We start from the raw sequence: 57,006 nt of genomic DNA, 5'->3' as shown, positions 1-57,006 counted from the left end.
GTGCCGGAGGCGGCCCGTCCCTGACCCTAGCCTGGGGCCGGGCGGGCCTCAGGGCTTGAGCAGGGCCGCGATCTCGGCGGCGATCTCCTCCGGGGCCCGCCCGTCGGTCACCACGGTCGCGGTCGCCACCTCGGCGTAGAGCGGGCGGCGCTGATCCATCAGGTGCTTCAGCGTCGCCCGCGGGTTGATCGCCAGCAGCGGCCGGCCGGCGCCCAGCCCGACCCGCCGCACCGCGTCGGGCAGCTCGACGCTCAGGTGCACCACGGTGTGCCCAACCAAGGCGGCCCGGTTCTCCTCCGCGAGCACCGCGCCACCGCCGAGGGCGAGCACGCCCGCGCAGGAGGCCAGCGCCGCGGCGGTGGCGGCCCGTTCGAGGGCACGGAAGTGCGCCTCGCCCTCGTCGATGAAGATCTCCGGGATCGGCTTGCCGGCCAGCCGCTCGATGTCGGCGTCGGTGTCCCGGAACTGCACCCCGAGCAGCGCGGCGAGCGCCTCCCCGACGGTGCTCTTGCCGGACCCCGGCGACCCGACGAGGACACAGACCGGCCGGGTCCTCCCGCTCATCGGATCACCAGGTGGTCGAGGTAGCCGGCCAGGTTACGGCGGATCTCGGCCACCGAGTCGCCGCCGAACTTCTCCGTGGCGGCCTCGGCGAGCACCAGGGCCACCATCGCCTCGGCGACCACGGCGGCGGCCGGCACGGCGCACACGTCGGAGCGCTGGTTGATCGCCGTCGCCGGCTCCCCCGTGGTCACGTCGACGGTGGCCAGGGCCCGGTTCAGCGAGGAGATCGGCTTCATCGCCGCCTTCACCCGCAGCGGCTCGCCGGTGGTGATGCCGCCCTCCAGGCCACCGGCCCGGTCGGTCACCCGGCGCACCCCGGTCGCGGTCGGGATGATCTCGTCGTGCGCCTCGGAGCCCCGGGAGCGGGCCTGCTGCCAGCCGTCGCCGATCTCCACGCCCTTGATCGCCTGGATGGACATCAGCGCCGTGGCGAGCCGGGCGTCGAGCTTGCGGTCCCACTGCACGTGGCTGCCCAGGCCCGGCGGCACCCCGTACGCCAGCACCTCGACCACGCCGCCGAGGGTGTCGGCGGCCTTCTTCGCGGCGTCGACCTCGGCGACCATCCGGGCGCTGGCCTCCGGGTCGAGGCAGCGCAGCGGGTCGGCGTCGATCCGCTCGGCGTCCTCCGGCGTCGGTCGCAGCCCCGGCTTCACGGCGACCGGGCCCAGCTCCACCACGTGCGAGACGATCTCGATGCCGAGGGCCTGCCGCACCAGCGCCTTCGCCACCGTGCCGACGGCGACCCGGGCGGCGGTCTCCCGCGCGCTGGCCCGCTCCAGGATCGGCCGGGCGTCGGTGTGGCCGTACTTCTGCATGCCGGCGAGGTCGGCGTGGCCCGGGCGCGGGCGGGTCAGCGGCGCGTTGCGGGCCTGCTGCGCCAGCTCGTCGGGGTCCACCGGGTCGGCGGCCATCACCGTCTGCCACTTGGGCCACTCGGAGTTGCCGATCCGGATGGCCACCGGGCTGCCCAGGGTGACGCCGTGCCGGAGGCCGCCGATGATCTCGACCTCGTCCCGCTCGAACGACATCCGGGCACCCCGGCCATAGCCGAGCCGGCGGCGGGCCAGCTCACCGGCGATCTCGCCGGTGGTCACCTCGATCCCGGCGGGCACGCCCTCCAGCATCGCGACGAGGGCGGGACCGTGCGATTCACCTGCAGTCAGCCAACGCAACACGTCGGCAAGTCTGTCACGACCGGGTTACCTCCCACGGCACCGCCCGCCGTGTCCCGCCCTGCGGACGCCGCGTCCGCGCCGGGCCAGGGCCCGGTGTCCGCGTTGGGGTGCCGCAGATCTCTCCGCGGCACCCCAACGGTTCACGCCGACCGTCCGCCTCGCCCCGGGATCCAGGAGTAGACCTGCGATCCGAGCAGTGGCACCTGCTGTCCGCTCTTCAGGGCCAGCGGTGCGGGCCGCCGGCCGTGACGGCCCGCACCACGGCGGTCAGCGCTCGGCGAGGGTGCGCGCGTCGGCGGCGATCACCCCGGCCACGCCGGCGGGCAGGAGCTTGCCGGCCTGCTGGTCGGCGTACCGGGCCAGCTCGGCGTACCGGCCCTTGACCAGGTGGTTGGTGAGCACGGTGAGGGCCTGGTCCTGGGCCCCGGAGGTGAGCACCAGGTGCCCGAGGCCGGCCGGGGTGACCAGGACGGTGAAGGCGGCCTCGGCGGTCGCGGTGCCCTTGGGGCCGGTCACCTCCGCGCGGAGCTGGTGCTTTCCGGGCGCCAGCCGGGTCAGGTCGAGCGGCTGGCCCGCCGGGACCGCCTGGCCGTCGAGGGTGACGGTCACGGTGTCGGCGTCGGTGGCCGGCACGGTGAGCACCGGCCGCTGCGCCCGGTCCAGCTTCGCGCCGTCGGCCGGGGCGGCGATCGAGACGGTCGGCGCGGCGGCGCCGAGCTGGCCGGCCGCGCTCCAGCCGGCCAGCTCGGCCGGCCGGTTGGTGATGATGCCGTCGGTGCCGATCCGCTCCAGCTGCTGCCACTGGGCCGGCGAGTCGACCGTCCAGGCCAGCACCGCGACGCCCGCGGCGTGCAGGTCGGCGACCACGGCGGGCCGGGCCAGCAGCGCCGCCCCGGTCGGGTTGTACGCGGTCAGGCCCAGGTCCCGGGAGACGGCCACCGGGTCGGCGTCCAGGCTGCCCCGGAGCAGGCCGAGCGGCAGCTCGGGGGCCAGTTCGCGGGTGTACCGCAGCGCGTCGACCTCGAAGCTCTGCACGAAGACCCGGCCGGCCATCCGCTCGGCGCGGATCACCTCGACGATCCGGGCCACCTCGTCGCGGGTGTGCGCGCCCTTGATCTCCAGCAGCAGGTTGCCGCCCCGGGCCCGCAGGTCGGTGAGCTGCTCGGCCAACGTCGGCAGCCGGGCCCCGGCGTACTGCGGGGCGAACCAGGAGCCGGCGTCGAGGGCCTTGAGCTGGTCGGCGGTCAGGCTCCGGATCGCGCCCGTGCCGTCGGTGGTGCGGTCGACGGTGCCGTCGTGCAGCACGAACGGCACCCCGTCGCGGCTCGGCTGGACGTCGTTCTCGACGAAGTCCGCGCCGGCCCGGCGGGCGATCTCCTGCGCCACGAGGGTGTTCTCCGGGGCGGCGGCGGACGCGCCACGGTGCGCGACGACGGTCAGCGGGGCGCCGGCCGGGCGCAGGTAGCCGTTGGGCGGCAGCTCGGTGACCCGCACGTCGTCGAAGGAGACGCTGCCGCCGTTGACGACCAGCGCCTGCCCGCCGTCGGTGGACCGGGTCAGGCTGCTGGTACGCAGGAGCTGCCGGCCGTCGAGGAACCAGCGGGCCTGGTTGCCGTGCACCTCCACGGCGACCTTCATGTCCCGCCCGGTGCCGGCGGCGTACCCGGCGGAGCCGGTGTTGGTGACGTTCCAGGAGTTGGCGGTGGTGAGCTGGGCGAACTCCAGGCCGTTGGCGGCCGTGGTGCCGCTGCGCATGGTGGCGATCCACCAGGGGGTGCTGCCGTCGGCGGGCACGTCCAGGCCGAGCGCCGTCCACCGGGTCGCCTCGGCGACGGACTCGAACCGGACGGTCGCGGAGAACCGGAAGTCGGTCAGGTGCCGGCCGAAGGTGATCTTCTTCGTGCCGCTGGTGGCGGTGCCGTGCAGCCGGCCGTCGCGCACCGTCCACTCGCCGTCGATCGCGCGCCAGCCGGCGGGCAGCGTACCGGAGGAGAAGTCCTCGGCAACGACGACGTCGCCGGGCCGGGCGGCGGCGGGGGCGGAGGTCTGGACGGCGGCGAACACGCCGGCGGTCGTGGCGAGCGCCGCGAGCGCGGCGACGGCCCGGCGCGGGCGTCGCCGCCCGGCGGGGCGGGAAAGCGTCAACATGACCGCAGATGCTAGGGACCGCACCGAAACACCCGGTGTCGAAGCCGGCGACGGGCAGCCGACCTGCGGATGTACATCAGATGATCTTGCCCGCCCGGGGATACGCGCCGCCGGGCCGCGAGTGGACTCCTACGTGCGGGGGCCTCACCGGCACCGGGATGGCACGACGATGTCACTGACATGGCGGTATCCGGTTGACGGAATACCGCCATGTCAGTGACGCAGAGTCGATCATGGTAGGCGGGCCCGCCAGCGCGGGGCGCGGCCGGGTCGGCGCGGCCGGGTCACCGGACCGGGCGGATCTCGATCCCGACCTCGGCGGAGAGCGCGGCGGCCATCGCCGGCACCGGCGCGCGGACGCCGGTGAAGTGCTCGAACTGGCCGACGGCCTGGGCGACCAGCAGGTCCAGGCCGGAGACCACCCGGCACCCGGCGGCCCCGGCCGAGGCCGCGAGGGGGGTCGGCCAGGGGTCGTAGAGCGCGTCGAAGTAGACCGCGCCCGGCTTCCACCGGGCGCCCGCGGCCAGCGGGTCGGCGACCCCCTTCGGCACGGTGGAGACCACCACGTCGGCGTCGGTGTGGCCGGCCGCGTCGGCCCAGTCGGCGCCGGCGAGCGTGAGACCCAGGGCGTCGGCGGCGGGCCGCAGCTCGTCGATCGCCGAGGCGCGCCGGGCCACCACGGTCACGGTGCCCGAGCCGAGGCGGGCGGCGGCGGCCAGGGCGGCCCGGCCGGTGCCACCCGCGCCGAGCACGGTCACCCGGGCGCCGGGTCGCACGTCGGCCGCCGCCAGCAGCTCGACCATCCCGGCGGCGTCGGTGTTGTCCGCGTACCAGGAGCCGTCGGGCCGGTGGACCAGCGTGTTCGCCGCGCCCATCGCGGCGGCCACCGGCGACACCTCGGCGGCGAGGGCGAGGGTCGCCTCCTTGCACGGCATGGTCACCGACAGCCCGGCCCACTCGGGGCCGAGGCCGGCGACCATGGCCGGCAGCTCCGCCTCCGCGCACTCGATCGTCGTGTACGACCACCCGGCGAGGCCGGCGGCGGCGTAGCCGGCGTTGTGGATCACCGGGGAGAGGGAGTGGCTGATCGGCTTGCCGACCACCGCCGCCCGCCGAGGCGTCGTCATCAGATGATCCCGGCCTCCCTGGCCTTCGCCTCGTTCTTCTGGTGCTTCTCGTACGTCTCGGCGAAGGCCGAGTGCCCCTGCTTGTCGATCGCCACGAAGTAGAGCCACTTGCCCGGCGGCGGGTCCATCGCCCCCTGGAGGGCCTCCTTGCCGGGGTTGTTGATCGGGGTGGGGATCATCCCGCGCAGCTTGCGGTTGTACGGGTTCTTCGGGTTGTCCAGCTCGGCCGGGGTCATGTCCTTCGAGCGCTTGCCCTCCTGGCCGATCGACTCGAAGTAATAGTTGACCGTGACGTCCATCTCCAGGCAGTTGCAGAAGAACTCGCCGTACACCCGGTTGTAGGCGACCCGGGCGACCTTGCCGAGGTCGTCCTTGTTCCCCGCCTCGGCCTGGGCCAGCGACGCGACGATCAGCGCCTCGTACGGGCTGATCCCGCCGCGCTCCTTCTGGACCTGGTCGGCGAACTTCAGCTCCCCGGTGACCGCGACGAAGTTCTCCACCATCAGGCTCAGGATGCTCTCGGCGGTGGCCTTCGGCGGGATCTCGTAGGTGTCCGGGAAGAGGAAGCCCTCGATGGACTTCTTGACCGGCTTGCCGTCGGTGCGCTTGAACCACCAGTCCGGCACGCCGAGCGCCTCCGGGTCCTTCGCGGCGGCCTCGAACTCCTTGACCGGGATCTCGGTCTTCTCCGAGAGCAGCTTGTAGATGCCCTTGGCCGTGCGCCCCTCGGGGATGGTGAGCCCGTTGGTGACCTTGTTCTTCAGGTCCAGCAGCATGATCAGGGCCTGCTCGCCGCTCATCTGCTTGCGCACCTTGTACGTGCCGGGCTGGATGTTCTTGCTCCGCGAGTTCGCCTCGGCCGCCTCGATGAACGCCTTGGAACTCTTGACCACCCCGGCGGTGTAGAGCGCGTTGGCCATGTCGGCGAGCAGCGCGCCCTGCTTGATCTCGACCGTCACCTCGCCGCTGCCGGACCCGTCGTAGTCGGGGGTGACGAAGTAGCTCTGGATCCGGTCGAAGCCGTAGAAGGCCCCGCCGCCGATGACCCCGAGCAGCACGAAGGCCATGAGCAGGGCGAGGACGGTCTTGCCCCGGCCGCCCGAGGACTCGCCCTTGCGCTTGCGCACGTAGCTGCGCCGGTGCTTGCCCTTGTCGCCGCTCCGCTCCGAGTCGTCGAAACCAAGGTCCAGATCGTCGATCATCGCGTCCGCCTCCGCTGCGCGTCCAGCCAGCTCTGCAGGATCTCGACCGCGGCGGCCTGGTCGACCACCGCGCGTTGGCGCTTTCCCCGGACGCCACGCTCGGCCAGCCTACGAGAAGCCACCACGGTCGACATCCTCTCGTCAGTGAGCGTTACCGGAACGGGCGCTATTACATCAGCCAACCGGTCAGCGTACGCCTTCACGTTTCGCGCCGCCGGGCCGTGCTGACCAGCGAGATTGACCGGAAGGCCGACGACGACCTCGACGCACTCGTGCTCGGCGACCAGCGCGGCCAGCTCGGCCAGGTCGCTCGGGACGGCGTCCGAGGCGGCGGTCAGGTCCCGGGCGAGGGTGACCAGCGGGGTGGCCAGCACCCCGTGCGGGTCCGATCGGGCCACCCCGACCCGGACCTGCCCGACGTCCACCCCCAGGCGGACTCCACGCCACGATTCGGTCATCAGTTCCCCACCCTGCCCTGGCACGAGTCAGGGCGAACCGGGACGGTCCGCCCTGACTCGACGTGCGATGCGCTCACGCGTCGGCGATCGCCTTCTCGACGGTGGCGAGCAGCTTCGGTGCCTCGGCGGCCGGCAGGCCACCGCCCTGGGCGACCTCGTCGCTGCCGCCACCCCGACCGGAGAAGGCGGCCTTGACCAGGTCCTTCGCGGTCAGCCCCCGGCCCCGGGCGGCGGCGTTCACGGCCACCACCAGGGACGCCTTGCCGTTCGAACGGGCCGCGACGGCCACCACGGCCGGCCGCGCCGGGTCGATCTTGCCCCGGATCTCCTGGGCCAGGGTCCGCACGTCGTTGCCGGCCGCGCCCTCGGGCGCCTCGGTGCCGACGTACGCCACCCCGCGGACGTTCTTCGCCTGCCCGGCCAGGGCCGCCGCGCCGCCGAGCACGAGCTGGGCGCGCAGCTTCTCCAGCTCCTTCTCCGCGTCGCGGAGCTGGGTGACGGTCTGCTCCACCCGGTCGGCGACCTGGTCGCCGGGAACCCGGAACAGCTCGGCGAGCCGGGATACCAGCAGGTGCTCGCGGGCCAGGAAGCCGAAGGCGTCCATGCCCACCAGGGCCTCGATCCGCCGCACCCCGGAGCCGACCGACGCCTCGGAGAGGATCTTGACCAGGCCGAGCTGGGCCGAGCGGGCCACGTGGGTGCCGCCGCACAGCTCCCGGGCGTAGTCGCCGACCTCGACGACCCGGACCCGCTCGCCGTACTTCTCGCCGAACAGCGCCATCGCGCCGATCCGGCGGGCCTCCGCCTGGGTGGTGATGAAGGCGTGCACCTCCAGGTCGGCCAGGAGCACCTCGTTGACCTGCTGCTCCACGTCGTGCAGCACGCTGGGCGCCACCCCGGTCGGGGTGTTGAAGTCGAACCGCAGCCGGCCCGGGGCGTTCAGCGAACCGGCCTGGGTGGCCGACTCGCCGAGGAAGTTGCGCATCGTCTGGTGCACCAGGTGGGTGGCGGTGTGCGAGCGGGAGATCGCCCGCCGCCGGGTCACGTCGATCTCGGCGTACCCGGTCTCGCCGGCGCGCACCTCGCCCCGGACCACCCGGGCCCGGTGCACGATCAGGCCCGGCACCGGCTGCTGCACGTCGAAAACCTCGACCTGCCCACCGCCGACGGTGATCAGACCCTGGTCGGGCTGCTGGCCGCCGCCCTCGGCGTAGAACGGGGTGGTGTCCAGCACCAGCTCGACCGTGTCGCCCTCGACCGCCGCGCCGACCTCGCCGCCGGCGGACAGCACCGCGCGGACCCGGGACTCCCGGTTCAGCTCGGTGTACCCGGTGAACTCCACCGGACCGCCCGCGTCCAGCACCGACCGGTACGCCGACACGTCGGTGTGCCCGGTCTTGCGCGCCCGCGCGTCGGCCTTGGCCCGGCTGCGCTGGTCGGCCATCAGCCGGCGGAAGCCCTCGGCGTCCACCGTCAGGCCCTGCTCGGCCGCGATCTCCAGGGTCAGGTCGATCGGGAAGCCGTAGGTGTCGTGTAGCTGGAAGGCCTTGTCGCCGGACAGCGCCGCCTTGCCCGCCGACCGGGTCTCGGCGATCGCCGTGTCCAGGATCGTCGTCCCGGCGCGCAGCGTCGCCAGGAAGGCGTCCTCCTCGGCGTACGCGTACTGCGAGATCCGGTCGAACTCGGCCGCCAGCTCCGGGTACGACGGGGCCATGCAGTCCCGCGCCACCGGCAGCAGCTCGGGCAGCGCCCGGTCCTGGTAGCCCAGCAGGCGCACCGAGCGGATGGCGCGGCGCATGATCCGGCGCAGCACGTAGCCGCGCCCCTCGTTGCTCGGGGTGACCCCGTCGCCGATCAGCATCAGCGCGGTGCGGACGTGGTCGGCGATCACCCGCAGCCGCACGTCGTCGGGGTGCGACTCGCTGGCCACGTGGCCGGAGTGCGCGCCGTACCGCTTGCCGGTCAGCTCGGCGGCCCGGGCCAGGATCGGCCGGACCTCGTCGATCTCGTAGAGGTTGTCGACGCCCTGGAGGATGGACGCCATCCGCTCCAGGCCCATGCCGGTGTCGATGTTCTTCGCCGGCAGCTCACCGACGATCCGGAAATGCTCCTTGCTGGTGACGTCGGCGATCTCGTACTGCATGAAGACGAGGTTCCAGAACTCCATGTACCGGTCCTCGTCGACCTCCGGCCCGCCCTCGCGCCCGTACTCCGGGCCCCGGTCGTAGAACAGCTCGGAGCACGGCCCGGCCGGGCCGGGGATGCCCATCGACCAGAAGTTGTCCTTCCGGCCCCGGCGGACGATCCGCTCGGCCGGCACGCCCACCGAGCGCCAGATCCCGAACGCCTCGTCGTCGTCGAGGTAGACCGTCGGCCAGACGCGCTCCGGGTCCAGCCCGAAGCCACCCTGCTCGACCGGCTTGGTGACCAGGTCCCAGGCGAGCGGGATCGCCCCGTCCTTGAAGTAGTCCCCGAAGGAGAAGTTGCCGTTCATCTGGAAGAACGTGCCGTGCCGGCTGGTCTTGCCGACCTCGTCGATGTCCGGGGTGCGGATGCACTTCTGCACGCTGACCGCCCGGGGGTGGGGCGGGGCCTGCTGCCCCAGGAAGTAGGGGACGAACTGCACCATGCCGGCGTTGACGAACAGCAGGTTCGGGTCGCTGATGGCGGGCAGCGGAGCGGACGGCACCACGGCGTGGCCGTTCGCCTCGAAGTGCGCGAGGTACCGCCGCTTGATCTCCGCCGTCTTCATCGCTGGTGCTCCTCCGGAAAGATCTCTCGGTCGCCGATGCGCGGGTCCTCCCGCAACTCGGCGAACTGGTCGTCGAACGCCTCGCCCCGGGCGAATGCCTCGTGGATCTCCTGCTCCCGCTCGGCCATCCCGATCCGGACGTCCTCCACGAAGCTACGCAGCGACTCCACCAGCCCGCCAGCGGATTGTGACAGTCCTCCGGCGATGCCGGCCGGCGTGTACGCCTGCGCGGTACGGGTCGCCTTGCGGACCACCACCACGCCGACGGCCAACCCGATGCCCAGCCAGAACAGGCGCCTCATGATGTCATCCCTCCGTCGCCGGCCGGCTCAGCGGTTGCCGCGCTTGGCCGCGCGACGCTGCTGCCTGATGGTGTCGCGCACCTCTCGCTCGGTCTCCGCGTTGCGCCGGGCGGAGGCGGCCCGCCGCACGCCGTAGCCGAACGCGGCCACCTTCACGAGCGGGTTCGCCGCGGCGGCGGAGACCACGGTGGCCAGGTTCGCCACGTTCGCCGTGACGTTCTGGGCGTGGGTGGTCATGGTGTCCACCTTGGCCAGTTGGAGGTTCACCCCGTCCAGCGAGGTCTGCACCTGCTCCAACGCCGTGTTCACGTTCTTCACCGTGATGTTGACGTCCCCGAGCAGCGGAGTGGTGCGGTCGTTGAGATCGTTGATCATCCGGGTCGTGGCGTCCACGGTGTGCCGCAGGCGCAGGATCGGCACCGCGAGCACGAGCACCAGCATCAGGAACGCGCCGGCCGCGATCAACGCAGCGATCTGTCCACCATCCACGCATGTCCTCCTCAAGCAGAGTTCCGGAACCCGACGTCCGGAACGCGCGACCGTCATACCCACACCGGCGCTCGGCGACCCGTCGGGGTCAGCCGGAGCAGGCGGGCCTGCCAGCCCCAGACCCTACCGTCAGTGATGGAACACGGCTCACGACGGTGAGGGGGTCAATTCACCGAGCGGATCCTCGCTCAAGGTCGGGAAGGGATCCTCGCCGGTGAGTGACGGGTCGGTGCTCGGTTGCGGTCGGGTCCGCTCGTCGTCGATCGCGTTGCGGACCTTCACCGACACCAACGAGCCGGTGCACTCCCGCGCTGCGGGCGAGGCCAGCGGCGTCGGCGCGGGCTCGCCGTCGACCGGTGGCGGGACGCAGGCCGGCTCGCGCACCCACAGGTCGAGGGTCAGTTCGTCGCGCCGCCAGCAGGTGTACTCGCCCTTCGCCTGCTGCTCCGGGCACCGGCTCACCTTCCACGGCCGCCAGCCGTCCTCGGTCAGGGCACGCGCGTACGCCTGGGAGGTCTCCTTCACCGGCCGCTCGGACTCGACGGTGCGCTCGCGCAGCCGGCACTCCTCCAGGCACCAGCGGCTGCCGCTGACGTTGTCGACGCTCTTCGTGGCCGCCCAGCCGGGCACGTTCAGCTCGTCCAGGGTGTCGAAGACCGGGTCGTGGCTCAGCGTCCGGAGACCGAAGTAGAGCGGGACCGCGCCCAGCAGCAAGAGGCTGACCAGGGCGAGCACGCCCATCCGGAGCCGGCGGCGCTCCCGCATCTGCCGGCGCAGCTCCGAGCGGGCACCGCGCAGGCCGCCGGGGCCGCCGGCGGCGTCCCCGGCGGGGGCCGCGGGCTCGGCGGGCCGCCGCGGCACCACCTCGCCCGCGCCCTGTCCGGCGGGCTCCGCACCGGCCCGGACGGCGGGCGGCACCACGGCGGCGGCCCGGGCCAGCGCGGGTGGCTGCTCGGGCCGGGCCGGCGGCGCACCCGGCAGGCCGGCGGTGGGCTCGCCGCGCCCGGGTTCGGGCTGGGGCGGGCCGGCGGACCGGCCGGCCGGCCGGTCCGCCGGCCCGCCGTCGGGACGGCCGACGGGGGCGGCGGCCCGGGCGGTGGCGGGGCCGGCGGGGGCGGCGGCCCGGCCGGCGGGGGCGCCGGGCGGGGTCGCCCGGCCGGCCGGGGCGCCGGGGCGGCCCCCGATCTCCGGCGGGGCTCCCGGGGCGGACTCGGCACCCGGACGCGGACCGGCGGCACCGGGCCGGTCGCCGGGGGTCGCACCCGGGGCGGGGGCCGCGCCCGGACGCGGGACGAGCCCGGTCGGACCGGCCGGGGGCCGGCGCTCCTCGGGGACGGACGCCCGGCCCGGGTGCGGTCCGTCGGCGGACCCGCCGGGGCGGGCCGCGCCCCGCGCGGGGCCCGACGGCCGGAGCTGGCCGGCCCCGGGGTCCCGGGGCGGGCGGGCCTCACCGGCGGCGCGCTCGTGCGGCGGACGGACCTCGCCCGTACCCGGCTCCCGGGGTGGCTCGACCTCGCCGGGGCGGGGGGCCACCGGCTGGCGGGGCGGGGCGGCGGCCCGGGCGGCGGCGGATGGGCCGGCGTCCGCCGGCCCGGCACCGGGAGCGGCACCCGGCCGGGCCCGGCCGACGGACGCCCGCCCGGCGTCACCGACGACCCGCCGGGCGCCGGTCGGCTCCCCGACCGGCGGCACGGCGGCCGGCGGAGCGGGCGGCACCGCGGCCCGGTTCACCATCGGCATGGCGGGATCGGTGTGGGTGCCGCGGCCGGCCTGGCGGAGCCACTCCGCCGGATGCTTCGGGCGGTCGCCCTGGCCCGGCGTCGCCCCACCTCGCTCGTCGGGGCCCTCGCCGGCCGGCCCGGCGGGGGTGGCTCGGCGCCGCGCGGCGGCCTCGTCCGGACCCGGCTCGGGCCCACCTCGCCGCCGCCCGCCCGCACCCTCGGCCACGGTCGGCGGCGGACCGGGTACCGGGGGGGCGTTGCCGCTGAGCGGGACGACCGGCGGCGGCTCCTCGGCGGCGCGGCGGCGGCCGGCCGGGCGGGCGACGGGCGGGACCGGACCGGCGACACCACGGCCGGTCGGCTCGTCCGGTCCGGCCACGACGGGACCGCCGGGGACCCGGCCCGGGCGGTCGCCCGGCTCGGGGCGGAAGGCGTCGGCCGGGGCCGGGTGCGGCGCGCCGACGACGGGGGGCGGCTCCGGCGCGGCGCGGCGCGCGGCGGCGGAGACCGGGGCGGCGGCCCGGCCGGCGGGCGGCGACCCACCGGGGCCGACCGGCCAACCGCCGGTCGGGGGCTGGCCGGCACGGCCGGCCGGGTCGGCCGGCGGGCCCTGCGGGCGGGGGGGCTGTCCGGGGACGCCGGCCACCGGCGCGGCGCCCTGCGGCCGGGGTAGGTCCCCCGGCGGGCCGCCCACCGGGCCGGCGGGACCGGCCGGACGAGGCTGGTCGCGGGCTGGCTCCGGGCCGGCCTGCGGCGGCCGGGGCGCGGCGTCCGCCGGGTGCGGCGGGCGGGCCGGCTGCGGCGGCCGGGGCGCGGCGTCCGCCGGGTGCGGCGGGCGGGCCGGCTGCGCCGCGGGGTGCGGCGGGCGGGCCGGAGCGGCCGGTGCCGCGGACTGCGGGATCGGGCCCTGCGCCGGCCGGCCCGGCGGGGCCGCCGGGGGCGGGGGCGCGCCGTGCGGCGGGCGGGGCGGCTCGGCCGGGCCGGGGCGGCGACCGGGCTCCGGCGAACCGGGCCACGGCCCGTCGACCGGACGGGGCCGGGCGGGACCGGGTTCACCGCCGCGCACCGGGGGCGCGGCCGGCGGGCCGGCCGGGCCGCGCCGGGCCTGCGGGTCGGGGTGGCCGGGTGCCGGGGCCTGGCCGGGTGCGACGCCGTCGGGGCCCAGCTCGGCGCGCTGCTGCTTGGCGGAGCGCAGGTCGTCGATCCAGCCGAACTCCTCGCCGCCGACCGGCTCCTCGGGCTCGCTGTCGGGTCGGCCCCGGCCCCACCGGCGCCCCTTGGCACGCTGTTCGCGCCGCTCGTCGGGGCCGTCCTCCGGTCGCTCCGAACCACGGGATCTCACTGCTGACCCTCCCCGACGGCGTCTGCGCCGTCCTCGTCCGCCACGGTGGCGTTCCCGTTGCCCGACGGGTGGCGGCCGTTCCCGACGGGGGCCGACGCGTCCGCACGCGCCGGGGTGGGCAGCCCCCGGACGATCCGGCGCAGCAACGGCAGCCGGTTGGCCACCGACCGCTCGGCACCGTGCCCGCTGGGACGGTAGTAGTCGGCCCCGACAAGGTCGTCCGGAGCGTACTGCTGGGTGACCACCCCTCGGGGGTCGTCGTGCGGGTAGCGGTAGCCCACGCCGTGGCCGAGCCCTCGGGCCCCGGCGTAGTGGGCGTCGCGCAGGTTGCGGGGCACCGGCCCGCCCCGCCCCGCGCGGACGTCGGCCATCGCGGCCCCGATCGCGCTGGTCGCCGAGTTGGACTTCGGCGCGGTGGCCAGGTGGATCACGGCCTGGGCGAGGTTGAGCTGGACCTCGGGCAGGCCGACGAACTCCACCGCGTGGGCGGCGGCGGTGGCCACGCCCAACGCGGTCGGGTCTGCCATCCCGACGTCCTCGCTGGCGAAGATGACCAGGCGGCGGGCGATGAACCGGGCGTCCTCGCCGGCCACCAGCATCCGGGCCAGCCAGTGCAGCGCGGCGTCCACGTCGGACCCGCGCATGCTCTTGATCAGGGCGCTGGTGACGTCGTAGTGGGCGTCGCCGGCCCGGTCGTAACGCACCGCCGCGACGTCCACCGCCTGCTCGGCGGTGGCCAGCTCGATCCGGTCGGCGCCCAGCGCGGTGGCCGAGGCGGCTGCCGCCTCCAGCGCGGTCAGCGCCTTTCGCACGTCGCCGCCGGCGAGGCGGACGAGGTGGTCCTCCGCGTCGGTTTCGAGGGTGAGCGCGCCGGCGAGACCGCGGGGGTCGGTGACCGCGCGATGCAGCAGGTCGCGCACGGCGGCGTCGTCCAGCGGCTGGAGGGTGAGCAGCACGCACCGGGACAGCAGCGGCGAGATGACCGAGAAGTACGGGTTCTCGGTGGTCGCCGCGAGCAGGGTGACCGTGCGGTCCTCGACGGCGGCGAGCAGCGAGTCCTGCTGGGTCTTGCTGAACCGGTGCACCTCGTCGATGAACAGCACGGTCGGCGGGCCGCCCGAGCGGCGTTGCCGGCGGGCGGTGTCGATCACCGCGCGGACGTCCTTCACCCCGGCGGAGAGCGCCGACATCGCCACGAAGCGGCGGTCGGTGGCCTGGGCCACCAGGTGGGCGATGGTGGTCTTGCCGCTGCCCGGCGGGCCCCAGAGGATCACCGACATCGGGGTGGTGCCGCCGACGAGCTGGCGCAGCGGGGCGCCGGGGGCGAGGAGGTGGTCCTGCCCGACGAGTTCGTCGATGCCGGCCGGACGCATCCGGACGGGCAGGGGCGAGTCGGCCGACACCGGGGTGAAGCCGTCGACGCCGACGGAACCCGTGTGGGCGCTGGGCGACCCGGCGGGCGCACCGAGGGAGAAGAGGGCGTCGGACTCCATCAGGAAGACAGTACCGGGCCGGGTCGGCGCCGCCGGAACTGCGGCGCGGACCCGGCCCGGAATGATCGATTCCGGTCAGCCTCGGCCGGGGCGCCGGCCCCGGTACCAGCGTCCGCCGCCACCGCCGCGCGGGCCGCTGCCGACCCCGGCGAGGTACAGGGAGAGCAGCAGCAGACCGAGCATCAGCAGGGTGTGCACGTTGAACAGGTCCGGCGCGCCGAAGCTGGTGTCGAGCAGGTCGATCAACAGGGCGAAGCCGAAGACGATGGCCGCGAGAATGGCGAGCATGTCGGTCCTCCGGTGGGGGTTCCCAGTGGGTCGCCGCCTGATGTACCCAACCGGTCCGATCGCCAATCTCCACCAGGGACGGGCCGGCTCAGTCACCGGTCGGTGACCGGTCCGTGGCCAGGACGGCGTACCGCACCGAGTCCCACCACCGGCCCCGGACCAGGAGGTGGTCCCGGCTGATCCCCTCCCGGCGCATCCCGACCTTCTCCAGCACCCGGCGGGAGGCGACATGGTCCGGCCGGGTGGTCGCCTCGATCCGGTGCAGCCCCAGCCGGTCGAATCCGAGCCGCAGCAGCAGTCCGGCGATGTCGGTGGCAAGGCCCCGACCCCAGTGGTCGGGATGGACCACGTACCCGATCTCGCCGCGTCGGTACGCGACGCTGTCGACGGTCAGGGTGCCCAGGCCCACCAGTCCGGTGGCCGCGACGGCGACCAGCCGGTAGCGGGACCGCGGCTCGCGCCGCGCCTCGTCGCGCCACGCCGGCACGGCGGCGCGGACCTCGTCCAGGGTCGGCGTGCTCTCGTCCAGCGACCGCTCGTGGACGCGGGGATCGACGGTCAGCCCGTGCAACGCGGCGACGTCGCCGTCCTCGGCCTCGCGCAGCGCGCAGCGCGGCCCGCTCAACCGGACCGGATACCCGGAGGTGATCCCTCCCACGGTTGGCTCCTTCCATCCGGGCCGGCGCCCGGCCGGCCGACGTCCCCGGTGCACCGGCCGGGTTCTCTGGTGCCGAAGGTGCGCCCCGCTCACCGCGCCGCAGTAGGGGCGGGCGCGGGCGCACCGGCGGCCGCGGTAACGAGTGCGGTCCCGGCGGGCCCGCCGTCGGGACCGGGCAGCGGTCCGGCCACGGGACCGGCCGGCGGACCGGCCGCGGGGGTGGGTGCCGCGCGACGGGCGGCCCGCCACGCCGGCAGGTAGAGCGGCGCGGCCAGGGCGAGCGCCACCGCACCGACCAGCATCGCCGTGCCGACGCTGGTGGCGTCGGCCAGCGCGGTCAGCACCACCGCGCCGAGCGCCCCGGCGGACTGCCCCATCATCGAGTTCAGCGAGAGCACGCTGGTCCGGTACGGGCCGTCGACCTGCCGGTGCAGCAGCCCCAGGTGCAGCGGATTCGACGCGCCGTGCACGGTGTAGCAGGCCAGGTACGCCACCAGCACCCCGACCGGGCCGGCGAGCAGCCCCATCCCGACCACGGTCGCGCCCTGGAGGACCCGCAGCAGCGCGGCGCCCGGCGCGGCGCCCGGCCAGCGCAGCAGCAGCGGGGTGAGCGCGGCACCGGCGGCCGAGGCGAGCCAGGCGGCGGAGCTGGCCGGGCCGAGCAGCGCGGCGGCCCGCTCGGGGTCACCGACCACCTCGGCGAGCCGGACGGGCAGCAGCGACTCGAAGGTGACCATCCCGAAGCCCCAGAACAGCTCCACCGCGACCAGGGCGAGCAGCACCCGGGAGCGGCGCAGCAGCCCGAACGCCTGCCCGACCATCCGGGGCGCCTCGGCGACCGAGGCCCGCAGCGCCCCCGATCCCCGGCCGGGCCGGACCTCGACCAGCAGCGCCAGCAGCGCGGCCAACGCCACCGCCTGCAACGCGAGGGCGACCAGCACCGGCCCGGTCAGCGCGCTCACCGGGCCGACCGGGCCGAGCGCGATCAGGCCACCGCTGAGCAGCGCGCCGACGGCGATGGCCACGCCGGCGACCGTGCCGGCGTGACCGAGGCCGCGCTCGTACTCGGCCTCGGGGTCGGCGGCCAGGGTGGCGTCGACGTACCAGGACTCCAGGGGGCCGCTGTCCAGCGCCCGGTAGGCCCCCTGCACCGCGAAGACGAGGAAGAACAGGGCGACGGAGTCGGCCACCGCGAACAGCGCCAGGGAGACCAGGTTGAGCACCCCGGCGGTGACCAGCACGGGCTTGCGGCCCAGCGCGTCGGCCATGCCGCCGGTGGGCAACTCCAGCGCCAGCACCACCAGGCCCTGGGCGGTGACGGCCAGGCCGATCTGGGACAGCGACAGGCCGCGCTCCTGCATCAGCAGGATCATGACCGGGATCAGCAGGCCGGACGGCAGCCAGCGCAGGGCGTAGAGGGCCAGGTAGCGGAACCGGACCTGGCGTACGGTGAGGACGCTCACCGGGTCTGACCGGTCATCGGGTACGCGGCCAGGAAGACCTGCACCGGCTGGGCGTCCGGCTCGTCGGGGGCGGACTCCTCGCGGTAGCGCAGGAGAACCTGCCGCATTTCCGCTTCGAGCGCCTGGAGCCGGTCCGGCCCCAGGTGGAGCAGGGTGTCGCTCATGCCGGCGGCGTCCCGCCACGCGGGAGACCAGTCCTGGCGGGCGGCGAACCACCGCTCGGCCTGCTCGACGAGCAGCCGCACCTGGTCAGCCTGGATCCACTCGATCGCGGCCCGGGCGTCCGGGTCGTCGTCGAAGTCCGTCGGATCCCAGTTGGTCACGTCGTGCGCGGCGCGCCACCAGCGCTGCCGGCCGGTGGCCCGATCCGGGTCCTCGACGACCAGCCCCACCTCGGCGAGCTGCCGCAGGTGGTAGCTGGTGGCGCCGGTGTTGGTGTCGAGCTTCCCGGCGAGGGCCGTGGCGGTCGCCGGGCCGCCGATTCGTAGCGCGCCGAGCAGCCGTAGCCGCATCGGGTGCGCCAGCACCCGCACCTGTCGGTGATCCAGCCGGACGGCGCGGGGCGCTCCTGGCGGGGTTTTGCTGTCCATGCCTGCACAATAGCTATGCACACTTTCTATGCACAAGTTTTGTGCATAGAAAGTGTGCGGCACCTGACAGTTGGCGGGTGGGACGCTCAGGGGGCGAGGAGTTCGGTGATCCCGCGCAGGCGGGTGCGCAGCAGGCCGGCGGCCCGGGCGCTGTCGAGGCGTACCTCGGTGGGCCGGAGCAGGCCCGACGCGGCGCTGGTGGCGGTCCTCAGGCCGGCCGGGTCGACGCCGAACCGGCGGGCCACCAGCAGCCCCAGCTCGGCGCGGCTGACCGCCTCCGGGCCGGCCACGTTGAGCGGGCCGGCGTGGTCGCCCGCCACCAGCTCCAGCACGGCGGCGGCCAGGTCGGCCACGTCGACCGGGCAGCGGATCTCGTCGGTGAACAGGCTCATCCGGCCGGCGAGGGCGTCCAGGCAGAGCCGGATCTGCTTGCTCCGCTCGTCGCCGACGATCAACGAGGTACGCACCAGCGCGGCCCCCGGGTCGACGGCCCGCACCGCGGTCTCCGCCGCCGCCTTCGCCGCCCCGTACGCGAAGACCGGGGTGGGCACCTCGTCGTCGGCGTACGGCTCGGGCCGGCCGGCGTGCAGCGCGTCGCTGGACAGGTGCACCAGCCGGGCGCCCGCCTCGGCGGCGGCGTACGCGACGTGGGCCGCCCCGTCGGCCGTGACCGTCCAGTCGTCGTACCGGTAGGGGGTGCTCACCACGGCGGCGGGCTGCACGGCCGCGACCAGCGCGCGCACGGCGGCCCGGTCGGTCACGTCGAGCCGGTGCGCCTCGACCCCGGCCAGCTCGACGGGGTTGGCGTGGTACGTGCCGAGCACCCGCCGGCCCGCCGCGACGGCCTGCCGGCACACCTCGGCGCCGAGGTACCCGCTGGCACCCACCACGAGCAGCGTCACGCGTCTCCCCCTCCACGGCGGCGGGGCGCCACCTCGGCGACGCCCCGCTGCACCCTGCGAAAGACCGCCTCAGACCGGGTCCGCCACCGGGGCGGCCGGGCCGGCGGTGCCGGTGTGCGCGGCGGCGGCCGGCTTCGGCTTGGCGTCGATGCCCGCCTCGGCGCGCTGCTGCCCGGTGATCGGCGTGGGCGCACCGGTCAGCGGGTCGAACCCGCCCCGGGTCTTCGGGAACGCGATGACCTCGCGGATCGAGTCCGCACCGGTCAGCAGCATGCAGACCCGGTCCCAGCCGAACGCGATGCCGCCGTGCGGCGGGGCGCCGTACTTGAACGCCTCCAGCAGGAAGCCGAACTTGTCCTGCGCCTCCTCGGGGGTGATGCCGAGCAGGTCGAACACCCGCTGCTGCACGTCGCCCCGGTGGATACGGATCGAGCCGCCGCCGATCTCGTTGCCGTTGCAGACGATGTCGTACGCGTACGCCAGGGCCCGGTCCGGGGCCTCCTCGAACCGGTCGACCCACTCGGCGTTCGGGGACGTGAACGGGTGGTGCACGGCCGTCCAGCCACCCTCGTCGGTCTTTTCGAACATGGGGGCGTCGACCACCCAGCAGAACGCCCAGGCGGACTCGTCGATCAGCTTGGCCCGCTTGGCGATCTCGATCCGGGCCGCGCCGAGCAGCTCCTGCGCCTCCCGCGCGTCGGCGCTGGCCGCGAAGAAGACCGCGTCGCCCGGCTTCGCGCCGACCGCGTCGGCCAGCCCGGCCAGGTGCTCGGCGGAGAGGTTCTTCGCCACCGGGCCACGCGCCTCGCCGGTCTCGGCGTCGAGCACCACGTACGCCAGGCCCCTGGCCCCGCGCGCCTTCGCCCAGTCCTGCCAGCCGTCCAGCTCCTTGCGGCTCTGGCCCGCCCCGCCCGGCATGACCACCGCGCCGACGTACCCGCCCGCGTCGATCGCGCCGGCGAAGACCCGGAACGCGGTCCCGCGCAGGTAGTCGGTCAGCTCGGTCAGCTCGACGCCGTAACGCAGGTCCGGCTTGTCGGAGCCGTACCGGGCCATGGCGTCGTGCCAGGTGATCCGCGGGATCGGCCGGGAGATCTCGTGGCCGGCGAGGTCCTTCCACAGCGCCGAGACGATCGCCTCGCCGAGGTCGATCACGTCGTCCTCGGTGACGAAGGACATCTCGATGTCGAGCTGGGTGAACTCCGGCTGCCGGTCGGCGCGGAAGTCCTCGTCCCGGTAGCAGCGGGCGATCTGGTAGTACCGCTCCATGCCGCCGACCATCAGCAGCTGCTTGAAAAGCTGCGGGGACTGCGGCAGGGCGTACCAGCTACCCGGCTGGAGTCGGACCGGGACCAGGAAGTCGCGGGCACCCTCCGGGGTGGACCGGGTCAGCGTCGGAGTCTCGATCTCCAGGAAGTCCCGGGAGTGCAGCACGCCCCGGGCGAGCTGGTTGGCCCGCGAGCGCAGCCGCATCGCCTTCGCCGGGCCGCCGCGGCGCAGGTCGAGGTAGCGGTACTTGAGCCGGATGTCGTCGCCGGCCTCGATCTGGTCGTCGACGGGCAGCGGCAGCGGCGCGGCCTCCGAGAGCACCTCCAGCTCGCTGGCGGTCACCTCGATCTCGCCGGTCGGCAGCTCCGGGTTCTCGTTGCCCTCGGGGCGGCGGGTCACCTCGCCGGTCACCTTCACGCAGAACTCGTTGCGCAGCGCGTGCGCGTCCTCCTCGCGGAAGACCACCTGGACGATGCCGGAGCCGTCGCGCAGGTCGACGAAGATGACACCGCCGTGGTCGCGCCGGCGGGCCACCCACCCGGCGAGCGTCACCGTGGTGCCGGCGTCCGTCGCGCGCAGGCTGCCGGCGTCATGGGTACGGATCACGGCTTGCGTCTCCCTCGTCTGCGGTCGGTCTGCCCCCGCATTCTGTCAGGGCGCCCCGCCCCCCGCCGCCACCGGGCGGCTGACGGCACCCGGACGGCGCCGCCACCCGGGCGAGCCCGGTGGCGGCCGGTCGCACCCCGGCCGGCCCCGCGTCCCGCGCCACCGCGCTGGTCAACGGCGGGGCCCGGCTCGGCCTGGCCGAGCGGGTCACGGCCGGGGCCGAGGCGCTCGGCCCGCTGCTGGCGGTGCTGGCCCTCGGTCGTGGCCGGCGGGGAGCGGGGGGCGCACCGTGACGGGGCCCTCGGCCAACGCCGGACGCGCTCCTCGGCGGCGATTGGGCGCCTTCTCCCGGTACGCCGGAGGCGGGCCGCCGGACTCCCGGCGGCCCGCCTCGCGGGGTGGTGCGAACCGATCAGATGATGCTGACGCCGTAGACGCTCAGCGCCTCGGTGACGGGCTGGAAGTAGGTGGTGCCGCCGGAGGAGCAGTTGCCGCTGCCGCCGGAGGTGAGGCCGACGGCGCTGCTGCCGCTGAACAGCGAGCCGCCGCTGTCGCCCGGCTCGGCGCAGACGTTGGTGCGGATCAGGCCGGAGACGCTGCCCTCGGCATAGTTCACCGTGGCGTTGGTGGCGTTCACCGAGCCGCTGCGCAGGCCGGTGGTGCTGCCGGAGCGCTGCACGGACTGGCCGACGAACGCGCTGGCGGCGCCGGTGACGTCCCGGTAGCTGCCGTTGTAGAGGGAGACGTTGCCGGTCGCGTTGGCGGAGTTGCTGTGCCGGACGATGCCGTAGTCGTTGCCCGGGAAGCTGCTGCCGGCGCGGGTGCCCAGGACGCTGGTCTGGCCCGAGTTGGAGTACCAGGTCGAGGCGATGTTGGTGCAGTGCCCGGCGGTCAGGAAGTAGGTCGTGCCCGCGCTGTTGCGGACGTTGAAGCCGAGCGAGCAGCGACCGCCGCCGGCGGCGTAGATCGCCTGGCCGCCGGAGATCCGGGTGCTCAGCACGCCGGCCTCGGCCTCGACGCGGACGGCGCCGCCGGTCCGGGCGGCGGCGGCCTTGACGCGCTCCAGCTTGGCGCCGGTGACGGTGCTGTCGACGGAGATGACGACCTGGTTGGTGACCGCGTCGGTCCACCACGCGGTGCCGGGGATCTTCGCCGAGCGCTCCAGCTCGGCGGTGGCCCGGTTGAGCTCCGAGGCGCCGCGCTTGACCATCTTGGCGGTCGCGCCGGCGGCGCGGACCTGACGGGCGGCGGCCTCGTCGGTCACGGTGACGACCATCTTGCCGCTGGCGTCGGCGTACACACCGGCCGAGCGGTCACCGAGCCGGTCGGCCAGGCTGGCCGCGGCGTCGGGCGAGGCGGGCGAGGGCGCGGCCTGGGCGGGCGCGCCGATCAGCGCGGTGGCGACCAGGGTGCCGGCCGCGGCGACGGACGCGGCGCGGAGGAGCGATGACCTTGTGGGTCGCATGCAAGACCTCCCGGAAGGGGGTGACGGGTCGCGCCGGGGGTGACGGACCCGAGGACGGACCCGGCCGGATCTGTGCGAACCGGTCGAGTGAACTGAAGTATTCACATACTTAAGATTTCTCGCAAGACCTGACCTTGCCCCGCTCCATCCGGGCCACATCCGTCGCGGCCTGCGAAGTTGCGACCACAGACATCGATATCTATGATCGGTGAATCCTGACTCCCCCATCAGTACCCGCGTTTCGGAGGCCACCATGAGCCCCGCCTGACGCCCCCACCGGATCGATGTCGACGCGGCGCTCGCCCCGCTCAGGACCCGGCCTACCCGACGCCGACCGGCGGGCCCGGATCCGTCGGCGGATGCCAACCGCGCCGTGGGCCGCCGTCGCCGGCTGGTGACGCCGGCCCCGCCCGAGGCGGGGCCGCACCATCAGCCCGCCGGACGCGGGGCCCGTACCGCCAGCCCGCCGACGCGGGGGCCGTACCGTCAGCCCACCGGGCGCGGGGGCCGTACCGTCAGCCCGCCCGGAGCGGGGGCGGCCCGTCGCCCTCGCGGCGGTGGGCGCCGGGGCCGGGCCGGGGCAGCACGTCACGTGGGTCGGCCACCTCGTGCCCGGCGGCGCAGCGCAGCTCCGCCCGCACCTCGGCACCGCAGTCGCGGTGCTCGACGGACAGCGGCGAGCCGTCCGGGTCGGCCAGGTAGCGGTCCCCCCAGCCGAGCACGGCGACCAGCACCGGCCACAGGTCGAGCCCCTTGCCGGTCAGCCGGTACTCGTGGCGCACCCGGCTGCCCGGCTCCCGGTACGGCTCACGGCGCAGCACCCCCTGCTCGACCAGGGTGGCGAGGCGGTTGGTGAGCACCTGCCGGGGGATACCGGTGCGCACCCGCATGTCGTCGAAGCGGCGGATGCCGTTGAACACCTCGCGGAGCACGACCAGGGTCCACCGCTCGCCGAGGATCGCCATCGCGCGGGCGATGGTGCAGTTGTCCACCGACCAGTCCAGTGCCGAGGGTCTCATGCCCACCAGGCTAGGTCTTGTTGACAGACTCAGCAACGCGCTGCCAGGCTGCGTCCATGACGCAGACGCAGCCGGCGCGCAGCCGCACCTTCACCTGGTCCGACCCGGCGGCCGGTGCCGCCCACCTCGGCCGGCGCAGCGGCCTGGAGCTGCTCCGGGCGATGATCGCCGGCGAGCTGGCCGCGCCCCCGGTGATGCACCTGATCGACATGGCGCGGATGGAGGCCGACGAGGGCCGGGTAGCGGTCGAGCTGGTGCCGCAGGAGTTCCACTACAACCCCCTGGGCACCGTGCACGGCGGCGTCATCTCCACCCTGCTGGACACCGCCGCCGCCTGCGCCGTGCACAGCACCCTGCCCGCCGGGGTCGGCTACACCTCGCTGGACCTGAACGTGAAGTTCCTCCGCCCGGTGACGGTCACCAGCGGCACCCTGCGCTGCGAGGGCACCGTCCTGCAGCGGGGCCGCCGCACCGCCCTGGCCGAGGCGAGGCTCACGGACGCGGCGGGCCGCCTGATCGCCCACGCCACCTCCACCTGCCTCCTCCTCCCCCTGACCACCCCCGCTCCCCCGGCCTGACCTCCCGCCCCCACCCACCCCCCACCGTCGATCATGGAGGCGTGGTGCCGGGAAGGTGCCGTTTCGCCCGAAACGTCCCCCACCACAACTCCATGATCGACGTGGGGTGGGGGTGGGGGTGGGGGTGGGGGTGGGGGTGGGGGTGGGGGAAGTGGCGGGTGGGTCAGGGGCGGGTGGCGGCGAGGCGGGCGGCGCGGGCGTCGCGCTTCTCCTCGAAGCGGGACGCGTGGGTTTCGAGGGTGTCCAGGTGGGCGGCGATCTGGTCGCGGGCCGCCTCGCCCTCGGCGTCCAGGCCGGCGACGTTGAACACGTCCCACTGGCGCAGCACCGGGACGACCACCTCGTCGCGGTGCTGGCGCAGGTCGTAGATGCCGGCCAGGGCGATCGCCACCGACTTGCGGGCGAAGCCGTCGATGCCCACGCCGGGCATCTGGAAGTCCGCCAGCACGTCGGCGATCGCCCGCATCGCCTGGCTCGGGGCCAGTTCCAGGGCGGCGTTGAGCAGGTTGCGGTAGAAAACCATGTGCAGGTTCTCGTCGGCCGCGATGCGGGCCAGCAGCGCCTCGCAGGCCGGGTCGCCGGTCACCCGGCCGGTGTTTCGGTGCGAGATCCGGGTGGCCAGTTCCTGGAACGACACGTACGCCAGCGAGCGCAGCATCGAGTCGTCGTGGGAGTTGGAGTAGCCGGCCGTCATGTGCACCATCCGGGCCCGCTCCAGGGCCACCGGGTCGACCATCCGGGTCACGGTCAGGTAGTCCCGGATGGCGGTGCCGTGCCGCCCCTCCTCCGCCGTCCATCGGCCCACCCAGGTCCCCCACGCCCCGTCGGGGCCGAAGAGGGTGGCGATCTGGTGGTGGTACGAGGGGAGGTTGTCCTCGGTCAGCAGGTTCACGATCAGCGCGGTGCGCGCCACGTCGGGGATCGTCGAGTCCGATTCCGCCCACGCCTCGCCGCCGAGCGGGCCGTCGAAGGTGCGGCCCTCGCTCCACGGCACGTACTCGTGCGGGAACCACTCCTTGGCCATCGAGAGGTGCCGGTCGAGGTTCTTCTCCACGACGGGCTCCAGCTCGACGAGCAGGGCGGTCTGGCTCAGTGCGGTCACGACGATCTCCCTACGGTGGCGTAACTTACGCCACCGTAGGTCTTCGTCGGCGTACGCGCCAGTAGCGCCCAGCTCGTGAGCGGTGCCCGCGGATCCTCAGCCCTCCCCGATCCGCAGCCAGAACGACGCCGGCAGATAGTGCTCGGTCAGCCCCAGCCGCCGCCACAGCCCGGCGGCCACCTCGCGCAGCTCGGGATCCCCGGCGACGTACGCGTTGGGCAGCTCGACCTGCCACCGGTCCGACCCGGACAGCAGGAACGCGGCCAGCAGGTACTGCTCGTTGTAGTGCCGGTAGCGCCACTGGGGCGGATAGTCGCGCGGCAGCATGATGTCGTGCACCTGCACCAGCACCCCGGGCCGCAGCCGGGGCAGCACCTCGAAGAAGAAGACCGTCACGTCCGAGCCCATGAAGCTGCGGTGCGAGCCGTCGAAGAAGACGACGTCGCCGGGCTCCAGCTCGTCGAAGACGGCCAGGTCGGCCCGCTCCAGGGGGCGGCGCACCACCTCGTCGCAGAGCACGTCGACGCTGGCCCGGGGGGCCGGGTCGATCGAGGTGATCCGGGTGCGCAGGCCGTGGTCGCGCACGGCCCGGCGGGCGAACTTGGTGGAGTTGCCGGAGCCGATCTCCACGTACCGGCGGGGGTCGCCGTCGGCGAGGAACCCGTAGAGCGCCAGCGCGTCCAGCGGCGGCAGCCACCCGTTGACCCAGTACGGCGACCCGGCGTCGAGGTCGCCGCGCAGCGGGATCTCCGCGAGCCGGTCCGCGTGGTCGCAGAACCGGCGCAGCCGCGCGGCGTAGGCGTCCCGGCCCCGGTCGAGCAGCGCGGTGAGCGCCGGGTGGTCCGGGCGGCCGTGGCCGAAGCGGGGCTCGGGCCGGACCGGGAAGTCCACGAAGATCGGCCGGCGCAGCCCGAACGCGGACAGCACCAGGCCGTGCAGCAACGGGCGGCGTTCCAGCCGGGCCAGCGGCGCGGCCAGGAACGGCAGGGCGGCCAGCACCTCGACCCCGGAGGCGGTGCCGAACGCGCTGCGCATCCGCCGGGTGAAGCCGCGGACGCCGCCGCCGGGGACCCGGCCCGGCGCGCGCAGCCGGTCGGTGGGCGGGTGGGCGGGCAGGTCGGTGGCGGTCATGAGGGTGCTCCTTCGAGGTCTTCGACGCTGGCGGAAACGGGGGCGGAGGAGGAGGGGGCGACGGCCGGAACAGGGGCGGGGGCGGTGGGGTGGGTGGGCCGGCGGCCGGTGGCGGTGAGCAGGGCGAGCACCACGGCCGTCGAGCCGATGTCGCCGACGGTCAGCAGCACCCGGCTGAGCGCGACCAGGGTGACCAGGTCGGGGCCGGCGACCAGGGTGGCCAGGGTGACCGCGAGGACCACCTCACGCACCCCCAGCCCGGTCGGCATGACCACGGCGCACAGGCCGGCGACCACGGACAGGGCGAACCCGCCGACGCCGACGGTCAGCGCCCGCCACGGGTCGGCGCCGAGGGCGACGGCCAGCACCGCGATGTGCAGACCGCTGATCAGCCAGCCGAGCAGCATCAGCGCGGTGGCCCCGAGCAGCGTCCGCCGCTCGGGCAGGGCCGGCCCCTCCCCCGCCCCGGCGGAACGGCGCAGCAGCCGGGCGGCGACGACAAGCAGGCGGCCGAGCAGCCGGGGTGCGAGGACCGGGGCGAGGGCGGCGGCTGCGGCGGGCAGCAGCAGCCACCACCAGGGGCTCCGGGCGACCAGCCAGGGCAGCGCCAGGATGCCGACGAGCACCCCGGAGACCGCCGCGAGGCCCTGGCTGACCAGGAACGCCGCGGCGAGCCGGGCGGGCGGCTGGCGCAGCGGCCGGGCCATCGCCGCGTGGGCGACGGTGGGCCAGACCCCGCCGGGCAGGTAGCGGGTCAGCCCGGCGAGGAAGAACAACCAGCTCGCGTCGCGCAGCGACAGCCGGCTGCCGAGGCCGGCCAGCAGCAGCCGCCACCCGACGAAGCCGGGCACCCCGCCGACCGCCGCGAGCACCCCGGCGGCGAGCGCGGTGCCCCAGCCGACCGCCCGCAGGCTCTCCCCCAGGCCGTGCCGGACCCGCCAGACCTGCCAGCCGAGGAAGACCAGCACCGCGGCGTAGCCGGCCAGCCGCAGCGTGGACCACAGCCGCGCCCGGGTCACCGGGACACCGCCCCGGGCGGCCCGCGCCCGGGTCACCGGGCACCGTCCAGGGAGAGGGTCGTCTCCTGCACCCGGTGGTCGGACATGCCCCGGGCGTCGCGCAGCCGGTACCGGTGCACCGTCCAGTCCCGGGAGACGAACGTCCAGTCCAACCGCCACCAGCGCTGCCCCGCGATGGTCCACGACGTCGGGTACGCCGACCCGCCGGCCCGGCCGGCGTCGGTGAGCCGGTCGGTGAGCCGGTCCAGGTCGGCCATCGCCGGGCTGGTGTTCAGGTCCCCGGCCACCAGCACGGGCAGCGGGTTGCGGTCCAGGTCGGCGGCGAGCGCGTCGTACTGGGTCTCGCGGCGCTGGAAGAACTCGCGCCGGCGCTCGTAGAAGGTGGCGCGCAGCGGGCTGCTCAGGTCCAGTGGGACCAGGATGTGGGTGTTGTACACCGACACGGTCCGCGCCCCGATCCGCAGGTCGGTGCGCAGCGACTTGACCTCCCAGTAGTCGGTGCGCCAGTCCGAGCCGGGCGGCGGGTCGGCCGGCAGGGCGGCGACCCCGACGATTGGGAACCGGGTGAGCGTGACCAGTTCGCCCCGGGCGGCCACCTGGTAACCGGGGAACTCGCGGCGCAGCCGGGCCAGGTCGGCGTCACGGCGGGCCGGGTCGTCGGCCGGCTTGTACTCCTGGAGCAGGTACACGTCGGCCCGCCGGGCGGTGAGCGAGGCGTAGAACGCGTCGGCGTCGTCGGTCTCGTTCCACACGGTGGTGTTCCAGGAGACCAGCCGCAGCGCGTCCGCCGGCACGGGCGGCGGGGTGCGCAGCACCGCCGGGTTCAGCCCGGACAGCCCGGCGCCGAGGGCGAGCGCGGCGGCGGCGAGCAGCGCCACCCGGCCGCGCGCCGGCCCGGCGAGGCCGGCGAGGGCGAGCAGCAGCACCGGTACGGCCACGAAGGCCAGCGGCGGGGTCAGCTCCGGGGCCAGCCACAGCCACCACCGGCCGCTGAGCAGCCGGTGCGCCACCACGAAGGCGAGCCACGCCCCGGCGAGCACGGTCAGCGCCCGGCCGGCCCGCCGCCGGGGTCCCCGAGCGGCAGGGACGGCAGGCGTGGCGGGAGCGGCGGGCGACCCGGGCTGGTCGGAGGTGGCCACCCGGGGCGGGTCGTCCACGGTGCTCACGCGGCCACCGCCGGGGACTCGTACAGCCGGCGGAAGCGCGCCGACACCAGCCACTGGGCCAGGCCGGCGGCCACCCCCACCCCGATGGTGAGGCTGACCAGCAGGTGCAGGGCGGCGAACCTAACCGTGTACGGCAGGCCGCGCACCGCGCGCACGTAGCGGTACATCCGGGTGTCGCGCAGCAGCCAGAGCGCGAGCAGCAGCACCGGCACGGCGGCCCAGGCCGGGCCGGCGAGCAGCGGCAGCGGCGCGGTGGCGGCGGCGAGCCAGGAGGCCAGCCCGGTGCCGGACTCGGTGGAGGTGACCACGCCGACGACCCGCCGCCGGTTGAGGAAGAACGGGATGTGCACCCGGGTGCGGGTGAACACCTTCGACAGCGCGATGCCCAGCGTGGCATCGTCGTCGTGCCGGCCGATCACCGACGAGGTCATCCGCACCTCGTACCGGTCGGTGAGACGCTCGGCCACGTCGGCGCCCTCGCTCTGGGTGAGCCGGGGGTTCCACGGCCCCACCTCCGCCCAGACCCGGACGGGCAGGGCGAGGATGGCGGTGGACAGGAAGCCGGTGATGCTGCCCTCGGCGATGCGGAAGTACCAGTGCCGGAACAGATTGCGGTAGTCCTTGGTGAAGCTGCCCCGGATCAGCGGGACGGTGTCGTAGTTGCCGCAGACCGCGCCGACGCCCGGCTCGTCGCGCAGGATCGCCACGGCGGTGGCGACGGCGTCGGGGGCCAGCGCCACGTCGGAGTCGACGAACACCAGGATCTCGCCGGTGGCGGCGTCCGCGCCGATGTTGCGGGCCACCGAGGGCCCGCTGTTGACCGGGATATGCAGCAGCCGGACCTCGGGGAAGGAGCGGGCCACGGCGACGGAGTCGTCGGTGCTGCCGTCGTCGACGACGATCACCTCCAGCGGGTGGTGGGTCTGCCCGGCCAGGGCCGCCAGGCAGAGCCGCAGGGTGCGGGCGTAGTTGTAGTTGGGCACGATCACGCTGACGAGCGGGGCGGCGGACACCACCTCACCAACCTTTCGAGTCGAGCGGACGGACGGCGGACCGGGACGGCCGCCGCGACGGCCCGAACGTCGGGTCGACGGCGGCGCGGGCCAGCCCGACCACCGCGCCCGCGATCAGGGCCAGGTTGACCAGCAGGTGCACCCCGAGGGCGCGGCCGAGGAACGGCCAGCCTCCGGCGCGGCGCAGCAGCGCGACCAGCGGCGGGTCGGCGGCGGCGAAGACGGCCAGGCAGAACGCCGGCAGCGCCGCGCCGGCCGGGCCGAGCAGGGCCGCGGGCAGGGTGAGCACGGCCAGCCCGGCGGCGGCCACCCCGAGGGTGGGGTTCAACGCGAGGCCCCGGCGGCGGTACCGGTTGCGCAGCGAGAAGCGCAGCAGTTGGGCGCGGCGGTACTGCTCGCCGAGCAGCGGCAGCAGCCGGTCGGCCTCGTCGTGCCAGCCGACGACGGCGTCGGTGAGCCGGATCCGGTAGCGGGTGAGCAGCCGCTCGCTGTACTCGTCGTCCTCGGCGCTGCGCAGGTTCTCGTCGAACGGGCCCAGGTCGCGCAGCACGGCCCGGGGCACGGCGGCGAGGGCGAACACGGCGGTGTCCACCGGCCCGACGGCCCGGGTCAGCGCCGAGTGCAGGTGCAGCACCCGGTACCGCTCGACGGGGCCGTCGTCGATCAGCGGCTGCGGGGCGTAGACGCCGTAGACGCAGCCGCAGCCGGGGTCGGCGGCGAGCGCGGCCACTGCGTTGCCGAGCGCGTCGGGGGCCAGCGCCACGTCGGAGTCGAGGAAGAACACGACGTCGCCGGTGGTGGCGGCGACCCCGGCGTTGCGGGCGGCGGACACCCCGCCGTTGACCGGCTGGACGAGCACCCGGACGCCGGCCGCCGCTGCCACGGCCCGGGAGTCGTCGGTGCTGCCGTCGTCGACGACCAGCACCTCCACCGGCGAATGGGTCTGCGCGGCCACCGAGTCCAGGCAGTGGCGCAGGGTCTTCGCCGCGTTCCACACGGGGATCACGACCGAGACGGTGGGTGCGAGGTTCATCGCGCCTCCTCAAGCGAGATCAGGGCGGTCTGGGTGCGGTGGTCGGACAGGCCGCGCGGGTCGCCGAGGGCGTACCGGTGCACCCGCACCTGCGCCGAGGCGAGGGTCCAGTCGAGCCGCCAGGTCGGCCCGCCGGCCGGCCAGCTCGCCGGGTAGAGGTCGACGGAGGCGTCGGCGGCGTCGCGCAGCCGGTCGCGCAGCGGGCGCAGGTCACCCATGGCCGGGGTGGTGTTGAGGTCGCCGGCCACCAGCGCCGGATTCGGGTTGGCCGCGAGGTCCGCGCCGAGGGCGGCCAGTTGCGCCCGGCGGGCCGCGTCCCGCTCGCGGACGTACGCCCAGAAGCGCTCCGGCGCCAGGTTCACCTGCACCGGCAGGTGCACGTTGTACGTCGACAGCGTCCGGTCGCCGACCCGCAGGTCGACGCGGAGCACCTTGGCGGCGGCGAACACCCGCCCGAAGTCGGCGGCCGGGTCGGCGGCGAGCGCCGCGTCGGGGCCGACGGCCGGCCGGGCCAGCACCGGGTACCGGGACAGGGTGAGCAGCTCGCCCCGGGCGAGGACGGCGTACCCGGGGAACGCCCGGCGCAGCCGGTCCAGGCCGGGGGCGGGCCGCGCGCCGGCCAGCCCGGCGGCGTCGTCCCAGTACAGGTGCTCCTGGAGCAGGTAGACGTCGGCGCGCTGGTCGGCCAGGAAGCGCAGGAACGCGTCCGGGTCGTCGTGCTGGTCCCAATAGCCGGTGTTCCAGGCCAGCACCCGCAGCGCGTCCGGCGGCGGGGCGGGCCGGTCGGCGAACGCGTGCCGGTTGAGCCCGGCGTCGGGCAGCCCGAGGGCGAGTGCGGCGGCGGCCCCGGCCAGCACCGCCGTCGCCGGGCGGGCGGGCAGCGGCCGGCGCAGCAGCCGGGCGGCCGGCACGCCCAGCGCCAGCCCCACCGGCACCGCCAGGTACGCCAGCGGCGGCAGCAGGTCGGGCAGCAGCCACAGCCACCACCGGCCGGTGAGCGCCCGGTGCGCCACGGTGACCGCCAGCCAGCCGAGGGCGGCGGCGACCAGCAGCCGGGTGGCCGGGCACCACCGTCGCCGGGGCGGGGCCGGCGGGCCGGCGGCGGGGCGGGCCAGCAGGCTCATGCGGGCACCGCAGCCGGCTGGGGGCCGCCCTCGTACAGGGCGCGGAAGGAGCGGGAGAACAGCCACTGTGCCGCCCCTGCGGCGGCCCCGGCGACGATGGCCAAGTTGATCAGCCACTGCACCCCGACGAAGGCCACCAGCAGGCCCGCGCCGCGCCGGCGCAGCACGAACCGGTACATCCCGGCGTCGCAGGCCAGGAACGCCACGGCCAGCGCCGCCGACGGCAGCGCCCCGGCCGGGCCGAGCAGCAGGGGCAGCGGCAGGACCGCGGTCGCCAGCAGGGCGGTGACGCTGGCCCACATCCGGGCGGCGGTTTCGAAGCCCTGCGCGGCGCGGCGGCGGCGGACGTACAGCGGCATCCGCAGCCGGCTGCGGTGGAACACCTTGCGCAGCATCGGCCATAGCCGGTCGTCGTCGCGGTGCCGGCCGTGGATGGCGTCGGTGAGCCGGATCGGGTAGCGGGCGCCCATCCGCTCGCCGTACTCGACCTCCTCGGTCTGCCGCAGCCCCTCGTGGAACGGGCCGATCTCGGCGAACACCCGGGCCGGCATCGCGCAGATGGCGGTGAACAGGAAGCTGACGTCGCCGAGCGAGCTGATCCGCCACCAGTGCGCCTGTAGGCAGCGGCACTCCTGGACCAGGCTGTCGCGGACCAGGGGGACCTCGTCGAGGGTGCCGCAGACCGCGCCGGCGGCCGGATCGGCGGCGAGCAGCGCGACGGCGCGGGCGACGGTGTCCGGCGGCAGCTCCACGTCGGAGTCGACGAACAGCAGGACCTCCCCGGTGGCGTGGGCCGCGCCGAGGTTGCGGGCCAGCGCGGGGCCGCCGTTGCGGGGGGTGGACAGCACCGGCACGCCGAGGGCGCGGGCGACGGCGACCGAGTCGTCGGTGCTGCGGTCGTCGACGAAGACGATCTCGGTGGCGGGGTGGGTCTGGGCCAGCAGCGCGGGCAGGGTCAGCCGCAGCGAGTCCGCGTGGTTGTAGTTGGGCACGACGACGGACACCGTCGGTACGGGCGGGGTCATGGGTCTCCTTCCGGCGGAGCACCGGGGCGGCGGGTAGGGCAGGAGCCGGCGGTCAGGTCAGGAGGGCCGGCGGCCAGGTCAGGGCAGGGCGGCGATGAGCGCCGGGAACTGGGCGGCGGTCAGCAGGGCGCCGAGGGCGGCGGCCCACAGCAGCGCGGCGGCGACGACCGCGCGGTCGCGCAGCAGCAGCCGGACCGGGTCGCCGCCGGCCCGGCGGACCAGGGCGAGTTGCAGGTAGCGGGACATCAGGTACAGCACGAACGGGGCGGACAGCAGCATCGCGGCCTCCCCGTACGGGTCGAACGGGGCCTCGGTGCTCAGCCAGACCAGCCCCGCGGTGACGGCCAGCACGCTGGTCAGCTGCAACAGGTGCCCGGCCAGCTCGACCGACCAGCCGCGCAGCGCCGGCCGGTGGGCCACCCCGCCGTCGAGCAGTTCCTGCCGGCGTTTGCCGACGATCAGCAGCAGGCAGCCGGCGAAGACGGTGAGCAGCAGCCAGGCCGAGACGGCGGCACCGACGGCCAGGTAGCCCTGCACGGCCCGCAGCACGAAGCCGAGCGCGACCACCCCGGCCTCGACCAGGGGGACGTGCTTGAGGCCGCGGCTGTAGCAGACGTTCAACACGAGGTACGCCAGCACCGGCCAGGCCGGCCCGGTCAGGCCGGCGGCCAGCACCAGGGCGAGCAGCACGAGCAGCACCAGGCACCAGGCGTACGCCAGGGGCACCGGCACCCGGCCGGCGGCGACGGGCCGGTGCCGCTTGACCGGGTGGTGGCGGTCGCGGTGCCGGTCGGCCACGTCGTTGCCGACGTAGACGGCGCAGGCGGCGAGGACGAAGGCGAGCACCGACCAGCCCAGCCGGGCCAGCCCGGCGGGGTGCCAGGACGGGGCGTCGAGCAGCGGGACCGGCACCACCAGCAGGCTCTTGGCCCAGTGGCCGGGCCGGACCAGCCGGACCAGGTCGACGAGGAGGCGGGTCCGGCCGGCGGCCGGGGGGTGCACCGCGGGGCCGGCGGCGGCCGGGGCCGAGTCGAGCAGGGGCATCGGACCTCCCGGCCTAGAAGAAGATCTTCGCGAGGGAGAGCGCGCCCTGCCGCCACGGCTCCCGGCTGGTCCGGCCGCCGCCGGCCGCCGTGGCGTGCCGGTTCTCCCGCCACCACCGGTACGTGCCGAGAATCGCGTCGCGGTTGGCGAACCGGGGCTTGAAGCAGAGGCGTTCCCGGGCCTTGTCGATGCTGACGTACGAGTCGGCACGCAGCTTGTGCAGCAGCCGCCCGTACACCGGGGAGAGCCCGCTGCGCTCCAGGGCGGCGAGGGCGGCCAGCGCCGGCCCGGCGGGCAGGCCGACCACCCGGCCGCCGCGCCCGGCGGCGTCGAGCACGGCCTGGAAGTCCTCGCGCAGGGTGCCGAACTCGGCCGCGCCGAGGTTGTAGGTGTCCCCGGCGACGTCGTCGGGCGCGGCGAGGACGATGAGCACGGCGTCGACCAGGTCCTCCACGGCGAACATCTGGACCCGCACGTCGCCGCGGCCGAGGACGGGGAAGTTGCGGCCCTCCTCGGCCCACTCGAACAGCATCGCGAACAGCCCCATCCGGCCGGGGCCGAGGAAGGTCTTCGGCCGCAGCACCGGCACGCAGAGCCCGTCGGCGCGGTGCCGCTCGACCAGCAGCTCCGCCTCGACCTTCGCCCGGGTGTACGGGTCGACCGGCACCCGGGGGTGTTCCTCGGGGGTGGGGACGAGCCGGGGCAGCCCGTACACGGCGGTCGAGGAGATGTGCACGACCCGGGGCACCTCCACCCGGCGGGCCGCGTCGAGCACCGCGCGGGTGCCGTCGACGATGATCGAGCGGATCATCTCGGCGGGGTAGCTGGGCAGCGCGGCGGCGCAGTGCACCACCGCGGCGGAGTCGGCGAGGACCCGGTCCAGCAGGGCGCCGTCGCGGATGTCGCCCTGGCTGTGGGTCAGGTCGGGGTGGGTGTGCACGGCGGGCAGCAGGTCCACGCCGTGCACCCGGTGGCCGGTGTCGAGCAGCCGGCGGACCAGGTGCGAGCCGAGCATCCCGGACGCGCCGGTCACCACGACCCGTTCGGCGCTCACCACCGGGAGGTCACCCGCTCCCGCACGAAGGAGGCGAGCAGCCTCGGCAGGCCCCGGGACAGGGTGGCGTCCAGGGCGGTGAGGAAGTGCTCGACGTCCTCGCCGGTGGCCACCAGGCTCGGGGCGACCATCAGCGGGTTGTCCGCGTTCGGGCTGTAGTAGGTCATGATGCCGTGCTCGCGGAACAGGTGGGCGATCACCGACAGGGTGACGAGCTTGGTGCGGAACTGGGGGTCGTGGGCGAACCCGGGCATCAGCTTGCCGGCCAGGTCGAGCACGCCGGGCCCGCCGCCGAGGAACACCCCCCACAGCGCGCCCGCGCCGGCGACCCGGGTCACCACGTCGGGATGGGCCTTGGCCAGCCGTTCCAGGCCGGGGCGCAGCACCGCCTCCAGGGCGCGGGCGCGGGCCGGGTAGTCGTCGTCCACCACGACCTCGATCGCCGCGAGGGCGGTGGCGGTCTCCTCGCCGAAGCCGTAGTAGGTGGTGCTGTGCAGGATGACGTCGGTGAGCCGGTCGTACGCCCGGCGGAAGACCGGCTCGCGGGCGGTGTAGCCGGAGATGGACGCCTTGCCGCCGCCGAGCGACTTGGAGTAGGTGAGGATGTCGGGCAGCAGCCCCTCGTGGCGCATGAAGTAGAACAGGCTGCCGGTCTTGCCCCAGCCGGTGTAGACCTCGTCGTAGATGGTGACGATGTCCCGCTCCCGGCACAGCCGTTGCAGGGCCAGCAGGTCGTCGGCCGACCAGGCGCGCATGGTGGAGGCGCTGAACGGCTCGACGAGGATGGCGTACACGTCGCAGCCGCCGTCGGGGGTGCGGGCGGCGTCGACGACGGCGCGCACCGCGGCGAGGTCACCGTACGGGTGCACGACGATGCCGGGCAGCCCCGGGAAGCTGAACGAGTTCTCCGACGAGCCGGTGAGGCTGCCCGCGCCGAGGGTCTTGCCGTGGAAGCTGATGTCGGCGCGCAGGATCGTGTTGCGCCGCCCGCCGTGGTACTTGTACGCCATCTTGATCGCGCCCTCGTTGGCCTCCGCCCCCGAGTTCGGGAAGTACGACACGGACAGGTCGCCGGGCAGCAGCGCGGCCACGTTGTGGCTCAGCGCGGCCAGGTACGGCGAGAAGAACGCCTTGTGCACCTCCATCCGGCGGGCCTGCGCGAAGCGCCGCCGGGCGGCCAGGATCCGGGGGTGGTTGTGCCCGTGGTTGAGCACCCCGACGCCGCCGGAGAAGTCGAGCACCCGTCGGCCGTCGCGCAGCCGGATCCACACCCCCTCGGCGTGCTCGACCAGTTCCCGGCCGAAGCCGAAGGTGGTCATCAGGGATACCTGGCTGCGGCTGACGTGGGCGCGGTACAGCTCGTGCACCTGCCTGGTGCTGAGCTGTTCCGCCTCGTTGACGCCGATCAAACTGGGCATGGGGCATGGCCTTTCCTCGAACGACCGGTGGGGGCACGGCAGCGCCGGCCAGGGACGGAACCCGTCCGGGCATCGATGGATCTCGACGCTGTGCGATTCCCAAACTAACGATCTGCGCCGAGCAGGTCATGCCGCGCGTTCGGGGGACGGGCCGGCCGGGGCGTGTCCCCCGAACGCGGGACGCCCGCCGCCGCCGGGCAACCGGTACGGTCCGGGCAGGGGGTCGACGGGGCCCGGCGACCGGGGCGGCGGGGGGACGAGGGACGGCCGCCGGGCGGCGGCGCGGGAGGGCCGGGCCGGGCGGTCAGCCCGCCTCCAGGTCATCCTCGCGAACCCGGTCGGCGAGGTCGAGCTTCGTGCGGGTGGGCCGGCCCAGGTCGTGGTACTTCGCCTTGACCCGGTCCAGGTAGGTGCGCGCGGTCTCCGGCTTGATGCCCAGGTGCCGGGCCGCCGCCTTGAGCGTCATGCCCGAGGCGTACGCCAGCAGGACCGCGCGTTCGCGGGGGGACAGCGCGGGGCGCACCGGGCGGCTGTCGCCCAGGCAGGCGAAGGCCAGGTCGGTGGAGAATACGGGACGGCCGGCGTGCACCTCGCGGATCGCCACGGCGAGGGCGGGCAGGTCGTGGTCCTTGGTCACGTACCCGCTGCTGCCGGCGGCGAAGGTGGCCACGACCTGGTCTGGCCGCGCCCACACGCTGAGCACCAGGACCCGGTGCCCGCGCGCGACCAGCCGCCGGACGTTGCCGGCCGCGTCGCTGCGGTCGCGCAGCACCAGGTCCAGCAGCACCACGTCGACCGGGCCGGGCAGGCCCGCCAGCAACTGGTCCACGGTGGACGCGGCGCCGACCAGCCGCAGGTCGGGCACCGTGGACAGCCAGGTGACCAGCCCGTCGAGGAGCATCCGGTCGTCGTCGACGGCGGCCACCCGGATCACCGGGGCCACGACAGCTCCACGCACGTTCCCCCGCCCGGCTCGCTGGAGACCCGGACCCGGCCCCCCACCTCGGCCACCCGGTCGACCACCGAGTGCCGGAACCCGAACCCGGGCGGCGTCGCGTCCGGGTCGAAGCCACACCCCCGGTCGACGACCGTCACCCGCAGGACGCCCCGCTCGCCGCTGACCGTCAGCCAGGCCTGGTCCACCCCGGCGTGCTTGACCACGTTGTTCAGCGCCTCCCGGGCCGCCTCGCCGACGGCCTGCACGACCGGGGACGGCACGTGCGGCGGGGTCAGCGCGCCCCGGTAGCGCACCCGCAGGCCGAGCAGCGACACCTCGCCGACCACGTGCCGCAGGGCCTCGGCGAGGGTCCCGAACTCCGGGTCGGCACGGTCGGCCAGCAGCCCCCGGATGACGTCGGCGTCGCTGGCGCACCGCTGCCGCAGCTCGGGCAGCCGCGGGTCCACCCCGCCCCGGGCGATCAGGGTGAGGGTGGTCAGCACCGTGTCGTGCAGGGCGCGGTGGTGCGCCAACCGGGTGACGTACCGGGCGTGGTCGGCGGCCCGCTCCGCCTCGGCGACCAGCCGCCGCGCGTTGACCCGGTCGAGGTCGCGGCCGACCCGGCGCAGGTACCGCACGGCGAAGCCCGCCACCAGCGCGAAGCAGGCCAGCCCGTTGATGGTGTGCACCAGCTCCAGCACCGGCGCCCCCGACGTGCCGTACCCGACCGCCACCGCGGCCTGGGCGGTGAGCAGCGCGAACACGCTGGCCACCGCCGACGCGGGCCGGGCGATGGCCGCGGCGGCCAGCGACCCGGCGGCCTGCGCCACCCCGTTGCCCCAGTTCGGCGCGTCGGCGACCTCCGTGGGCAGGTTCGCGGTGACCACCACCAGCACCGCCACGGCCAGCCCGACGTCCAGGTAGACCAGCGGCGTCGGGAACCAGCCACGCCGCACGGCGGAGCGGAACAGCACCAGGTTCCAGGCGACCGCGCCGAGCAGCAGTGCCAGGTTCGCCCAGGCGCTGCGGTACGCCCCGTACGCGCCCGTGGCGACCGCCGGCGCCAGGCAGGTGGCCCGGTGCAGGGCGAGCAGGACCAGCATGAACCGGTTGGCCCGGCCCTCCCCCGCGGCATCGACGACGGGCGCAGAGTGACCGGGCGATGACACGTTGGTCATTCTGGCAGTCGGATCAACGACGGTCATCACTGAATGCAGGGATCACGGCAACCGTTCGGCCCGGCCCGGCGGGCCGGGTGGCGGCCCCGACCGGCCACTGGGCCGGTTGACGGCTGGTCCGGCCCCTGCCGGGCCGGGACGCCGGCCACCGACCGGGCACGGGGCCGGCCCCCGCGGGACGATCCGGCGGACCGGCGGCGGGTCAGCCCACCAGCGGCCGAAGATCCGCCCGGGGCGGGGTCCACTCCCCCGCCGCCGCGGCCACCTGCTCGCCGGATCGGATGTCCTTCACCTCGTCCGCCGCGCCGTCGGCCCCCGGGAACCACACGTACGGGATGCCGCGCCGCTCGGCGTACCGGATCTGCTTGCCGAACTTCGCCGCGCTCGGCGACACCTCGGTGGGCACCCCCCGGCGGCGCAGCGCGTCGGCGACGGCGTTGCTGGCCGCCCGCTGCTCCTCGGCGGTGACCGCGACCAGCACGCAGGTCGGCACGCTGCGGGACACCGACAGCGCGTCGGCGCCGAAGAGCAGGCCGAGCAATCGGGTCACCCCGATCGAGATGCCCACCCCCGGGAAGCGGACGTTGCCGGAACTGGCCAGGTTGTCGTACCGGCCGCCGGAGCAGATCGAGCCGAACCGCTCGTAGCCCACGAGCTGCGTCTCGTAGACGGTGCCGGTGTAGTAGTCCAGGCCGCGGGCGATCCGCAGGTCGGCCACGCACAGCCCGGGGGAGTGCGCGGCGGCGGTCTCCACCACCGCGACCAGCTCGGCGACGCCCTCGTCCAGCAGCGGGTGGCTCACCCCGAGGGCGCGCACCGCGTCGGCGAAGGAGGCGTCCGGGGCGGAGATCTCGGCCAGAGACAGGCATGCCTTGGCCTGCGCCTCGCTCGCCCCGGCCGTCTCGGCCAGCAGCTCGGCCACCTTCGCCGGGCCGATCTTGTCGAGCTTGTCGACCGCGCGCAGGGCGGCCTCCGGTTCGGTCAGCCCGATGCCCCGGTAGAAGCCCTCGCAGATCTTGCGGTTGTTGACCTGGATCCGCACCGGCGGGATCGGCAGCGACCGCAGCGCGTCGCCGATGACCAGCGGCATCTCGGCCTCGTAGTGGGCCGGCAGGGTGTCCCGGTCGACGATGTCGATGTCGGCCTGGAGGAACTCCCGGTAGCGGCCCTCCTGCGGGCGCTCGCCCCGCCAGACCTTCTGGATCTGGTAGCGGCGGAACGGGAACTGGAGCTTGCCGGCGTTCTCCAGCACGTACCGGGCGAACGGGACGGTCAGGTCGAAGTGCAGGCCGAGTGCGTCGTCCCCGGCCGGGCCCTCGGCGTCGGCCTGGAGCCGGCGCAGCAGGTAGACCTCCTTCGAGGTCTCCCCCTTGCGCAGGAGCTGGTCCAGCGGCTCCACCGAGCGGGTCTCCAGGGGGGCGAAGCCGTACAGCTCGAAGGTGGTGCGGATCCGGTCGAGGACGAACTGCTCGATCATCCGCTGCGCCGGCGTCCACTCGGGGAAACCGGAGATGGGCGTGGGCTTGCTCATGGCGTACTCCTTGCAGCTCCGCGCCGCCGGGCGCGGTGAGGTCGTGGGCCCGCGCGGCGCGGGCGGAGGAAAACTAGAGACCGCGGCGGGGCGCGGCGGGGCGCGCGTCGCCGGAGCCCGCCACCTCGACGAGGTACGGGTTGCTCGCGCGCTCGCGCCCGATGGTGGTCGCGGGGCCGTGGCCGGGCAGCACCACGGTGTCGTCGGCCAGCGGGAGGATCTTGTCCCGCAGGCTGGCGAGCATCCGGGGCATGCTGCCGCCCCACAGGTCGGTGCGGCCGATCGAGCCGGCGAACAGCACGTCGCCGGAGAGGCAGACCTGCTCGGCCTCCCAGGGCGAGCCGGCGCCGGGCAGCCGGAACAGCACCGACCCGCCGGTATGGCCCGGGGCGTGGTCGACGGTGATCTCCAGGCCGGCCAGGGCGAGGGTGGCCCCGTCGGCCAGCTCGGCGACGTCGTCGGGCTCGGTGTAGGGCAGCCGGCCGCCGAAGAGCTGGGTGAGGTCCATCGACAGCGCCTTGCCCGGGTCGGCCAGCAGCTCCCGGTCGTCGGGGTGGACGTACGCGGTGACGCCCCGGGCGCCGCAGACCGGCGCGACGGAGAAGGTGTGGTCGAGGTGGCCGTGGGTGAGCAGCACGGCGGCCGGGTGCAGGCGGTGCTCGGCGAGCACGGCGTCGAGCCGGTCGATCACCCCGATGCCCGGGTCGACCACCACGCACTGCTCCCCCGGCGCGGTCGCCACCACGTAGCAGTTGGTGCCGAAGGCGTCCGCGGGAAAGCCGGCCACGAGCACGTCCGCTCCCCTTCCGTCGAGCTGCCGTCCCTGCCCTGGCAGCCTAGCCGCAACGGCGAGCGGATTCCGTCGACCCACCCGCCCCGCCGGCCCCAGGGGGCGCAGTGACTGCCTCCGATAAACCCGGCGAGGCCCTGGTACACCACATTCCCAGCCGGTACCCGTACACTCTGGCGGGCGTGTGGCGTGGCGCACGTGCCGCCCCACGGGGCGCGACGCCCAAACCCGCCGGTGACCGTCAGGGTAGAGGAAGGGGAGCACGGGTGGCTTCCAGCAGGGACCGGCAGCGCAAACTGGCGCGGGCCAAGCTCGACCGGCAGCTGGCCCGACGGGCCGCCCGGACCAGGCGCCGTCGGCAGATCCAGGCCGGCGTCGGCGCCGCCGTGGTGCTCGCGTTGATCGTGGCCGGCTCGGCGTGGGCGCTGGGCGCCTTCGACGACGACCCGGAGAAGAACACGGCCGCCGAGGACGTCTGCCTCTGGACGCCGCAGGACGCCACCGCGAACACCAACCTCAAGGACGTCGGCACCCCGGCCACCACCGGCCTGCCGACCGAGGGCACCCGGACGATGACCGTCACCACCAACCAGGGCGCGCCGGTCACCGCGGAGCTGGACCTCGCCTCGGCCCCCTGCGCCGGGGCGAGCATCGCCCACCTGGCCAGCCGGGGCTTCTACGACAACACCACGTGCCACGAGATCACCGCCGAGGGCGCGCTGCGCTGCGGCGACCCGAGCGGCACCGGCCTGGGCGGGCCGAAATACTCGTTCTACGACGAGAACGTCCCCACGGCGCCCGAGGCGAGCCCGTCGGCCAGCCCCGCCCCCGGCCAGCCCCCGGCGTACCCGAAGGGCACGGTCGCGATGATGGCCAACCCGCCGGGCGCCAACGGCAGCCAGTTCCTCGTCTTCTTCAAGGACTACAACCCCGACAAGCCGGTCTACCCGGTGATCGGCAGGGTCACCGGCGGGCTCGACGTGATCACGAAGATCGGTGCCCTCCCGACCGTGGACAATGGGAGTGGAGCCAAGGTCAAGCCGAAGACCGACGTGGTGATCCAGAGTCTCACCGTCGGCGAGTCGGCACCGGCCGCGACCGCCCCGGCGTCGGGCGCTCCGGCGGCCAGCCCGAGCGCCGGCTGACCGGGCCCCGCCCCACACACTGCGGCACAGACCGCGCCAGAGACACAGTCCAGGAGGATCGACCGTGACGTCCACGAAAGAGCGGCAGCGCGCGGCGGCGAAGGCCCGACTCCAGCGGAACATGGCCGCGCAGGCGGCCAAGGCCCGCAAGCGCCGGCAGACGCAGGCGATCGTCGGCGCCGGGGCGGCCCTGTTGCTCGTGGTCGCCGGCACCGTGTGGCTGGCCACCACCGTCGGCAGCGACGACAAGAAGCAGGACACCGCCGCCAATAGCGGTTTCGTGCAGTGCGCGTTCACCGAGATCCCCAAGGAGAGCCGCACCAAGGAGATCAAGGACGTCGGGCTGCCGCAGGCCCAGCAGGCGAACACCGGCGTGCAGACCCTGACCATGGACACCAACCTGGGCCCGATCACCGCCAAGGTCGACCGGGCCGCCACGCCGTGCACCGCGGCCAGCTTCACCCACCTGGCGAGCAAGAACTTCTTCGACAACAGCAAGTGCCACCGCCTGGTCACCGAGGGCATCCAGGTGCTCCAGTGCGGTGACCCGAGCGCGACCGGCAAGGGCTGGCGGGACACCGACGGCACCGGTGGCCCGGCGTACAGGCTGGCCGAGGAGAACCTGCCCACCGACAAGCGCCCCGCCTACCCGAAGGGGGTCATCGCGATGGCCAAATCGGAGCAGCCCGGCAGCACCGGCAGCCAGTTCTTCATCGTCTACGGCGACTCGCAGCTCGACCCGAACTACACCGTCCTGGGCACGATCACCGGCGGCATGGACATCGTCGAGGCCGTCGCCAAGGCCGGCGACGACAAGGCGTTCGCCCAGCAGGCCGGCGGTGGCCACCCCAAGAAGGAGGTCGTCATCAAGAAGGTGACGATGAGCGAGCCGCAGGGCTGAGCCCTCCGCAACGACGAAGCGCCCGCCGGCTGCGAGCCGGCGGGCGCTGTCGTGTGCGGGTCAGGACCCCGAGGTGACCCGGTACGCGTCGAAGACGCCGTCGACCTTGCGGACGGCGGCCAGCAGGTGGCCCAGGTGCTTCGGGTCGGCCATCTCGAAGCTGAACCGGCTGACCGCCACCCGGTCCCGGGTGGTGGTGACCGTGGCGGAGAGGATGTTGACCCGCTCCTCGGAGAGCACCCGGGTCACGTCGGCGAGCAGCTTGTGCCGGTCCAGCGCCTCGACCTGGATGGCGACCAGGAACGTCGAGGCGGAGGTGAGCTTCCAGCTGACCTCGACCACCCGCTCGTCCTGGGCCCGCAGGTCCTCGGCGTTGGCGCAGTCGTCCCGGTGCACGCTGACCCCGCCGGAGCGGGTGACGAACCCGAAGACGGAGTCCGGCGGGACCGGGGTGCAGCACCGGGCCAGCTTGATCCAGACGTCGCTGACCCCCCGGACCACCACGCCGGGGTCGGCGCTGCTCTGCCGGCTGCGCGGCGGCCGGGTGGCGACGGCGGTCTCGGCGATGTCCTCCGCCGCGCCCTCCTCGCCGCCGTACGCGGCCATCAGCTTCTGCACCACCGACTGGGCGGAGACCTGGCTGTCGCCGACCGCCGCGTAGAGCGAGGCCACGTCGGCCAGGTGCAGGTCCCGGGCGATCGCCATCAGCGCGTCGGAGGTGAGCATCCGCTGCAACGGCATGCCCTGCTTGCGCATCGCCTTGACGATCGAGTCCTTGCCGGCCTCGATCGCCTCCTCGCGCCGCTCCTTGTTGAAGTACTGGCGGATCTTCGTCCGCGCCCGGGGGCTCTTGACGAAGCCCAGCCAGTCCTGCGTCGGCCCCGCCGTCTCGGACTTCGACGTGAAGATCTCGATCACGTCGCCGTTGGACAGCGTCGACTCCAGCGGCACCAGCTTGCCGTTGACCCGCGCCCCGATGCACTTGTGCCCCACCTCGGTGTGCACCGCGTACGCGAAGTCCACCGGCGTCGACCCGGTCGGCAGCGGGATGACGTCGCCCTTGGGGGTGAAGACGTACACCTCCTGGCTGGACAGGTCGAAGCGCAGCGCGTCCAGGAACTCGCTCGGGTCGGCCGCCTCCCGCTGCCAGTCCAGCAGCTGGCGCAGCCAGGTCATCTCGTCGATGTGCGCCGGTGGGCCGACGATCTGGGTGCCCTTGTGCTCCTTGTACTTCCAGTGCGCGGCGATGCCGAACTCGGCGGTGCGGTGCATCGCGTACGTGCGGATCTGCATCTCCACCGGCTTGCCGGTCGGCCCGATGACCGTCGTGTGCAACGACTGGTACATGTTGAACTTGGGCATCGCGATGTAGTCCTTGAACCGGCCCGGCACCGGCTGCCAGTTCGCGTGGATCACGCCCAACGCGGCGTAGCAGTCCCGCACCGTGTCGACCAGGATCCGCACCCCGACCAGGTCGTAGATGTCGTTGAAGTCGCGACCCCGCACGATCATCTTCTGGTAGATCGAGTACAGGTGCTTCGGCCGGCCCGTCGTCTCCGCCTTGATCTTGGCGGCCTTCAGGTCGGTGCCCACCTTCTGGGTCACCTGGCGCAGCAACGACTCCCGCTGCGGCTGGTGCTCCCCGATCAGCCGGAGGATCTCCTCGAACCGCTTCGGGAACAGCGTGCCGAAGGCGAGGTCCTCCAGCTCCCACTTGATCGTGTTCATGCCCAGCCGGTGGGCCAGGGGCGCCAGGATCTCCAGCGTCTCCTTGGCCTTCTGCTCCTGCTTCGGGCGGGGCAGGAAGGTCAGGGTGCGCATGTTGTGCAGCCGGTCGGCCAGCTTGATCACCAGGACCCGGGGGTCCTTGGCCATCGCCACGACCATCTTGCGGATCGTCTCCGCCTTGGCGGCGTCGCCGAGCTTGACCTTGTCGAGCTTGGTCACCCCGTCGACGAGCAGCGCTACCTCGCCGCCGAAGTCCGCCTTCATCTGGTCGAGGGTGTACTCGGTGTCCTCGATCGTGTCGTGCAGCAGCGCGGCGACCAGGGTGGTGGTGTCCATCCCCAGGTTCGCCAGGATGGTGGACACCGCCAGTGGGTGGGTGATGTACGGGTCGCCGGACTTGCGGTACTGGCCCGAGTGCCAGCGGGCCGCCGTGTCGAACGCCCGCTGGAGCAGCCGGGCGTCGGCCTTGGGGTGGTTCACCCGATGGGAGGAGATCAGCGGCTCCAGCACCTCGCTGACCTGCGAGGTCTGCCAGGGCGCGTTGAACCGGGCCAGCCGGGCCCGCACCCGCCGCCCGGTGGGCGCGTTGGAGAGCGCGAAGCCGGCGCCCGGCAACGGGTCGCCGGAGTCGTCGGCCGACAGCGGCTCCAGGACGCCGGCCGCCGGAGTGCCGCCGTCTGCGTGGGCGGAATCCCCCTCGCTCCCGGGGATCGCGCCCCGCAGGTCAGCTCCCTTGTCGGTCACCGAGCCGTCAGCGTCGCCTGTCGGGTGCACCGTGCCCTCCACCGGGGGGACGACATCGTGGGACACCGGCCTCCTCACCGCTCGCCGGGGTATGCCGACCGTGCGCCGGCCGGCCTGGTCTTCCGCCGCCCGGGCAATCTCCCGCCCGCTCAGCAATGGGCAATGCTACCCGCACGCACGGTGCCCCGCCGCTCCGCCGGACGGACCGCACCGGGTCCGTCCGACGGCCGCCACGACCAATCGGTCAGCCGGGCACGGACCGGACGCCGCCCCGGTCCCGAGTCGCCGGGCGGGGTCGCCGGCCGGCACGGGCCGCTCAGACCTGGAGCAGGGCGTGCACCGGCCGCGGGGCGAGCCGCTCCCGGCCACCGAGGAAGCCGAGCTCCAGCAGCACGGTGAAGCCGGCGACGGTGCCGCCGGCCCGCTCCACCAGGTCGAGGGTGGCCTCGGCGGTCCCCCCGGTGGCGAGCACGTCGTCGACCACCAGCACCCGGTGCCCGGCGGTGAACGCGTCCTCGTGCAGCTCCAGCGTCGCCTCGCCGTACTCCAGCGCGTACGAGGCCGAGTAGGCGGGGCGGGGCAGCTTGCCGGCCTTGCGCACCGGCACCACGCCGACCCCGGTGGCGTACGCGACGGCCGCCGCGATCACGAAGCCCCGGGCCTCGATCCCGACCACGGCGTCGAACGACTCCCGCCCGTGGTACGCCACGATCCCGTCGACCACCTGGCCGAACACGGTGCCGTCGGCGAAGAGCGGCATCAGGTCCTTGAACATGACGCCGGGCTTCGGGAAGTCCGGCACGTCCAGCACACGGCTGGCGACCAACTCGGCGACCTGCGGGCCGCTGTCTCCCCGTACCCCGGCGCTGTGCGTCTCCGTCACGCGGTCCCGTCTCCCTTCGTACGACGACGGCGTCCTCCACGCCGCTCGCACAGCATGAAGGACGCCGTCGTCACCGTCTCCGGTGGGTGTCTCCCCGGTCGCGTCAGCGGCGCTTCGCGCCGCCCGGCCGGTTACCGCCGCCGCCGGCGGGGCGACCGCCCCGGGCTCCGCCCGCGCGCTTGCCGGCGGGCCGGGCGCCCACCTTCGGCGCGGCCCCGGCCAGGGCCGCCTCCTCCGGGTCGATGGGCTCGTCGTCCTCCCCGGCCGGGCGCGGCGCACCCTTCGGGGTGATCTCGCCCCGGGCCAGGGCGCCCCGCCGGGCCAGCACCCGCTTGTTGTGCGCCTGGATCCGCGGCTCGTAGTTCTTCAGCAGCACCAGCAGCGGGGTGGCCAGCAGGATCGAGGTCAGGAACGCGACCGCCATACCGACGAAGAGCACCAGGCCGAGGTCCTTCAGGGTGCCCGCGCCCAGCAGGCCGGCGCCGATGAACAGCAGGCCGCCGACGGGGAGCAGGGCCACCACCGAGGTGTTCAGCGACCGCATGAGGCTCTGGTTGATCGCCAGGTTGGCCGCCTCGCCGTACGTCTGGTTGTTGTTCGCGGTGATGCCCCGGGTGTTCTCCTGGACCTTGTCGAAGACCACCACCACGTCGTAGAGCGCGAAGCCCAGGATCGTGAGGAACCCGATGATCGTCGACGGGGTCACCTCGAATCCGACCAGCGAGTAGATGCCGGCGGTGAGGATCAGGTTCATGAACAGCGAGGAGACGGCCGCCACCGCCATCCGCCACTCGAAGCGCAGGATCAGGTAGACCATCACCAGCGCGACGAAGATCACCAGACCCAGCATGGCCCGGGAGGTGACCTGGCTGCCCCACGCCTCGCTGACCTGGTTGCCGCTGATCTGGTCCGGCTGGATGCCGAACGCCCGGGCCATCTCCGCCTTGGCCGCGTTGGCCTGCTCGGCGTTGAGCTGCGAGGTACGCATCTCGTAGTAGTCGCCGCCGGTGCCGCCGACCTTCTGCGCGGTGACCACCTCGGCACCACCCGCAGCGCTCGCCAGCGCCGCGTCGACCTTCTCCTCGGCCTGCTCCAGCGTGCCGACGCTGGCCGGCACCTGGAACGAGTTGCCGCCGGCGAACTCGATGCCCAGGCTGAAGCCCCGCACGGCGAAGCTGAGCACCGAGATCAGGATCAGCACCCCGGCGACGGTGAACCACAGCTTGCGCCGGCCGATGACGTCGAGGCCGGCCTCGCCCCGGTAGAGGCGGCTCGCCAATCCAGTCTTAGCCATCTCAGGCCTCCTTGACGCGCGAGGTGCGGGTGGCCTGCTCGGTCCGCGCGGGAAGGGCGCGGCCGAGACCGCTGACCCGCGGGGACAGGAACGCCCGGGTCCGGGCGAACATCGTCATGATCGGGTGACGGAAGAGGAAGACCACGACCAGGTCGAGCACCGTGGCCAGGCCGAGCGCGAAGGCGAAGCCCTTCACCGCGCCGACCGAGACGACGTAGAGCACCACGGCCGACATGAGGGTGATCGCGTTGGCCGAGATGATCGTGCGGCGGGCCCGGATCCACGCCCGCGGCACCGCGCTGCGCGGGCTGCGCCCCTCGCGGATCTCGTCCTTGAGCCGTTCGAAGTAGATGACGAACGAGTCCGCCGCCACGCCCAGCGAGACGATCATGCCGGCGATGCCGGCGAGGGTGAGGGTGAAGCCGATCTGCCGGCCGAGCACCACCAGCGCGCCGAAGACCAGCAGCGCCGACAGCACCAGGCTCAGGAAGATGACCGAGCCGAGCAGGCGGTAGTAGAAGAACGAGTAGATGATGACCAGCAGCATGCCGATGCCGGCGGCGAGCAGGCCCGCGCGCAGGTGGCTGGCGCCGAGGGTGGCGGTGACGTTCTGCTGCTCCTGCGGCTCGAAAGTCACCGGCAGCGCGCCGTAGCGCAGCTGGCTGGCGAGGGCGCTGGCCGCCTTGTTGTCGAAGCTGCCGGTGATCTGCGAGTCACCGGTCAGCACGCCCTGGATCTCCGGCGAGGAGACCACCTTGTTGTCGAGGACGACGGCGACCCGGCACTTGCCGTCCTGGCCCAGCGCGGTCTGGTCGCACGCCTGGCCCTCGTTGGTGAACGCCTCCCGGGTCAGGCTGGTCCACTTCTCCTGACCCTTGCCCTTGAAGTCGAGGCTGACCACCCAGGAGCTGGTCTGGTCGAGCACCGCGTTGGCGTCGCCGACGTCGGTGCCGAGCACCTTCGCCACGTCGAGCAGGTACTTCTGGACGCCGTCCTCGCAGGCGACCGCCTTCTGCTTCTCGTCCTTGATCGACGCCGCCGGGCGCTGGTCGAGCTGGGCACAGCCGATCGTCGGGACGTTGAACTGCATCTCCGCCGGCAGCACCGCGACCTCACGCGCGGAGAGCGTGCCGAACGGCTTGAGCTTCTCGCCCAGCGACGGGTCGGTGGTCAGATCGGCCGGGGCCTGGAGCGCGGTCGCGGCCTGCCAGGCGGCGGCCCCCACCTTCTGCTGGACGGCCTTGCGCTGCTCCTCGACACCCTGCGGCACCGGCTCGGCGCTGGCGCTGGGCGACGGTGCGGCGGCGCTCGGCGAGGCCGGCGCGGAGGCGCTGGCGCTCGGGGCCGGCGCCCCGCCGCCCTGTCCGCCGGCGCTCGGCGACGCGCTCGCCTTCGCCCCGGCCGAGGCGCTGCCGGACGGCTTGGGGCTGGCGCTGCCGGACGGCTTGGGGCTGGCGCTGCCGGACGGGGCCGGGGCCGGCGTGGCGGCCGGGGGAGCCACCGCGCCGCTGCCGTCGGCGACCTTGAGCACCTTGCGGAAGCGCAGCTCGGCGGCGCTGCCGACGTCGGTGAGGTCGCGGTTCTCACCGGGCAGGGAGATGACGATGTTCCGGTTGCCCTCGGTGACCACCTCGGCCTCGGCCACGCCGTAGGCGTTGACCCGGCTCTCGATGATCTGGCGGGCCTCTTCGAGGTTCTCCGCCGTCGGGGGCTTGCCGTCGATGCTGTTCGTCGCCTCGAGCGTCAGCCGGGTGCCGCCGATCAGGTCCAGGCCGAGCCGAGGCTCCAGCCGGTCCTTGAAGCCACCACTGGCGCCGCCCGAGAAGAACACCATGAGATAGAGGACGACGAAGATGAGCCCGAGCACGGCGAGCTGCCGTCCGGGCCGCATCTGTCCCTGAGGTGGTGGTGCCACGGCTGTCTGTCTCCCTGTTACGGTCGCGCTGCCGAGGCGGCGGCGCGAGTGTCGGGCCGGGGGTACCGGCGACGGGTGTCCGGGCCGGCGACGCGACGCCGACACGGCTGACCACGACCGGCGCGGGGGCGCCGGCCGGCAGCCTTCGGGTGTCGGCGTCGGGTGTCGACCCAACTATCCAGTTTTAACGGCGTCTCCGCTGCCCCGTCGGGGAGGCGGTCACTCCTTGACGGTCTCGGCGTCCTCGCTGACCGGCTCGGTCGACTCGACCTGCTCGGCCTTGCTCACCACCCGGGCGATGGCGGGACGGGCGTACCGGGTCTGCACGCCGGGGGCTACCTCGAGCAGGACGGTCTCGTCGTCCACGCCGGCGACCGTGCCGTAGAGACCGCCGATGGTGACCACCTCGTCGCCGGGGGCGATGGCGGACTGCATCTGCTCCGCCTCGCGGCGGCGCTTCTGCTGGGGGCGGATCATCATGAAGTACATGACGCCGAAGAGCAGGGCGATCATGAGGATCGGCGTGAGACCGCCGACTCCCCCTCCACCCGCTGCTGCGTAGTGCACGGTTACTGACCTTCCGATTGGCCTCCGGCCCGGCACGAGGGGCACCGGAGCGGAGGCGGATTCTCACGTCCTGTACAAACCGCGGCGAAGTCTAGTCCCTGCACCTGGGAACGCCGAATGCGGCGCAGATCACGTTCGGATCACGGCTGATCAGGTGCGGCGGAGAACAGATCGGGAACGACAGGAGCATCGGCGCCAAATGTACCATTCGGTGGGGTACGCCCCAGGTGCCGCCAGGCCGCCTCAGTCGCCACCCGCCCCCGGGGCGTCCGGGCGAGCAGCCCCGCCCGGACCAGGAACGGCTCGCAGACCTCCTCGACCGTGTCCGGCTGCTCCCCCACCGCCACCGCCAGGGTGGACAACCCGACGGGCCCGCCCCGGAACGAGTCGACCAGCGCGGTGAGCACGGCCCGGTCCAGCCGGTCCAGCCCGAGCGCGTCGACGTCGTACACCGTCAGGGCGGCCCGGGCGGTCTCTACGGTGACCACGCCGTCGGCCCGGACCTCGGCGTAGTCCCGCACCCGGCGCAGCAGCCGGTTGGCGATCCGGGGGGTCCCCCGGGACCGGCCGGCGATCTCGACGGCGCCGTCGTCGGTGATCGGCACGCCGAGGATGTGCGCCGACCGGCGCAGCAGCACCTCCAGATCGGCCGGGGAGTAGAAGTCCAGGTGCGCGACGAAGCCGAACCGGTCCCGCATCGGCCCGGTCAGCAGGCCGGACCGGGTGGTCGCGCCGACCAGGGTGAACGGCTCGACGTCCAGCGGGATGGCGGTGGCCCCCGGGCCCTTGCCGACCACCACGTCGACCCGGAAGTCCTCCATCGCGCTGTAGAGCAGTTCCTCGGCCGGCTTGGCGATCCGGTGGATCTCGTCGATGAACAGCACGTCGCCCTCGGCGAGGCTGGTCAGGATCGCCGCCAGGTCGCCGGAGCGCTCGATCACCGGGCCGCTGGTCACCCGGATGCCCGCGCCCAGCTCGGCCGCCACGATGTTCGCCAGGGTGGTCTTACCCAAGCCGGGCGGGCCGGACAGGAGGATGTGGTCGGGCGGGGAGCCGCGCCGCATCGCGCCCTGGAGCAGCAGGTCGAGCTGGTCGCGGACCCGGTGCTGGGCGATGAACTCCGCCAGCCGCTTCGGCCGGACGCTGGCCTCGGCGTCCCGCTCGGCGTCGTTGACGTACGCCGAGACGAGGTTGCCGTCGGGGCCCGTCATCGGGTCCGGCCGAGCAGCCGGATGGCCTGCTTGAGCAGCACCGGCACGGGCGGGGGCGGCCCGTCGACGGTCTCCGCCACGGCGGCCACCGCCTGGTCGGCCTGGCCGGCCGTCCAGCCCAGCCCGACCAGGGCCTGGCGGACCTGCTCGGGCCAGGCGCCCCCGGTCACCCCGGCCGCCCCGTCGGCGCCCACCGGCACCGGGCCGATCCGGTCGCGCAGCTCCAGCACCAGGCGCTCGGCGCCCTTCTTGCCGATGCCCGGCACCCGGGTCAGCGCCGCCGTGTCGGCGTTGGCGATCGCCTTGCGCACCGCGTCCGGGGGGTGCACGGCGAGCACCGCCTGGGCCAGCCGGGGGCCGACCCCGCTGGCGGTCTGGAGCAGCTCGAACAGTTGCTTGGCGTCGTCGTCGGCGAAGCCGTAGAGGGTGAGCGAGTCCTCCCGGACCACCAGGCTGGTGGCCAGCCGGGCGGGCTGGCCGACCCGCAGGTCGGCGAGCGTGCCGGGGGCGCAGTACACCGCCAGGCCCACCCCGCCGACCTCGACCACGGCGTGGTCCGGGCCCGTCGCGGTCACCGTGCCGCGCACACTGGCGATCATCGTGCTCCTCCTCGTCGTACCCGGTCGGCCGCCTCGGCCAGCTTCGAGCGGGTGCCGCCGCGCCAGACGTGGCAGATGGCCAGCGCGAGCGCGTCGGCCGCGTCGGCCGGCTTCGGCGGCTCGGGCAGCCGCAGCAGCCGGGTGACCATGGCCGTCATCTGCGCCTTGTCCGCCTGGCCGGATCCGGTCACGGCCGCCTTGACCTCGCTCGGGGTGTACGTCTGTACCGGCAGGCCGGCCCGCGCGCCGGCCAGCACGGCGATCCCGCTGGCCTGGGCGGTGCCCATCACGGTGCGCACGTTGTGCTGGCTGAACACCCGCTCCACGGCGACGGCGTCCGGCCGGTGCTCGGCGACCAGGTCGGTGAGCGAGCGGTCCAGGTGCAGCAGGCGCAGCGGCAGGTCGTCGCCGGGGTCGGTGCGGACCACGTGGTAGGCGACCAGGGTGCAGGGCCGGCCCGGCACGCCCTCGACCACGCCGACCCCGCACCGGGTCAGCCCCGGGTCGACGCCGAGCACGCGCACGCCGCCTCCCTCCCCCAGCCGCCAGCAGTACGTGTGTTCGACACCCTACTGGTCGCCCCGGACACCCCCCGCCGGGGACACGCCGGGGCACCCGGGGCTCCGGGTGGCCGGGGGCCGGGTGGGCCGTCCACCACACAGTCGCGGTGGCGAGTATGTGTCGCCGCCCCATGTGCCCTCGGCCACACAGCTCGTAACTTCATGCGCCATGACGGCAGAACCCGTGGCGGTCCCCCACGTCGTACACGTCGACCTGACCGGTCGCACCGCCCTGGTGACCGGCGGTGGCAGCGGCATCGGCCGGGCCTGCGCCCTGCGGCTGGCCGCGGCCGGCGCGTCCGTGCTGGTGGTGGACCGCAACGTCGAGGCGGCCGAGGTGGTGGCCGACGCGGTGGGCGGCCGGGCGCAGGGGGTGGACCTGGCCGACCCGGCGGCGGTGGACCGGCTCGACGCCGACGTCGACATCGTGGTCAACAACGCCGGGTTGCAGCACGTCGCCCCGGTCCAGGACTTCCCGGCCGAGCGCTTCGCCCACCTGCACCGGGTGATGGTGGAGGCGCCGTTCCTGATCGTGCGCCGGGCGCTGCCGCACATGTACGCCCGGGGCTGGGGCCGCATCGTCAACATCTCCTCCGTGCACGGGCTGCGGGCCTCGCCGTACAAGGCCGCGTACGTCTCGGCCAAGCACGCCCTGGAGGGGCTGTCGAAGGTGGTCGCGCTGGAGGGCGCGGCGCACGGCGTGACGGCCAACTGCATCAACCCGGCGTACGTGCGGACCGCGCTGGTGGAGAGCCAGATCGCCGACCAGGCCGCCACCCACGGCATACCCGAGGCCGAGGTGGTGCAGAAGATCATGCTGGCCCGGGCGGCGATCAAGCGGCTGATCGAGCCGGAGGAGGTCGCCGAGCTGCTGGTGTACCTCTGCTCGCCGCCGGCGGCGTTCATCACCGGCGCCTCGATCGCCCTCGACGGGGGCTGGACGGCGAACTAGTGGCCTCGCGCACAATGTCGGTCATGTCGTCGCCGGTGGAGTTCCTGGAACTGCTCGCCCGGGAGGCCGCCGCGGTGGAGTTCGAGGGGCCGCTGGTGGCCGCGCGCACCGCCGGCCTGCCCGCCGACCGGCTGGCCGAACTGGAGCAGGCCAAGGTGGTCGCGCTGCGGGTCCGCGCACTGCTGGAGCGGCGGCGCCGCCGGGAAACCGAGCTGTCCGGCCTGTACGACACGGCCAGCGACCTGGCCGGGCTGCGCGACCTCGACGCCGTGCTGCGGGCGATCGTGCACCGGGCGCGCAGCCTGCTCGGCACCGACGTGGCGTACATGACGCTCGACGACGACGAACGCGGCGACACGTACATGCGGGTCACCGACGGGTCGATCTCGGCGCGGTTCCAGCGGCTGCGGCTGCCGATGGGCGCCGGCCTGGGCGGGCTGGTGGCGCAGTCCGGCACCCCGTACGTCACCGCGAACTACCCCGAGGACGAGCGCTTCCACCACACCGGGGAGATCGACGCCGGGGTGGGCGAGGAGGGCCTGGTGGCGATCCTCGGCGTGCCGCTGCGGCTGGGCCCCACCTCGATCGGCGTGCTGTACGCGGCCAACCGCTCCGCCCGGCCGTTCGCCCGGGAGGAGGTGTCGCTGCTGGTCTCCCTCGCCGCGCACGCGGCGGTGGCGATCGACACCGCCCGGCTGCTGGCGGAGACCCGCTCGGCGCTGGAGGAGCTCTCCACGGCCAACACCACCATCCGGGCGCACAGCAGCTCGGTGGAGCGGGCCGCGGCGGCGCACGACCGGATGACGGCGCTGGTGCTGCGCGGCGGCGGGGTCGAGGACGTGGCGTCGGCGGTCACCGACGTGCTCGGCGGGGCGCTGTTGGCGCTGGACGCCGAGGGACGGCGGTTGGCCCGGGTGGGCGAGATCGACGAGCCGGACCGGGCGGACCTGGTCGAGGCGGTGGCCGCGTCGCGGACCGAGGGACGCAGCGTACGGCGGGGTCGGGTCTGGTACGCGGCGGTGGTGGCCGGCGCGGAGAACCTGGGCGCGCTGGTGCTGCGCCCCGACGGCGAGCTGGTCGACGCCGACCAGCGGATCCTGGAGCGGGCGGCGCTGGTGACCGCGTTGCTGCTGCTGTTCCGCCGGACGGTGGCCGAGGCCGAGGGCCGGGTCCGGGGGGAGCTGCTCGACGACCTGATCGCCCGGCCGCTGGCCGACACCGATGCGCTGCGCAGCCGGGCCCGGCGGCTCGGGGTGGACCTGGACGCCCCGCACGTGCTGGTGGCGGTCGGTGACGACGCGATCGCCGCGACCGGATCGGCCCGGCAGCGGGCCCTGTCCTGGGCCACCACGTACGCCTCGACCCGGGGCGGGCTGGCCGCGGCACGCGACGGCCGGGTGGTGCTGATGCTGCCCGGCGCCGACGCCGGCGGCGCGGCCCGCGCGGTGTCCCGGGACCTGGCCCGGGTGACGGGGCGGCCGGTGACCGCCGGGGCGAGCGGCCCCTCGACGGACCCGGCGTCGCTGGCGGCGATCTTCCAGGAGGCGGGCCGCTGCCTGTCCGCGCTCGGCGCGCTGGGCCGGGCCGGGCAGGGGGCGAGCACCGCCGAGCTGGGCTTCGTCGGGCTGCTGCTGGGCGCGGTCGGCGACGCCGGCGACCGGGACGTGGCCCGCTTCCTCGCCGGCACGGTGGGGCCGGTGGTCGACTACGACGCCCGGCGGGGCACGGCGCTGGTGAAGACCCTGGAGGCGTACTTCGGGGTGGGCGGCAGCCTGGCCCGCGCGGCCGAACTGCTGCACGTGCACGTGAACACGGTCACCCAGCGGCTGGAGCGGGTCGGCCAGCTGCTCGGCGCGGACTGGCAACGGCCCGAGCGGGCCCTGGAGGTGCAGCTCGCGCTGCGCCTGCACCGGCTCCGCGAGCCGAACCGCTGACGCCCACCCGCTGCGGCCCCCGGCACGGGGTCAGTGGGCCCGGATGCCGTTCAGGACGCCGTCGACGATCCGGCCGGGCAGGGAGTCGTCGTCCAGTTCGGGGTTCCAGCGCAGCATCCGCTGCACCAGCATCGGCCCCGTGAGCAGGGCCATCACCACCTCGATGTCGAGGTCGGCGCGCAGTTCGCCGCTGCGTACCCCCCAGCGGAGCACCTCACGCATGAGCTGCCGGCGGGGCTCGATGATGTTCTGGTAGATCCGGAAGTGGTCCGGGCTACGGTTCACCTCCGGCACGAGGCACGGCATGATCTTCGCGGCCCGGGGGTCGATGTTGTGCCCGACCGCGCCGACCAGCAGCACCAGGTCGTCCCGGACGGAGTTCCCGGTCGGCTGCGGAAGGACGCCCTTGAGGCGGCGCAGCGCGTCGAGCAGCAGCGCGTCCTTGCCCGGCCAGCGCCGGTAGATGGTGGCCTTGCCCACCCCGGCCCGGGCGGCGATGGCCTCGATGGAGAGCGCCTCGATCGTGCTGCCCTCGGCGAGCAGGTCGAGGGCCGCCTCCACGATCGCCTCGTCCGCACGGGCGCTCCGCGGTCGGCCGGGCGACCGGGGAGCGTCGGCGGCGGAAGTCATGTCCGACATTCTTCCCTTACCTATGCGGTTCCGGCCAACTCCGGTTTCCCGGTCACCGGCGCCACGGCCGGTGGCTGGCCCTGGTCCCGCCCGGGCATCCAGCGCAGCGCCACCACGATGCCGAACGCGGCGACCGCCGCCGAGAGCGCCGCCGCCCAGTGCATCGCCGAGACGAAGGCCTGGTTGGCCGCCGTGACCAGCGTCGGCCCCGCCGGGCCGAGCTGTCCGGCCGCGGCGTACGCCCCGGAGATCGACTCACCAGCCGCCTCGTGCGCCGCGGCGGGCAGGCCCAGCAGGGCCGGAGCGACGTCCTGGCGGTACAGCGCCGACAGAACCGAGCCGAGCACGGCCACGCCGAGGGCGCCGGCGACCTGCCGGACCGTGTTGCTGACCGCCGAACCGACCCCCGCCTTCTGCCTCGGCAGCGCCGACATGATCGACTCGGTGGCGGGCGGCATGATGTTCGCCATCCCGGCGCCCTGGAGGAAGAAGAACACCAGGACCATCCAGATCGGCGTACCCCCGTCGACGAACGCGAACGCCCCCAGCGACACCACGGTCAGCGCCAGGCCGACGACCGCGACCGCCCTGCCCCCGTATCTGCGGACCATCGCCGCGCTGCGCGGGGCGAAGATGAGCTGCGAGGCGGCGAAGGGCAGGAAGAGCAGGCCGGTCTCCAGCGGGCTGTAGCCGCGGACCAGTTGCAGGTAGAACGAGCTGAAGAACATCACGCCCATGGCGGCGAAGAAGATCAGCCCGACCATCGCCACCGGAGCGGCGAACTGCGGCACCCGGAACAGCCGGACGTCCAGCGACGGGTGGTCGCTGCGCAGCTCCAGCACCACGAACCAGGCCAGCACGGCCACGCCGCCGACGATCGACGCCCACACCAGCGGCCGGTCGAAGCCGTGCTCGCCACCGTCGATGATGCCGTAGGTCAACGCGACCAGGCCCACCACCGACAGCAGCACGCCGGGAACGTCGACCCGGCCCGGGTCGGGGTCGCGGGACTCGGGGACGAGCAGGGCGACCAGGACCACGCCGAGCACGACGACCGGCACGTTGATCAGGAAGACCGAGCCCCACCAGAAGTGCTCCAGCAGCGCGCCGCCGAGGATCGGGCCGATCGCCACGGCAAGGCCGACCGCGCCGGCCCAGATGCCGATCGCCCGGCCACGTTCCCGGGGGTCGAAGACGTTGGAGATGATCGACAGGGTCACCGGCATGATCGCCGCGCCACCCAGTCCCATCAGCGCGCGGGCCGCGATCAGTTGGCCGGGGCTCTGCGCGTACGCGGACAGCAGCGAGGCGAGGCCGAAGAACACCAGTCCGGCCACCAGGAACCGCTTACGCCCGGCGCGGTCGCCGAGCACACCGAAGGTGAACAGCAGGCCGGCGAAGACCAGGGTGTAGGAGTTGATGGACCACTCCAACTCGCCCTGGCTGGCGCCGAGACCGTGCACGGGATCGGCGAGGGTGCGCAGGGCGACGTTGAGGATGGTGTTGTCGAGGACGACGACGAGGAGGCTGATCACCAGCACCCCGAGAATCGCCCACCTCCTCGGATGTCCGGTGTTCTCGTGCAGCTGCATGGCCGGCTCTCCCCCGGTTCACCCGCGGCGCAAATACGAAACGGGTTAGACTCGTAACGCCAGCGAGCCTAAGCGAGGTTTTTTCGATACGGAACCGCCCCGTATCGTTTGTGCCCCACATCACCCCCACGCCCTTTCGCGGTGATCAAGAGGTTTGCGTCAGGTTTGTGCCCCG

The 57,006-nt window shown here is 74.4% G+C and carries 51 protein-coding genes (1 of these 51 only partly in view); 7 read left to right on the top strand and 44 right to left on the bottom strand.

Features of this window, described 5'->3' with window-relative positions; all coding sequences use genetic code 11:
• Nucleotides 1-24 carry the final stretch of a cytochrome c oxidase assembly protein gene (locus C5N14_RS25995; RefSeq protein ID WP_117671638.1) on the top strand. It extends 777 nt beyond the left edge of the window, so only the last 24 of its 801 coding nucleotides appear in the window; its start codon lies off the left edge, out of view; it ends in the stop codon at nt 22-24.
• Between the two features lie 24 nt (nt 25-48).
• Here the strand turns inward: C5N14_RS25995 and C5N14_RS25990 are convergent, their stop codons facing one another.
• The 17 genes from C5N14_RS25990 to aspS all read right to left on the bottom strand — a co-directional run bounded on the left by C5N14_RS25990 (nt 49) and on the right by aspS (nt 20,549).
• Nucleotides 49-564 (bottom strand): shikimate kinase, encoded by a 516-nt coding sequence (locus C5N14_RS25990; protein WP_117671636.1) that lies wholly within the window; start codon nt 562-564, stop codon nt 49-51.
• A complete protein-coding gene (gene aroC / locus C5N14_RS25985) occupies nt 561-1,739 on the bottom strand; it encodes a chorismate synthase (RefSeq protein ID WP_117671634.1) in 1,179 nt (392 codons plus the stop codon). The genes C5N14_RS25990 and aroC overlap by 4 nt, the downstream gene beginning before the upstream one ends.
• Nucleotides 1,740-2,006: 267 nt before the next feature.
• Nucleotides 2,007-3,887: a glycerophosphodiester phosphodiesterase family protein gene (locus C5N14_RS25980; protein ID WP_117671632.1), complete on the bottom strand. Its 1,881-nt coding sequence runs from the start codon at nt 3,885-3,887 to the stop codon at nt 2,007-2,009.
• A gap of 284 nt (nt 3,888-4,171) precedes the next feature.
• Nucleotides 4,172-5,014 (bottom strand): shikimate dehydrogenase, encoded by an 843-nt coding sequence (locus C5N14_RS25975; RefSeq protein ID WP_117671630.1) that lies wholly within the window; start codon nt 5,012-5,014, stop codon nt 4,172-4,174.
• Complete coding sequence (gene mltG, locus C5N14_RS25970) at nt 5,014-6,216, bottom strand: endolytic transglycosylase MltG (RefSeq protein ID WP_117671628.1); 1,203 nt, start codon at nt 6,214-6,216, stop codon at nt 5,014-5,016. Before mltG ends, C5N14_RS25975 begins: the two co-directional genes overlap by 1 nt.
• Nucleotides 6,213-6,674 carry a Holliday junction resolvase RuvX gene (gene ruvX, locus C5N14_RS25965; RefSeq protein WP_117671765.1) on the bottom strand — a complete coding sequence of 154 codons (462 nt, stop codon included), beginning with the start codon at nt 6,672-6,674 and terminating at the stop codon, nt 6,213-6,215. The genes mltG and ruvX overlap by 4 nt, the downstream gene beginning before the upstream one ends.
• Nucleotides 6,675-6,747: 73 nt before the next feature.
• Nucleotides 6,748-9,426 (bottom strand): alanine--tRNA ligase, encoded by a 2,679-nt coding sequence (alaS, locus tag C5N14_RS25960; RefSeq protein ID WP_117671626.1) that lies wholly within the window; start codon nt 9,424-9,426, stop codon nt 6,748-6,750.
• The gene (locus C5N14_RS25955; RefSeq protein WP_117671624.1) at nt 9,423-9,728 is read right to left on the bottom strand and encodes a hypothetical protein; all 306 of its coding nucleotides are present in this window, start codon (nt 9,726-9,728) and stop codon (nt 9,423-9,425) included. Before C5N14_RS25955 ends, alaS begins: the two co-directional genes overlap by 4 nt.
• Before the next feature lie 27 nt (nt 9,729-9,755).
• Nucleotides 9,756-10,217 (bottom strand): DUF948 domain-containing protein, encoded by a 462-nt coding sequence (locus C5N14_RS25950; RefSeq protein ID WP_117671622.1) that lies wholly within the window; start codon nt 10,215-10,217, stop codon nt 9,756-9,758.
• A 147-nt stretch (nt 10,218-10,364) separates the two neighbouring features.
• Nucleotides 10,365-10,982, bottom strand: coding sequence for a hypothetical protein (locus tag C5N14_RS25945; RefSeq protein ID WP_117671763.1), 618 nt, complete (start codon nt 10,980-10,982; stop codon nt 10,365-10,367).
• 2,294 nt (nt 10,983-13,276) lie between these two features.
• Nucleotides 13,277-14,773 (bottom strand): replication-associated recombination protein A, encoded by a 1,497-nt coding sequence (locus tag C5N14_RS25930; RefSeq protein WP_117671616.1) that lies wholly within the window; start codon nt 14,771-14,773, stop codon nt 13,277-13,279.
• 75 nt (nt 14,774-14,848) lie between these two features.
• The gene (locus C5N14_RS25925; protein WP_117671614.1) at nt 14,849-15,061 is read right to left on the bottom strand and encodes a hypothetical protein; all 213 of its coding nucleotides are present in this window, start codon (nt 15,059-15,061) and stop codon (nt 14,849-14,851) included.
• 88 nt (nt 15,062-15,149) lie between these two features.
• Nucleotides 15,150-15,719, bottom strand: coding sequence for a GNAT family N-acetyltransferase (locus tag C5N14_RS25920; RefSeq protein WP_165878225.1), 570 nt, complete (start codon nt 15,717-15,719; stop codon nt 15,150-15,152).
• An 89-nt stretch (nt 15,720-15,808) separates the two neighbouring features.
• The gene (locus C5N14_RS25915; protein WP_117671610.1) at nt 15,809-17,182 is read right to left on the bottom strand and encodes an MFS transporter; all 1,374 of its coding nucleotides are present in this window, start codon (nt 17,180-17,182) and stop codon (nt 15,809-15,811) included.
• On the bottom strand, nt 17,179-17,772 hold the full coding sequence (locus C5N14_RS25910) for a helix-turn-helix transcriptional regulator (protein ID WP_117671608.1): 594 nt from the start codon (nt 17,770-17,772) through the stop codon (nt 17,179-17,181). Before C5N14_RS25910 ends, C5N14_RS25915 begins: the two co-directional genes overlap by 4 nt.
• 86 nt (nt 17,773-17,858) lie before the next feature.
• Nucleotides 17,859-18,674: a sugar nucleotide-binding protein gene (locus C5N14_RS25905; RefSeq protein ID WP_117671606.1), complete on the bottom strand. Its 816-nt coding sequence runs from the start codon at nt 18,672-18,674 to the stop codon at nt 17,859-17,861.
• Between the two features lie 69 nt (nt 18,675-18,743).
• Nucleotides 18,744-20,549, bottom strand: a complete 1,806-nt coding sequence (aspS, locus tag C5N14_RS25900) for an aspartate--tRNA ligase (RefSeq protein ID WP_117671604.1) — start codon at nt 20,547-20,549, stop codon at nt 18,744-18,746.
• 119 nt (nt 20,550-20,668) lie between these two features.
• Between aspS and C5N14_RS32395 the strand changes: the two genes are divergently transcribed.
• Entirely contained in the window at nt 20,669-20,842 is a 174-nt protein-coding gene (locus C5N14_RS32395; RefSeq protein ID WP_165878224.1) for a hypothetical protein, read from the top strand.
• Between the two features lie 119 nt (nt 20,843-20,961).
• Here the strand turns inward: C5N14_RS32395 and C5N14_RS25895 are convergent, their stop codons facing one another.
• Together C5N14_RS25895 and C5N14_RS25890 are read right to left on the bottom strand one after the other, a co-directional pair.
• Nucleotides 20,962-22,014 carry a S1 family peptidase gene (locus C5N14_RS25895; protein WP_117671602.1) on the bottom strand — a complete coding sequence of 351 codons (1,053 nt, stop codon included), beginning with the start codon at nt 22,012-22,014 and terminating at the stop codon, nt 20,962-20,964.
• A gap of 515 nt (nt 22,015-22,529) precedes the next feature.
• Entirely contained in the window at nt 22,530-23,033 is a 504-nt protein-coding gene (locus C5N14_RS25890) for a helix-turn-helix domain-containing protein (RefSeq protein WP_117671600.1), read from the bottom strand.
• A 56-nt stretch (nt 23,034-23,089) separates the two neighbouring features.
• Here C5N14_RS25890 and C5N14_RS25885 point away from each other — a divergent pair, with 56 nt between their 5' ends.
• Complete coding sequence (locus C5N14_RS25885; protein WP_117671598.1) at nt 23,090-23,611, top strand: PaaI family thioesterase; 522 nt, start codon at nt 23,090-23,092, stop codon at nt 23,609-23,611.
• A 163-nt stretch (nt 23,612-23,774) separates the two neighbouring features.
• Here C5N14_RS25885 and C5N14_RS25880 read toward each other — a convergent pair whose 3' ends face one another.
• From C5N14_RS25880 to C5N14_RS25810, 15 genes are all read right to left on the bottom strand, one after another.
• Nucleotides 23,775-24,713, bottom strand: coding sequence for an acyl-ACP desaturase (locus tag C5N14_RS25880; protein WP_117671596.1), 939 nt, complete (start codon nt 24,711-24,713; stop codon nt 23,775-23,777).
• A gap of 96 nt (nt 24,714-24,809) precedes the next feature.
• Entirely contained in the window at nt 24,810-25,844 is a 1,035-nt protein-coding gene (locus C5N14_RS25875) for a class I SAM-dependent methyltransferase (RefSeq protein WP_207892870.1), read from the bottom strand.
• Nucleotides 25,841-26,899 (bottom strand): lysylphosphatidylglycerol synthase domain-containing protein, encoded by a 1,059-nt coding sequence (locus C5N14_RS25870; protein WP_165878223.1) that lies wholly within the window; start codon nt 26,897-26,899, stop codon nt 25,841-25,843. The genes C5N14_RS25875 and C5N14_RS25870 overlap by 4 nt, the downstream gene beginning before the upstream one ends.
• Nucleotides 26,896-28,029, bottom strand: a complete 1,134-nt coding sequence (locus C5N14_RS25865; RefSeq protein WP_117671592.1) for an endonuclease/exonuclease/phosphatase family protein — start codon at nt 28,027-28,029, stop codon at nt 26,896-26,898. Before C5N14_RS25865 ends, C5N14_RS25870 begins: the two co-directional genes overlap by 4 nt.
• A complete protein-coding gene (locus tag C5N14_RS25860; protein WP_117671590.1) occupies nt 28,026-29,045 on the bottom strand; it encodes a glycosyltransferase family 2 protein in 1,020 nt (339 codons plus the stop codon). Before C5N14_RS25860 ends, C5N14_RS25865 begins: the two co-directional genes overlap by 4 nt.
• 1 nt (nt 29,046) lies before the next feature.
• Nucleotides 29,047-30,075 carry a glycosyltransferase family A protein gene (locus C5N14_RS25855; protein WP_117671588.1) on the bottom strand — a complete coding sequence of 343 codons (1,029 nt, stop codon included), beginning with the start codon at nt 30,073-30,075 and terminating at the stop codon, nt 29,047-29,049.
• Complete coding sequence (locus C5N14_RS25850) at nt 30,072-31,199, bottom strand: endonuclease/exonuclease/phosphatase family protein (protein ID WP_117671586.1); 1,128 nt, start codon at nt 31,197-31,199, stop codon at nt 30,072-30,074. The genes C5N14_RS25855 and C5N14_RS25850 overlap by 4 nt, the downstream gene beginning before the upstream one ends.
• A complete protein-coding gene (locus C5N14_RS25845; RefSeq protein ID WP_117671584.1) occupies nt 31,196-32,224 on the bottom strand; it encodes a glycosyltransferase family 2 protein in 1,029 nt (342 codons plus the stop codon). The genes C5N14_RS25850 and C5N14_RS25845 overlap by 4 nt, the downstream gene beginning before the upstream one ends.
• 78 nt (nt 32,225-32,302) lie before the next feature.
• Entirely contained in the window at nt 32,303-33,268 is a 966-nt protein-coding gene (locus C5N14_RS25840; RefSeq protein ID WP_117671582.1) for a UbiA prenyltransferase family protein, read from the bottom strand.
• A 13-nt stretch (nt 33,269-33,281) separates the two neighbouring features.
• Complete coding sequence (locus tag C5N14_RS25835) at nt 33,282-34,322, bottom strand: NAD(P)-dependent oxidoreductase (RefSeq protein ID WP_256371553.1); 1,041 nt, start codon at nt 34,320-34,322, stop codon at nt 33,282-33,284.
• Complete coding sequence (locus C5N14_RS25830) at nt 34,319-35,641, bottom strand: aspartate aminotransferase family protein (RefSeq protein ID WP_207892872.1); 1,323 nt, start codon at nt 35,639-35,641, stop codon at nt 34,319-34,321. The genes C5N14_RS25835 and C5N14_RS25830 overlap by 4 nt, the downstream gene beginning before the upstream one ends.
• 403 nt (nt 35,642-36,044) lie before the next feature.
• Entirely contained in the window at nt 36,045-36,683 is a 639-nt protein-coding gene (locus C5N14_RS25825; protein WP_243640033.1) for a response regulator transcription factor, read from the bottom strand.
• The gene (locus C5N14_RS25820; protein ID WP_128763661.1) at nt 36,671-37,846 is read right to left on the bottom strand and encodes a sensor histidine kinase; all 1,176 of its coding nucleotides are present in this window, start codon (nt 37,844-37,846) and stop codon (nt 36,671-36,673) included. Before C5N14_RS25820 ends, C5N14_RS25825 begins: the two co-directional genes overlap by 13 nt.
• A gap of 211 nt (nt 37,847-38,057) precedes the next feature.
• Nucleotides 38,058-39,386 (bottom strand): histidine--tRNA ligase, encoded by a 1,329-nt coding sequence (gene hisS / locus C5N14_RS25815; protein WP_117671576.1) that lies wholly within the window; start codon nt 39,384-39,386, stop codon nt 38,058-38,060.
• Between the two features lie 73 nt (nt 39,387-39,459).
• Nucleotides 39,460-40,179 (bottom strand): MBL fold metallo-hydrolase, encoded by a 720-nt coding sequence (locus C5N14_RS25810; protein WP_117671574.1) that lies wholly within the window; start codon nt 40,177-40,179, stop codon nt 39,460-39,462.
• 263 nt (nt 40,180-40,442) lie between these two features.
• Between C5N14_RS25810 and C5N14_RS25805 the strand changes: the two genes are divergently transcribed.
• Both C5N14_RS25805 and C5N14_RS25800 read left to right on the top strand, forming a co-directional pair.
• Complete coding sequence (locus C5N14_RS25805) at nt 40,443-41,321, top strand: peptidylprolyl isomerase (protein ID WP_117671572.1); 879 nt, start codon at nt 40,443-40,445, stop codon at nt 41,319-41,321.
• 64 nt (nt 41,322-41,385) lie between these two features.
• Nucleotides 41,386-42,222, top strand: a complete 837-nt coding sequence (locus tag C5N14_RS25800) for a peptidylprolyl isomerase (protein WP_117671570.1) — start codon at nt 41,386-41,388, stop codon at nt 42,220-42,222.
• Between the two features lie 60 nt (nt 42,223-42,282).
• On the opposite strand, the gene C5N14_RS25795 is transcribed toward C5N14_RS25800, so the two are convergent.
• From C5N14_RS25795 to ruvC, 8 genes are all read right to left on the bottom strand, one after another.
• A complete protein-coding gene (locus C5N14_RS25795) occupies nt 42,283-44,760 on the bottom strand; it encodes a bifunctional (p)ppGpp synthetase/guanosine-3',5'-bis(diphosphate) 3'-pyrophosphohydrolase (protein ID WP_117671568.1) in 2,478 nt (825 codons plus the stop codon).
• Between the two features lie 250 nt (nt 44,761-45,010).
• The gene (locus tag C5N14_RS25790; protein WP_117671566.1) at nt 45,011-45,577 is read right to left on the bottom strand and encodes an adenine phosphoribosyltransferase; all 567 of its coding nucleotides are present in this window, start codon (nt 45,575-45,577) and stop codon (nt 45,011-45,013) included.
• 103 nt (nt 45,578-45,680) lie between these two features.
• Nucleotides 45,681-46,871, bottom strand: a complete 1,191-nt coding sequence (gene secF / locus C5N14_RS25785) for a protein translocase subunit SecF (protein ID WP_117671564.1) — start codon at nt 46,869-46,871, stop codon at nt 45,681-45,683.
• A gap of 1 nt (nt 46,872) precedes the next feature.
• Nucleotides 46,873-48,762, bottom strand: coding sequence for a protein translocase subunit SecD (gene secD, locus C5N14_RS25780; RefSeq protein ID WP_117671562.1), 1,890 nt, complete (start codon nt 48,760-48,762; stop codon nt 46,873-46,875).
• A 243-nt stretch (nt 48,763-49,005) separates the two neighbouring features.
• Nucleotides 49,006-49,299, bottom strand: a complete 294-nt coding sequence (gene yajC / locus C5N14_RS25775; RefSeq protein ID WP_117671560.1) for a preprotein translocase subunit YajC — start codon at nt 49,297-49,299, stop codon at nt 49,006-49,008.
• 194 nt (nt 49,300-49,493) lie between these two features.
• The gene (gene ruvB, locus C5N14_RS25770; RefSeq protein WP_117671558.1) at nt 49,494-50,564 is read right to left on the bottom strand and encodes a Holliday junction branch migration DNA helicase RuvB; all 1,071 of its coding nucleotides are present in this window, start codon (nt 50,562-50,564) and stop codon (nt 49,494-49,496) included.
• Nucleotides 50,561-51,163, bottom strand: coding sequence for a Holliday junction branch migration protein RuvA (gene ruvA, locus C5N14_RS25765; protein WP_117671556.1), 603 nt, complete (start codon nt 51,161-51,163; stop codon nt 50,561-50,563). The genes ruvB and ruvA overlap by 4 nt, the downstream gene beginning before the upstream one ends.
• Nucleotides 51,160-51,687: a crossover junction endodeoxyribonuclease RuvC gene (gene ruvC, locus C5N14_RS25760; protein ID WP_117671554.1), complete on the bottom strand. Its 528-nt coding sequence runs from the start codon at nt 51,685-51,687 to the stop codon at nt 51,160-51,162. Before ruvC ends, ruvA begins: the two co-directional genes overlap by 4 nt.
• Before the next feature lie 205 nt (nt 51,688-51,892).
• Between ruvC and C5N14_RS25755 the strand changes: the two genes are divergently transcribed.
• Both C5N14_RS25755 and C5N14_RS25750 read left to right on the top strand, forming a co-directional pair.
• Nucleotides 51,893-52,675 (top strand): 3-hydroxybutyrate dehydrogenase, encoded by a 783-nt coding sequence (locus C5N14_RS25755; protein WP_117671552.1) that lies wholly within the window; start codon nt 51,893-51,895, stop codon nt 52,673-52,675.
• 14 nt (nt 52,676-52,689) lie between these two features.
• Nucleotides 52,690-54,609: a helix-turn-helix domain-containing protein gene (locus C5N14_RS25750; RefSeq protein ID WP_117671550.1), complete on the top strand. Its 1,920-nt coding sequence runs from the start codon at nt 52,690-52,692 to the stop codon at nt 54,607-54,609.
• A 30-nt stretch (nt 54,610-54,639) separates the two neighbouring features.
• Here C5N14_RS25750 and C5N14_RS25745 read toward each other — a convergent pair whose 3' ends face one another.
• Both C5N14_RS25745 and C5N14_RS25740 read right to left on the bottom strand, forming a co-directional pair.
• Nucleotides 54,640-55,248 carry a TetR/AcrR family transcriptional regulator gene (locus C5N14_RS25745; RefSeq protein WP_117671548.1) on the bottom strand — a complete coding sequence of 203 codons (609 nt, stop codon included), beginning with the start codon at nt 55,246-55,248 and terminating at the stop codon, nt 54,640-54,642.
• 11 nt (nt 55,249-55,259) lie between these two features.
• The gene (locus C5N14_RS25740; RefSeq protein WP_117671546.1) at nt 55,260-56,831 is read right to left on the bottom strand and encodes an MFS transporter; all 1,572 of its coding nucleotides are present in this window, start codon (nt 56,829-56,831) and stop codon (nt 55,260-55,262) included.
• Between the last annotated feature and the right edge of the window lie 175 nt (nt 56,832-57,006).

Source organism: Micromonospora sp. MW-13, from assembly GCF_003434305.1.
Classification (GTDB): Bacteria; Actinomycetota; Actinomycetes; order Mycobacteriales; family Micromonosporaceae; genus Micromonospora.
Note: the sequence above shows the minus strand (reverse complement) of the source record. Positions and strands in the feature narration are given on the sequence as shown.

Bases quoted from the DNA above. Each gene is read 5' to 3' on its own strand.
- C5N14_RS25895 (WP_117671602.1), bottom strand. From the start codon at position 22,014: ATGCGACCCACAAGGTCATCGCTCCTCCGCGCCGCGTCCGTCGCCGCG.
- secD (WP_117671562.1), bottom strand. From the start codon at position 48,762: ATGCGGCCCGGACGGCAGCTCGCCGTGCTCGGGCTCATCTTCGTCGTC.
- C5N14_RS25930 (WP_117671616.1), bottom strand. From the start codon at position 14,773: ATGGAGTCCGACGCCCTCTTCTCCCTCGGTGCGCCCGCCGGGTCGCCC.
- C5N14_RS25755 (WP_117671552.1), top strand. From the start codon at position 51,893: ATGACGGCAGAACCCGTGGCGGTCCCCCACGTCGTACACGTCGACCTG.
- C5N14_RS25885 (WP_117671598.1), top strand. From the start codon at position 23,090: ATGACGCAGACGCAGCCGGCGCGCAGCCGCACCTTCACCTGGTCCGAC.
- C5N14_RS25750 (WP_117671550.1), top strand. From the start codon at position 52,690: ATGTCGGTCATGTCGTCGCCGGTGGAGTTCCTGGAACTGCTCGCCCGG.
- C5N14_RS25745 (WP_117671548.1), bottom strand. From the start codon at position 55,248: ATGTCGGACATGACTTCCGCCGCCGACGCTCCCCGGTCGCCCGGCCGA.
- C5N14_RS25840 (WP_117671582.1), bottom strand. From the start codon at position 33,268: ATGCCCCTGCTCGACTCGGCCCCGGCCGCCGCCGGCCCCGCGGTGCAC.
- C5N14_RS25890 (WP_117671600.1), bottom strand. From the start codon at position 23,033: ATGAGACCCTCGGCACTGGACTGGTCGGTGGACAACTGCACCATCGCC.
- C5N14_RS25975 (WP_117671630.1), bottom strand. From the start codon at position 5,014: ATGACGACGCCTCGGCGGGCGGCGGTGGTCGGCAAGCCGATCAGCCAC.
- C5N14_RS25855 (WP_117671588.1), bottom strand. From the start codon at position 30,075: ATGAACCTCGCACCCACCGTCTCGGTCGTGATCCCCGTGTGGAACGCG.
- ruvA (WP_117671556.1), bottom strand. From the start codon at position 51,163: ATGATCGCCAGTGTGCGCGGCACGGTGACCGCGACGGGCCCGGACCAC.
- C5N14_RS25945 (WP_117671763.1), bottom strand. From the start codon at position 10,982: ATGCGGGAGCGCCGCCGGCTCCGGATGGGCGTGCTCGCCCTGGTCAGC.
- C5N14_RS25875 (WP_207892870.1), bottom strand. From the start codon at position 25,844: ATGACCGCCACCGACCTGCCCGCCCACCCGCCCACCGACCGGCTGCGC.
- mltG (WP_117671628.1), bottom strand. From the start codon at position 6,216: ATGATCGACGATCTGGACCTTGGTTTCGACGACTCGGAGCGGAGCGGC.
- hisS (WP_117671576.1), bottom strand. From the start codon at position 39,386: ATGAGCAAGCCCACGCCCATCTCCGGTTTCCCCGAGTGGACGCCGGCG.
- ruvB (WP_117671558.1), bottom strand. From the start codon at position 50,564: ATGACGGGCCCCGACGGCAACCTCGTCTCGGCGTACGTCAACGACGCC.
- yajC (WP_117671560.1), bottom strand. From the start codon at position 49,299: ATGATCGCCCTGCTCTTCGGCGTCATGTACTTCATGATGATCCGCCCC.
- C5N14_RS25850 (WP_117671586.1), bottom strand. From the start codon at position 31,199: ATGAGCCTGCTGGCCCGCCCCGCCGCCGGCCCGCCGGCCCCGCCCCGG.
- C5N14_RS25925 (WP_117671614.1), bottom strand. From the start codon at position 15,061: ATGCTCGCCATTCTCGCGGCCATCGTCTTCGGCTTCGCCCTGTTGATC.
- C5N14_RS25990 (WP_117671636.1), bottom strand. From the start codon at position 564: ATGAGCGGGAGGACCCGGCCGGTCTGTGTCCTCGTCGGGTCGCCGGGG.
- C5N14_RS25955 (WP_117671624.1), bottom strand. From the start codon at position 9,728: ATGAGGCGCCTGTTCTGGCTGGGCATCGGGTTGGCCGTCGGCGTGGTG.
- C5N14_RS25845 (WP_117671584.1), bottom strand. From the start codon at position 32,224: ATGACCCCGCCCGTACCGACGGTGTCCGTCGTCGTGCCCAACTACAAC.
- C5N14_RS25740 (WP_117671546.1), bottom strand. From the start codon at position 56,831: ATGCAGCTGCACGAGAACACCGGACATCCGAGGAGGTGGGCGATTCTC.
- ruvX (WP_117671765.1), bottom strand. From the start codon at position 6,674: ATGACCGAATCGTGGCGTGGAGTCCGCCTGGGGGTGGACGTCGGGCAG.
- C5N14_RS25830 (WP_207892872.1), bottom strand. From the start codon at position 35,641: ATGACCACCTTCGGCTTCGGCCGGGAACTGGTCGAGCACGCCGAGGGG.
- C5N14_RS25980 (WP_117671632.1), bottom strand. From the start codon at position 3,887: ATGTTGACGCTTTCCCGCCCCGCCGGGCGGCGACGCCCGCGCCGGGCC.
- C5N14_RS25910 (WP_117671608.1), bottom strand. From the start codon at position 17,772: ATGGACAGCAAAACCCCGCCAGGAGCGCCCCGCGCCGTCCGGCTGGAT.
- alaS (WP_117671626.1), bottom strand. From the start codon at position 9,426: ATGAAGACGGCGGAGATCAAGCGGCGGTACCTCGCGCACTTCGAGGCG.
- secF (WP_117671564.1), bottom strand. From the start codon at position 46,871: ATGGCTAAGACTGGATTGGCGAGCCGCCTCTACCGGGGCGAGGCCGGC.